Below are 57,671 nucleotides of genomic sequence, written 5' to 3' on the forward strand. Positions count from 1 at the left end.
ATCCATCTGTGGCAAAATATTCTCCGGCCACTGGTGTCGCGCTGGGGGCTTTACCGCCCCGCCGGGGGGGGGGGGCGGGCCCGCCCCCACGCCGTTCGTCTGGCGCGAGAGGGCGCCGACATCATCGCCGTCGACATCGCCGGAAAGCTGCCGTCCTGCGTCCCCTACGACCCGGCGACTCCCGACGATCTGAGCGAGACCGTTCGCCTGGTTGAGGAAACGAACCGCCGGATCATCGCCTCGGTGGTGGACACCCGCGACTTCGAGGGGATTCGCAAGGCGGTCGACGACGGTGTCGAGACTTTCGGGCGACTCGACATCATCGTCGCCAACGCCGGGGTCGCGGCCCCGCAGGCCTGGAACGACATCACGCCGGAAAACTTCCGCGACGTCATGGACATCAACGTGACCGGTACCTGGAACACCGTGATGGCCGGCGCCGACAGGATCATCGAGGGGGGCCGCGGCGGCTCCATCATTCTGATCAGTTCCGCGGCCGGCATGAAGATGCAGCCGTTCATGATTCACTACACCGCAAGCAAGCACGCCGTCACCGGAATGGCGCGGGCTTTCGCCGCCGAGCTGGGCAAGCATTCGATTCGCGTGAACAGCGTTCATCCCGGACCGGTGAACACTCCGATGGGAACGGGCGACATGGTCGCGGCGGTGGGCAAGGCCATGGAGACCAACCCCCAGCTGTCCAACGTCCTCACCCCATTCCTGCCCGACTGGGTTGCCGAGCCGGAGGAGATCGCCGATACGGTGTGCTGGCTGGCCAGCGATGAGTCCCGCAAGGTGACCGCTGCCCGCATCCCGGTCGATCAGGGCTCGACCCAGTACTGACCGGTCGCCCGATCCCGGGAATATATTCACCGGCATCGGCGCTTGCAGGGCACATGAAAGCCTTCACCGAGAGCGAACGTCAGGAGTTTCTGGCCGCCAAGCACGTGGCCGTGCTGTCCGTCGACGCCGCCGACGGCCGGCCGCCCGCCAGCGTCCCGATCTGGTACGACTACACCCCCGGTGGCGACGTCCGGATCATGACCGGAGCGTCCAGCCGCAAGGCGCGGCTCATCGAGCGGGCGGGCAAGGTGACGCTGGTGGTCCAGCGCGAGGAGCCCCCCTACCAATACGTGGTGGTCGAGGGCACGATCGTCGATACCACCAAGCCTGCCCCGGCCGACGTGCAGGAGGCAGTCGCCATCCGCTACCTCGGTGAGGAAGGCGGCCGCGCGTTCATCCGCAGCATGGAGGGCGTGGAAGAGGTGTTGTTCACCATTCGCCCCGACCGCTGGCTCAGCGCGGATTTCACCGGCGACCTGTAGAGTTCTCAGCCGATCAGTTCCAGCGTCCCGAGTTCGCGGATCGCTCGACAGCCTCGGCCGAGCATGGTCAGCACCATGTCGTCGCCGCGTTCGGTGGCGGCGGCGAACGCGAACCCCAGCGCCGAGATCAGCGGCGCCTGCAACACCCCGAGCCGGTAATCGCGCCAACATGTTTGGCCGTCATAGCCGGTGACGCCGCAGGCCACCAAGGCGCGGTGATAGTCGGCGACGAGCTCCTCTTCGATACTCGCGCGCAGCTGCGAATTGAGACTCGTCGCGGTGAAGTAGGCGAGATCCCTGGCCGGCAAACCGACGCCGAGCGTCTGCCAGTCGACCACGCTGACCCGGGTCTGGTCCGGGTCGAAGAGCAGGTTATCCAGGCGATAGTCGCCGTGCAGCAGGGCGAACCGGTCATACTCGGAGAGCAGCCACGGCGTGACCAAACCCATTGCCGTGCTGAAGGTCTCGCGGTCTTCGGCGCTCATCCGGTCGCCCAGCTTGTCCAGCGTGATATCGGCGCTCATCTTCGCCACTTCGCCCATGCCGCCGGCGCCCGCCTCGTCCGGCCTGGCGAACGCGATGCCCGGGAAGTCGAGCCAGACGGGATCACACCAGCTGGGCGCGTGCAGCCCGGCCAGAGCGGTAACCGCGAGGCGCGCTTCCGTCTCCCCGCAACCGGCCAGCTGATCGCCCTGCACCGCCGGCGCCTGGTCGGCGAGGAGCAACGCAAAATCCATCGCATCCTCGGTGATCTCGGAGTAGAAGCACTGCGGCGTCGGCACCTGCACCCGGTCCGCCACGGATGAGTAGAACGCGCATTCGCTGCGATATCCGATGACGACCCGGTCGCGCACGGTGTCGTCCAGGGCCGGCAGTTTGATGACGAAGGTCTGCGGCAAGTCACCGGGGTCGGTCGCGTAGCGGGCGCACACTCGGTAGGTGGCACCGGTCTGCCCGGTGCCGATCGCGACCACGTCGACGTCGGCGACCTCGACAGGGGCGCCACGCCCGCTGAGCGCGGCCGACAGCCATTGCGGGGTCACGTCGCCGGGATACCGCGGAATCGACACCACAGCACTCATGAACAGCACGCCTCCTGTACCCGGACCGCTCCGTCCGACTGACAAACTGTAAGGCATACCGCAAGTGCTGCGGTCAACTACGGTGACCTAGTCCGCGAGAATCCGCCAGTCGGCGGCCTCGTGCTGCTGGCGCCAGAACTCGTCGAAACGCCCACCCGCCGCAAGCAATTCGTCGACCGTGCCGTCCTCGATCACTCGGCCGTCGTCCAGAAACAGGACGCGGTCGGCGTGGCTGATGCTGGCCAACCGGTGCGCGACGATCACCTGGGTGCGTGAGCGCGGGTCTAGTGTGAGCGCGTCGACCACCGCGGCCTCGTTCTCGGTGTCCAGGGCGCTGGTCGCCTCGTCGACCAGCAGGATCGGCGCCGGCTTGAGCAGTGCCCGCGCGATGCTGACCCGTTGGCGTTCACCCCCGGAAAGCGCGGAACCGGCCTCGCCGACGATCGTGTCGGCACCGTCGGGCAGCCGATTGATGAGTTCATCTACACGGGCGAGGGCGACGGCTCGTTTGAACTGGCCGTCGCCGGCGCCGGGATCCCCGGCGAACACGTTGTCGCGGATCGACCCGTGGAAGAGATAGGGATGTTGGAACACCACGCTGCTCGCCGCCCGGCGGGCTTCGGCGTCCAGCGTCGCCGTGTCGACGCCGTCGATCAGGACCCGGCCGCGGGTGGGTTCGTGCAGTCCGGCGATCAGCGCCAGGATGGTGCTCTTGCCCGATCCTGACGGTCCGACGATCGCCGTGGTGCCCCCCGGCGCCAAGGTGAAGCTCACCCCATCGAGCACCGGCACGGTCGCACCGTCATAGCGAAAAGTGACGTCGTCGAACTCGATGCGCGGCGCCGCGGCGGCGTCGGGCAACGTGGCCGCCCCGGCGTTCATCAGCGGCGCGGTGAGGACCGAGCGAATGCGATCGAGCGTGGCGCGGGTGCTCTCCAACGCCGGTGCCAGCTCGCTGATCGTGGTGAACGGCTCCAGATAGCGCACGATCACGACGATCAGGGCGATGGCTTCCGGGATCGTGACCGTCTTGTTTACCGTCAGCGCGGCGGCCGCGCCTGCCAGCAGGATCAGGGAGAGCTGGCTGGCAAGGCTGAACAGCAGCTGGCCCGGGATCTGCATGGACAACAGCCGCATGGTCGCACCGTGCTGCGCGGCCAGCGCATCCCCGACCAGGCTGCGCGCGGGCTCGACGCGCCGCGCGGCCCGCAACGCCTGCTGGGTGCGGGCGAACTCGATGATCCGTTCGGTGAGGGCGCCATTGGCTTCGTCGGCCGCGGCGTCGGCTCGCCGCGTCAGCCGCGCCGACGCCCACAGCGCCCCCAGCAGCAGGGGCACGCCGCCCAGCGCGGCCGCGCCGAGCTGCCATGAAACCGGGAGTAAGGCCAGCCCGATGGCCGCGGGCAGCAGGATGGCCGAGATCAGCGGGGTCAACAGGTTGACGACGAGGCCGACCAGTTCGGGTCCCGTGGCGGCAATCGCCTGCCGTGCGGTCGCGGTGTGCTCGGCGGTGAACCAGTCCAGCCGGACGCCGGGCAACCGGTCCGCCACATCGTGCTGGCTGTGGTCGAGCACGGCAAAGCCGAGGCCGAAGCCGATGCGCGCGGTCGCGGTGTCGATCACCCATCCGATCACGGTGGCGGCGGAGAGCCAGCCCAGCCACACCAGCGCGCGGCGCGGATCATCGCCGAACAGGGCGCCCACCAAGGGAACCAGCAGGACGGTGGCCACCGCCCGCACCACCACCGAGAGCACCGCGAGCGCGGCGTAGGCGATCACCTTGGCGCGGCGATCCGCGGGCACCAAGCCCAACCACGTGCGGATCATCGCGCCCCCTCCTGAACCGTGGTGGCCGCGACCGGTTCTCGACGGCCACGCTCCCACAGCCGTCGATACCGACCGTCAGCGGCAAAAAGCTCGTCGTGCGTGCCGCGTTCGGCGATCCGGCCGTGGTCGAGCACGACGATCTGGTCGGCTCCGGTGATGGTGTGCAATCGATGGGCGATCACCAAAACGGTTCGATCCTGAGTCAACCGGCTAAGCGCTTGCTGCACAAGGTATTCCGATTCCGGATCGGCGAACGCGGTGGCCTCGTCCAGGATCAGCACCGGGGTATCCGCCAGGATCGCCCGGGCGATGGTCAGCCGCTGTCGTTCGCCGCCCGAAAGGGCGGTTTCCGCGCCCAGCACGGTGTCGTAGCCGTTGGGCAATCGCATGATCCGGTCGTGGATCTGCGCCTGACGCGCCGCCTCCTGGATCTGCCCCTCGGTGGCATCGGGGACGGCCAGCGCGACGTTCTCCGCGACGGTGCCGTGCACCAGCTGCGTCTCCTGCAGGACGAAGCCGACCTTTGCGTAGAGTTCGTCGGCGGTCATCGCCCGGATATCTTGTCCCCCAACGCGTATCACGCCCTGGTCGGCATCGTGAAAGCGGGCCAGGAGGGCGGCCAACGTCGACTTGCCGGACCCCGACGGCCCCACGAGGGCGGTGACCGTGCCGGGCCGCAGCGTCAGCGAGACGCCCTGGATCACCGGAACCCCCGGGCGATAGCCGAAACTGACGTCGTCGAACGCCACCGCCGCCGACGAATCTCCGGACCGCTCCTGCTCACGCACGTCGAGCTCGGGCTCGTCGAGCGTGTTCTGCAGGCGCCGGGCGGCAAGCATGCCGGCACTGATACCGCCGACCCCGTACGCGATCCCGAGCAGTCGCGCGCCGAAGGTGGTGCCCAACAACAGGAACGGCAAGAGGTTCACCGGATCCATTCGCCCCGTGACGGTGAGCAGGGTGCCCGTGAGCGCGATCAGCCACAGGAATGTCGACGGCCGGGTAACCAGGTCCATGAGCGTCTTCTTGCCGGCCAGCGGGCGCTGCCAGGAGACCAGGAATTCGACGTACTCGTCCAGGCGGCGGCGGAAGCTTGATGGGGCCGCCCCGCCGAAGACGCGGATCACCGGCTGGCCCTCCAGGTAGGCGCCGGCCTCACCGCTCATCTTCTCGGCCCAGCGCTGTGATTGGGGGATGCGCGGGCCCGACTGAATGGTGAGTGACGACGTCAACACCAGGTACACCAGGACGGGCAGGAATAGCACGAGCGCTACGCGCCAGTCGACGACGAAGAGGTAGACCAGCACCGCGACTGGCGCGACGATCGCCGCGACCGCGTCGGGGATGGCGTGGGTGACCAGATAGTGCAGTGAGAGCGTGTCGTCCTGCAGCAGCTGTTTGATCGAGCCCGATCCGCGCGCGGTGAACCAGCCCAGCGGTAGCCGAGATAGCTTGCGCAACAACCGCGAACGCAGGTCGGCGGCGAATCGCGCGTCGATGACGTGCAACCACAGCGTGAGGGCCGCACCCAGCACGGTTCCCGTTCCGAGCAGCGCGACAGCGGCGATCCCTACGTCCCAGAGTCGCGATGCGGGTGCCCCGGCGACCAGCAGCCGGGACAGCTCGACCAACAGCACGAACGGCGCCAGCTGCACCACCGTGATGACGGCCTGCAACACACCGGAGAGGATCAGCGCCGACCGCAGCGGCGCGAGCAACCGGCCGGCGCCCTGGGCGCGCCAACTTCCCCGGGCCGCGGGGGCGGGCGTCTTGTCAGGCGGCTTTGGTGGGCAAACATGCTCGGGGACAACGTCATTCACCGGCTCCGGCTCGTCGCCGCGGCGGGTGCCCATCGCACGCCCGGCACTCCAGTACGCCTGCGCATGTATTACCGACTTGGGGAAACCGAACTCGTCGCGCAGCCGTGTCCGCACGTGCTTGAGCACCGCCGCCTCGGGCGTGGCCCAGGCATACCAGTTGGACCAGTCGCGATTATCAATCGCCGCGGCAAGCGACCGCTCGTCGCGCCGCGTGACCCAGTGCACTTGCAGGCGAGGATGCTGGGCGAGCGGGATCAGGACGTCGTTGTCGTCGTGCTGCTCGAGATACATCTCGATCGGGACGTCGTCGGGGATGACCCCGATGATCCCGTTCATCCCCGGGATCGACGCCGAGTCGCCGATCAGCAGATAGCCGGCCGGCTGTTCGTCGGGCACGTCGAATCGGGACGAGCCCATCAGCGCCATGACGGCGATCGTCGCGCCGGGCTGCACGGTGCGCGCCCACTTCGACGCCGGGCCGGCGGGCTCGTGCAGCACGACGTCGACGGCGAAGCGGCCGCTGGGGACGTCGGCCTCCGAGATCGTGTAGGCACGCTGGAACTCGGTGTTGGATCCGTCCGGGTCCGGAAACCAGAACCGCAGCCACGCGGCGGGCTCGGCGTCCACGTCTTCGAACAACGTCGGGGATGTCATGCGCACCCGCACGAAATGCGGCGCAATCCGGACGGTTTCGATCACCGTTGCGGTGTGGTCACGTGCGCCGAAGCTTCGCAACATCACACCGGAGAACCCGCGCGCCATCAACGGTCCCTTCCTGCGGCGCTCAACTCCGCGACGACTTCACCGAACCGGGGCCCGGCGGACCCTCCGCTCGACAAGTTACCGCAAAACTAAGGGTTGCCTTACCAAAGGTCAACTCGTGGCCCGCGGGCTGTTGGGCCAGTAGCCTGGAAGCGTGAGCAGCGAAACGGTGCCGCCCGTGTTGCTTTACGACGGGGTCTGCGGCGTCTGCAACGCCGCGGTGCGCACGATACTTCGGTTCGATCACCACGGCACCCTGCGCTTTGCGGCCTTGGACAGCGACTTCGCCCAAGCGGTCTTTGCCCGGCACCCATCCATCAAGGACGTGGACTCCGTGGTGTTCGTCGACGAGCCCGAGCAGCCTGGAGAACGCGTCGCCGTGCGATCCGCCGCCGCGTTGCGGGTGGTGGATTACCTTGGCGGGCCGTGGAAGCTGCTCGAGGTCGCCCGCGTCATCCCCACTCCCCTACGGGACTGGCTATACGACAGGGTCGCCGACGTCCGCTACCGCATCTTCGGCAAGTACGACACCTGTCCGCTGCCGCCGCCGGAGGTTCGGGCACGCTTCCTCGACGCCTAGTCGATAACCAGGTCGGCCTCGGACTCTTTGCGCTTCAGCTCGGCGAGCTTGCGGTGGCCGATTCGCGGTTTTCACCCATCATCACCGCCGCCTCGTGATCTTCTCCCCGTCATGACGTGCCCGCCGAGAACGGGCCAACACCGCCCCAATCCCTCGCGTTGAGATAACGCCTCGGACGCCGAAAGCTCCTCGCCCTACCCCCGTCGCATGGAGTGAAACCTTATGTTGCTCAGCCGATTTCGCAGCCAAATCGGCTGACTCGCAACGACCTCAGGGAGACACCGCGATTGGCGACGCAGCGAAGCAGGCTGACCTATTTCGACCGACCGGTGCCGCCGTGCCAGGAGCCCGACCCCTGCTTGTGTTGGGAGTGGCTGTATGTGCCGTCGCCGTCCGGAAGGTTGCTCCGGGTGTGGTCCGGCGATGGCACGCAGTTTCCGTCGACGTCGGTGTAGCCGCCGCACAACGGAAGTGGCGCGTGCGGCGACAGCGGGGCGACCACTAAAGGCGGTTGAGCGCTCGCGATGGGCGCCGAACCGATGGCAGCCGAGATGAACATTGCGGCGCCGACGAGCACAGAACGAACCATGCGTATTTCCCCCTGAATTTGGCTTGTGAACCTGCCGTGGCAGTCCCGAGCGCCGCCTTGGGGGAGGTTAGCGTGACAGCCGCCTCCGAGAGGCGGTTTTCGTACAGAAGTACCAAAAGGGCCCAGAGAAAGCTCACTCCAATACCACGTGCTGATGATGTCGAAGCCAGTCAGACCGCTGCATGGACCGCCCTTGAAGATGAGTGCGGGCGGAGGGACTCGAACCCTCACGCTCTTTCGAGCACCGGCACCTAAAGCCGGCGCGTATGCCATTTCGCCACGCCCGCGCGCCTCAGCGATCGTACCGCCCAGTACAGGAAGCGACCGGACGGCGGCGCCTCGACGAATTCGTCGGACCCAGATCGTGAGCGGTACCGTCAAGGGGTGTCCACTACGCATCGTCGCAGGCCCGCGCTGATCGCCTTGGTGATCGTCGCGGCGTGCGGTTGCCTCGCGCTGGGCTGGTGGCAGTGGACCAGGTTCCAGTCGGTGTCAGGCACGTTCCAGAACCTCGGCTATGCGCTGCAGTGGCCGCTGTTCGCCTGGTTCTGCGTGTACGCGTACCGCAAGTACGTGCGCTACGAAGAGATGCCACCGGAGCCTCGGCAGGACGCCGCCGTCACCGAGATACCCGCCGGCTTGCTGCCCGAGCGCCCCAAGCCGACGCAACAGACTTCCGATGACCCCGCCATGACGGAGTACAACGCCTACCTGGCCGAGCTTGCCAAACAAGACACCGAAAAACAGAACAGGACCACCGCATGACCACACCGGAGAGATCAGCGTCGGCATTCCCCGTCGAGAAGATCCGCACCGCGTTGCTCGGCTACCGGGTCATGGCGTGGGCGACGGGTCTGTGGCTAATCGCGCTGTGCTACGAGATCGTCTCGCATCTCGTCTTGCACCACGAGATCCGCTGGATCGAGGTGGTTCACGGTTGGGTGTACTTCATCTATGTCCTGACCGCGTTCAATCTCGCGGTCAAGGTGCGGTGGCCGATTCCCAAGACGATCGGTGTGCTGCTTGCCGGCACCATCCCCCTCCTGGGCATCATCGTCGAGCAAGTCCAGACCAGGGATGTGAAGGCCCGATTCGGGCTGTAGGGCTCGAGTGTGCGGCTGGCTTCACACTCGAGGCCGAACGTGCGGCCAGCTTCACACTCGGCAGGCTCTAGGGCAGGTCGCGCAGCGCCGGCACTAGCGAAGCGAGAGCACGACCGCGATGGGAGACCGCGTCCTTCTCCTCGGGGCTGAGCTCGGCCGCGGTGCGGTCGGAACCCTCTGGAATGAAAACCGGGTCATACCCGAAGCCGCCGTCCCCCCGCGGTTCCCGGGCGATGCTGCCGGGCCACTCCCCGCGGACGACGACCTCGCCGGACGGCCCGGCCAGGGCGCACGCCGACACGAACGCCGCTCCGCGCCGTTCGTCGGGCACGTCGCGCAACTGCGCCAACAGCAGCGCGGTGTTGGCGGCGTCGTCGCCGTGATCACCCGACCAGCGCGCCGACAGGACACCGGGCATGCCGTTCAAAGCGGCCACCTCCAGGCCGGAGTCGTCGGCCACCGAAGCCAGGCCCGTCGCGGCGAATGCATCCCGCGCCTTGGCCAACGCGTTGTCCTCGAACGTCGCGCCCGTTTCGGGCGCCTCGTCGAAGGGCGGCACGTCATGCAATGAGACCAGTGTCAACCCCGTCAGGCCGGCCGCGTCGAGCACCCGGCGCAATTCGGCCAGCTTCTTGCGGTTGCGGCTGGCGACCAGAAGCCGGGTCATCATCTATTCCTAAATAGGCGTCTGGGCCGTTGCCGATGCACCCCGGCCACCTTACGGACCGCGAGATATGGGTCGGCGACGCGAAGGGCATCAGCAGTGCCGGCGTACAACGCGACACGCTCCGCAAGGAATAGCCAGGGCGCCGAAGTAGCTTCGTCCAGAGTGAGTCAAAAACCCGATAACGAGACGCTCAAGGCGCTCAATAACAACATCACCGATGAGTTTCGCGCCAATGCCGGCAAGGTCGGCGGACGATTCGAGGGCAACGAGCTGTTGCTACTCACTACGAAGGGCGCGAAGTCCGGCGAGCCGCGCGTCGCGCCGCTGGTGGTCTTCCGTATCGACGGCAAGCTGCTGATCGTCGCGGGTTACGGTGGCGCCGACGTCAACCCGGGGTGGGTCCACAACCTGCGGGCCAACCCGCGGGCGCGCGTTGAAGTCGCTTCCGACTCGTTCGACGTCGTCGCGCACGAGCTCGACTCGTCCGAACGCCAGGCGATCATCCCCAAGATCAACGCGACCGTACCCGCGTTCGCGTTCGCGAACTACCAGTCAAAAACCACACGCACCATCCCAATATTCGAGCTGCAGAAGGACGAGTCATGACCGACCGGAAGGGGTCTCGTCTTGGCCGCGGCGTCGGCGATGGTAAACGCGGGCAGTCAGGCCAAGGTCAAGCTGCCGACCAGAAGCCGGGTCAGCTGCCGAACGCCTTCGGCGGCGCCGAGCCCTCGGGCAGCTCACCCGGATAGGGCAGGGCCAGCGCCTCGCGCTGGGCGGCGAACAACTTGTCGCAAGCGGCTAGCGCCACGTCGAGCAATTTGTCCAGCGTCGAACGCGGGAACGTCGCGCCCTCGCCGGTGCCCTGCACCTCCACGAGTGTCCCGGTGTCGGTGGCGACGACGTTCATGTCGACCTCGGCCCGCGCGTCTTCCTCGTAGGGCAGGTCCACCCGGATCCTGCCGTCGACCACCCCGACGCTGACCGCAGCGATGGCACACGACAGCGGCCGCGGATCGGACAACTTGCCCGCCGCCGCCAGGTAGGTCACGGCGTCGGCCAGCGCCACGAAGGCGCCCGTGATGGCGGCGGTGCGGGTGCCGCCGTCGGCCTGCAGCACGTCGCAGTCGACGGCAATGGTGTTCTCCCCCAACGCCGCCAGATCGATGCAGGCCCGCAGCGACCGGCCGATTAGTCGGCTGATCTCCTGGGTGCGCCCGGACGGCCGCCCCTTCACGGATTCGCGATCGGAGCGCGTATGGGTTGCCGACGGCAGCATCGCGTACTCGGCGGTCAGCCATCCCAAACCCGACCCCTTGCGCCAGCGCGGCACCCCATCGGTGACGCTGGCGGTGCACATCACCTTGGTGTGGCCGAATTCGATGAGTACGGATCCCGCGGGGTGGTCTGTGAATCCGCGGGTGATGACTACGGGACGGAGCTCGTCGTCAAGACGACCGTCTTCTCTTCTGGTCACGACGCCAACCCTAACGCGGGCTTGCTCAGACCCTTTCAGAGCGGCGGATATCGAAAGATTCGCCGCACACCACCGCATGTACGGGGCCGTCGAACTCGGCCTTGGCCTCGCTGATCACGTCCTCGCGTGAGGTCCACGGCGGGATGTGGGTCAACAACAGCTCGCGAACGCCGGCCTGCGCCGCGATCCGGCCGGCCTCGGTGCCCGACAGATGCAGAGCGGGCGGGCGGTCCGGCGAGTGCGTCCAAGAGGCTTCGCAAAGGAAGACGTCGGCGTCCCGCGCCAGCTCGACCAGCTGATCACAGACGCCAGTATCGCCGCTGTAGACGAACGAGGCGCCGGTCGAATCGGTGAACCGCAGGCCGTACGACTCGGTGGGGTGGGCGACCACCCGCGGTGTCACGGTCAGCGAGCCGAGCGTGACCGGTTCGCCGTCGACCCAGTGCCGAACGTCGAAAATGTCTGAGCAGTCGTCGATTTCACCGCCATACGGTGACGACGCCGCACCCAGCCGAGACCAGGTGTCGCCGGGGCCGTACAACAACGCCTTGCCGTCCGGCCGCGACGGGTGGTAGCGCCGCCACACGAACAGACCGGGCAAATCGAGGCAGTGGTCGGCGTGCAGATGGGACAAGAGCACGTGCACGGAGGCGGGATCGGCATAGCGCTGGAGCGCGCCCAGCACGCCGCCGCCGAAGTCGATGACCATCGGCGGTGTGTCCGGTGCCCGGAGCAGATATCCCGACGCGGGCGAATCCGGCCCTACCACGCTGCCCGAGCAGCCGAGCACGGTTATTCGCACGGACACTACTGTGCCATGCCCGATAGGACCGTGACGAAAACATCGCCGCATTGGTGTGATGAGAATCTCGTCAGCACTAGTCGATCCGCACGTGGTGAACGGGCTGCACGCCGGTGACCGCGGGACCGAGGAATCGCGCGGCCAACTTGGTGAATGCCTCGGGGTCGCCGGTGGCTTCGAAGACCCGGGTCGCGGGCGGCGCGTCATGCGGGCGCAGCAGGTCACGCTCGGTGAGCACGCGGAGTACCTCCTTGGCCGTCTCCTCGGCGCTCGACACCAGCGTCACCTGCTCGCCCATGGCCAGCTGGATCAGCCCGGACAGCAGTGGGTAATGCGTGCACCCGAGCACCAGGGTGTCGACCTGGGCGCGTTGCAGCGGCTCGAGGTAGCCCTCGGCCAGCCCGAGCACCTGACGGCCACTGGTCACGCCGCGCTCCACGAAGTCGACGAATCGCGGGCAGGCCACGGCGCTGACCTCGGTGTCGCGCGCGGCCGCGAACGCGTCCTGGTAGGCGTGCGAGTTGATGGTCGCCTGGGTGCCGATGACACCGATGCGGCCGTTGCGCGTCGTGGCGACGGCACGACGGACCGCCGGCAGGATCACCTCGACGACCGGTACGTCATACCGCTCGCGGGCATCCCGCAGACAAGCCGCGGACGCGGTGTTGCAAGCAATCACCAACGCCTTCACCCCGCGCCCGACAAGGTCGTCCCCGATGGCCAACGCGTGCGCGCGGACCTCGGGAATCGTGAGCGGACCGTATGGCCCGTGACCCGTGTCGCCCACATAGACGATGTCCTCGTCGGGCAGTTGGTCGATGATGGCCCGCGCGACGGTCAGGCCCCCCACGCCGGAGTCGAAGATCCCGACGGGCGCCAACGGCGAGGTCATGTCTTGGGGCGCGGCGTGGCGGCGCCGGCTTTTCTCTTCGCGCGGGCTTTGCGTTCCGGCGCGGACAACCAGTACGCGGCGACGACGCCGGCGATCGCACCGCACAGGTGACCCTGCCACGACACGCCACCGCATCTGCCGAGCACCGGCATGGCACCCAGCAGCACTCCGCCGTAGGCGAACAACACCACCAGCCCGATCGCGATGTCCGCGAAGCGGCGCACGAAGATCCCGAACACGAGCAGGAAGGCCAGCCAGCCGAAGATCAGGCCGGAGGCCCCGATGTGATCCGTCGGCCCGCAGGAGCTGCCCATGTCCCCGATCAGCCAAGTGCCGAAGCCGCCGAGGATCCACACGATCGCGGTGGCCCAGACGAACCGGCTCAGGCCGGCGAGCGTCATGAGGAAGCCGAGCACCAACAGCGGGACCGTGTTGGCCATCAGATGCTGCCAACTGGCGTGCAGTACCGGGGAAAAGACGATCCCCCACAGCCCGTCGGCCTCCAGCGGTCTGATGCCGTTCTCGTCCAGGGAATGCCGGGTGAGCTGGTCGATGAGCTCAATCAGGTAAAGCAGCGCGACGAAGGTGAGGATCGTGGCTGCGCCGACCACCCACGGAGGACGCTTTGCCGACGTCGCCGGTGTCCCGGAGCGCCCCGTGGTCTTACCCATAGCTGCAGGTTACCGGCGCGGACGGCGGGAAACTTCTCATCGGTTAAACGCCCCGGGCAACACGTCGCGGTAGGCCGGTATGCCGGCCACCGAATCCGCGGCGAACACGCCCACCAGCACCGCGCGCGCCAGGCAGTCGGCCGCGGCGGCACCGACCTCCGCGGCCAGCCGCATCTCGGGCGAAAACGAGGCGGGCGCGTCGGGCGGGGGTGGCACCTCGACCGCCCCGGTGGCCAGTGCGAACACGGTGTCGCCGTCGTACGGGGTGTGCGCCGGCCGGACGGTACGGGCCAGGCCGTCCTGCGCGGCCACGGCGACGCGCCGGCACGCGGCCGGGCTCAGCGCCGCGTCGGTCGCCACCACGCCGATGACGGTGTTCAGCGGGCTGTCCAGCGAGCTCGACGCAGTCGGCAACTGCGCGAACGCGTCGATCTCCTCCCTCGGCGGTGGCCGCAGCGCGAACTCCTGGATGAGGTCCGCCATCCACGGCAGGCCGGTGGCCCGGTCGGCGACGTCGCCGGCGGAATTCACCACTACCACCGCGCCAACGGTCGCCCCGGACGGCAGCGTCGTGGAAGCGGTCCCGACTCCGCCCTTGAACACCCCGGCACGTGCCCCGACGCCGGCACCGACGTTCCCGACGGCCGGCGCCCCCTCGCCACTCGCCGCCGCGGCTTCGCAAGCCAGGTAGCCGAACTCCGCCGTCGGGCGGCGATCCCAGCCGCCGACCGGCAGATCGAAGATCACGGCGCCGGGCACGATGGGCACCACGCCACCATCCATCGCCACCCCACGTTCGCGTTCTTCCAACCAGCGCATCACGCCGTCGGCGGCGGCCAGACCGTACGCGCTGCCGCCGGCGAGCAACACGGCGTCGACGTAGCGGACGGTGTTGGCCGGATCCAGCAGGTCGGTCTCCCGGGTACCGGGGGCGCCGCCGCGACAGTCGACGGCCCCGACGGTGCCGGGCGGGGTCAGCACGACGGTGACGCCGCGGGCCCATCCGGCGCCCATGGACGCGTCGGGGTCGAGTCGATGATGGTGACCGACGCGGATACCCCCCACGTCGGTGATGGCGTCCATCCGGCGTCCATCGGGGCTCATCGGGACCCCATCAGCACCAGGACGAGGTATTCCTGCAAGACGGTCAACCACTGGTACACGTCGAAGTGCACCGCCAGCGGGTGGTCAGCGGGCAGCCGCTCCGGCCCTTCGGGCCCGACCTCGAGCATCACCCCCAGCGTGAGCCGGATGTCGTTCACCGCCGCCACCCAGGCGTTCGCGTCCTCCTCGGTCAGGTCGAACCGGCCACCGTCTGCCGGAACGGTGTCCAACATCCGCTGCGCCGCAAGGCGTTTGGCGTCGATGATCTCGGGCTCGTGCAGGCTGCGCAGCGCGGCGTTGAGGCTATTTACGGCGCCGGAAGCCGATGGGTCGTCGTCGTCGGGATGGAAGAAGTCGGGCAGCAGCCGGCGCAGGGTCGGGTCCTTCGGCGGATCACTGTTTCCGGTCTTTATGCCGGTGATCTGCTCGAGTTCGTCTGCGGGCGAGGATGATTCACGCTCATCGAGCAACCCGACCATGGCGGTTGCCAGGTTCTTCAGCAGGGCGGCCTCGTGGGACGCCAGGGCGGACCGAAAACGGGGACCGTCCGCGGTCTCGACGCGCTTCCACTTGCGCACAGGTATTCGCCGCAGCCCCGAGTATCAGCGGTCCTGCTGCAGCGTCGCCCACAACCCGGCCGCATGCAGCTTGGACACGTCGACTTCCATGGACTCCCGGCTGCCGGCCGACACCACCGCCCTGCCTTCGTTGTGCACCTGCAGCATCAGCTTGGTGGCGTGCGGCTCGCTGTAGCCGAACAACTTCTGGAACACATACGTCACGTAGGTCATCAGGTTGACCGGGTCATCCCACACGACCGTGACCCACGGACTCGCCGTGACGTCTACCGGAGCGGACTCGCGTTGTCCTGTAGTGCCCGGCTTAGTGGGCGCTGACATAACAACCATGGCCTCCACGATACCGAGCGACCGGCGAGGTTTCCGAGCCCCCGAGGGCAGCCGATACCGTTATGGAATGAACGACCCGGTCGTAACTGGGCTGCTTACCGACAAGTACGAGTTGACGATGCTGGCGGCGGCGCTGCGAGACGGTACCGCCGACCGACCGACGACCTTCGAATTGTTCGCGCGCCGACTCCCCGAGGGGCGCCGCTACGGCGTGGTCTGTGGGACCGGGCGCCTGCTCGAAGCGTTGCCGCAGTTCGGCTTCGACGACGAGGCGTGTCAGCTGCTGGCGCAATTCCTCGATCCAGATGCGTTGCGCTACTTGCGCGATTTCCGGTTCCGCGGTGATATCGACGGCTACGCCGAAGGCGAGCTGTACTTCCCCGGCTCTCCCGTCTTGTCGGTGACCGGCACGTTCGCCGAATGCGTCGTGCTCGAGACACTGGCGTTGTCGATCGTCAACCACGACACGGCGGTCGCGTCCGCAGCTGCGCGAATGGTGAGCGCGGCCAGGGACCGTCCGCTGATCGAGATGGGGTCACGGCGAACCCACGAGCATGCCGCGGTCGCCGCGGCACGCGCGGCCTATATCGCCGGCTTCGCCGCGTCCTCCAACCTCGAGGCCCAGCGCCGATACGGAATCCCCGCGCAGGGCACGTCGGCGCACGCGTTCACCATGCTGCACGCGAGCGGAGAGCCCGCCGATGTGACCGAACTGGCCGCTTTCCGCGCGCAGGTCGACGCGTTGGGCGTCGACACCACGCTGCTGGTGGACACCTACGACGTGACGACCGGCGTTGCCAACGCCGTGGCCGCCGCCGGGGAGTCGCTCGGCGCGGTCCGTATCGATTCCGGGGAGTTGGGCGTGCTGGCCCGCCAGGTCCGCGAGCAGCTCGACGGTCTGGGAGCCACCGCAACCCGCATCGTGGTCTCCGGCGACCTCGACGAGTTCTCGATCGCCGCCCTGGCTGCCGAACCGGTGGACAGTTACGGCGTCGGCACGTCGCTCGTGACGGGTTCGGGCGCGCCGACGGCGAATATGGTCTACAAGCTGGTCGAGGTCGACGGAATGCCGGTGCAAAAGCGCAGTAGCCACAAGGAATCCCGCGGCGGCCGCAAAGAGGCGCTGCGCCTGACGCGCACGTCCGGCACCGTCACCGAGGAGCTGGTGTATCCGGCCGGCCGCCGGCCCTCGGTCACCGAGCCGTCGCGGGTGTTGACCGTCCCGCTGGTCCGTGGTGGCGACGTGGTGTCCAAACCGAATGTGGCCGCGGCACGCGAGCTGGTAGCTTCCGGGCTGCGCAGTCTGCCGTGGGAAGGGCTGAACCTGTCCCACGGAGAACCTGCGATCCCGACCACGCAGATCCCCGCCGGCCGCCGGTAGCACCGCAGAGCAAAAGAGGCTGACCACGTCCGAAGTGTCCGTGCCCGAGTTGCTGGCCATCGCCGTGGCTGCGCTCGGCGGCAGCGAGCGCAGCGGCCAGCTCGAGATGGCCGACGCCGTCGCGCGGGCGTTTGCCACCGGCGAGCATCTCGTCGTGCAGGCCGGTACCGGCACCGGAAAGTCGCTGGCCTACCTGGTGCCCGCGATCGTCCGCGCCATCGATGACGACTCGCCAGTCGTCGTATCCACGGCCACCATCGCGCTGCAGCGGCAGCTCGTCGATCGGGACCTACCCAGGCTGATCGATTCGATCGCCGACGCCCTTCCGCGCCGCCCGCAGTTCGCGCTGCTCAAGGGCCGCCGAAACTATCTGTGCCTGAACAAGATTCACAATGGCGGCGCCGAGGCCGAGGAAGACGCCGGCGACCGGCCGCAGGAGGAGCTCTTCGATCCGATGGCGTCCACCGCCCTGGGCCGCGACGTCCAACGGCTCACCACGTGGGCGTCGACGACCGAGTCCGGTGACCGCGACGACCTGAAACCCGGTGTGCCGGATCGATCCTGGTCCCAGGTCAGCGTTTCGGCACGGGAATGCATAGGCGTGGCCCGCTGCCCGTTTGGCTCCGAATGCTTCTCCGAACGGGCGCGCGGCCGGGCCGGGGGTGCCGACATCGTGGTCACCAACCATGCGCTGCTCGCCATCGACGCCGTCGCCGAGTCTGCGGTGCTGCCCGAACATGCGCTGCTGGTCGTCGACGAGGCCCACGAACTGGTCGACCGGGTGACGTCGGTGGCCACCGCGGAGCTGACACCGGCCGCCCTGGGCGTCGCGGCGCGGCGGATCGCCCGATTGGTCAATCCGGAACTGACCCAGCGGCTGGAGGCGGCGACGGCCAACTTCGCCGCGGCGATCCATGACGGCACACCGGGCCGCATCGACCGCCTCGACGAGGAGCTCGCGACGTACGTGACCGCCCTGCGCGACGCGGCCGGCGCGGCGCGCTCGGCGATCGACACCACGAGCGACGCGAAAGCCGCCGCCGCACGCGCCGAAGCGATAGCGGCGTTGAGCGAGATATCCGACGCCGCCTCGCGGGTCCTGTCGTCGTTCACCCCGGCCATTCCCGATCGCACCGAAGTCGTGTGGCTGGATCACGAGGACAACAGGGGGGCGATGCGCCCGGTGCTGAGGGTGGCGCCGCTGTCGGTCGCGGGCCTGCTGCGCGACCGGGTGTTCGCCCGTTCCACCACCGTGTTGACGTCGGCGACCCTGACCATCGGCGGGTCCTTCGACGCGATGGCCGCGGCGTGGGGTTTGACCGCTGCCGATACCGAAATGCCATGGCGCGGCGTCGACGTCGGCTCGCCGTTTGAGCACGCCAAGGCCGGAATCCTCTATGTCGCCGCACACCTACCGCCACCTGGGCGGGACGGCACCGGGTCGGCCGAGCAGCTGACCGAGATCGCGGAGCTCATCACGGCGGCGGGCGGGCGGACGCTGGGATTGTTCTCGTCGATGCGCGCCGCGCGGGCCGCCGCGGAAGCCATGCGCCAACGGCTGTCGATGCCGGTGCTGTGTCAGGGCGACGACAGCACCTCCGCGCTGGTGGAGCAGTTCAGTGCCGAGGAGCAGACCTCGTTGTTCGGCACGCTGTCGCTCTGGCAGGGCGTCGATGTTCCGGGGCCGTCCCTGTCCCTGGTGCTCATCGATCGCATCCCGTTTCCGCGGCCCGACGACCCGCTGCTGGGCGCGCGCCAGCGAGCGGTGGCCGCGCGCGGCGGCAATGGCTTCATGGCGGTCGCCGCCAGCCACGCCGCGTTGCTGTTGGCGCAGGGCTCGGGTCGGCTGTTGCGCCGCATCACCGACCGCGGGGTGGTCGCGTTGCTGGATTCGCGGATGGTCACCGCCGGTTACGGCGGCTACCTGCGTGCCTCGCTGCCGCCGTTCTGGCAGACCACGAATCCGGCGCAGGTCCGCGCCGCCTTGGAGCGGCTGCGCACCGCGTCGGAGGGCCTTCCCGCGTGAGGTCAGCGGGCCAGAGTGACCAGACCCAGCTCGGTGCCGGCGCCAAGCATCGGGTGATGGGGCAGCACGCGAACGGTGTATCCGACCGCCCCGGCCAGCGGTAACGACAGCGTCGTCGAGAACACCTGGTTGCCGCCCTCGGCGGTCCCGGTATACGACATCTCGACGGTGACCGGGTCCAGCAGCGCGTCGCTGGCGTCGACCCTGCCCACCACCCCTTGGACCGTGACCTCGTCGGGCGCCAGCCCGGCGAGCGCCACGGTGGCGGTCAGGGTCAGCTTGGAGCCGAGCACGGGCGTGTCCGGCAGCCCGGTGCTGTCCACATCGGTGATGGTGATCTTGGGCCAGGCCTCCTCGGCGCGCCGACGGTAGGCGGCCACCTCGCGGGCCGCCCCGAACTCAGCGCCGTCCGCACCGTCCTCGGCGGGACCGATGGTCCTGCGCAGCGACTGCGCCGCGTGCGTGTAGTACCGCTCGACGTAGTCGCGCACCATGCGCGAGGCCAGCACCTTCGGGCCGAGCGTCTGCAGTGTGTGCCGCACCATCTCGATCCACCGTGGCGGCACCCCGTGTTCGTCACGTTCGTAGAACTTCGGCGCCACGGCCTGCTCCAGCAGATCGTAGAGCGCGCTGGCCTCCAGGTCGTCCCGGCGAGCCTCGTCGGCCACGCCGTCGGCAGACGGTATCTCCCAACCGTTTTCGCCGTCGTACCACTCGTCCCACCACCCATCTCGGATGGACAGGTTCAGCCCACCGTTGAGGGCGCTCTTCATCCCGGAGGTGCCGCAGGCCTCCAGCGGCCGCAGCGGATTGTTCAGCCAGACGTCGCAACCCCAGTACAGGTGCCGGGCCATGGACATGTCGTAGTCGGGCAAAAACGCGATGCGGTGGCGCACTTCCGGCCGGTCGGCGAAACGCACCACCTGCTGGATCAACGCCTTCCCCCCGTCGTCGGCCGGGTGCGACTTCCCGGCGACGATCAGTTGAATCGGCCTGTCCTCGTCGAGCAGCAGACGTTCGAGCCGCTCCGGGTCGCGCAGCATCAGCGTCAGCCGCTTGTACGTGGGCACCCGCCGGGCGAACCCGATGGTGAGCACATTCGGATCGAATGCCGTTGCTATCCAGCCTAATTCGGCGTCTGATGCGCCGCGTTCCAGCCAGGATTTACGCAGTCGCTGCCGGACGTCCTCGACAAGCAGCGACCGCAATTGCGAGCGGATCCACCAGAGATGCCCCGCGTCAACCTGGTTCAGTCGGAGCCAGACGCCCGGATCGCCGAACGAATCCGACCCGGCCAGTTCGCGCCCCAACTGCAACCATTGCGGCGCCGCCCAGGTGCGCGCGTGAACTCCGTTGGTGATCGACCCGATCGGCACCTCGTCCGCGTCGAACCCGGACCACAGCTCGTTGAACATGGCCCGGCTCACCTCACCGTGCAGCAAAGAGACTCCGTTGGCCCGCTGCGCCAGCCGCAGACCCATGTGCGCCATGTTGAACTTGGTCGGATCGTCCTCGGCGCCGAGCGCGAGAATCCGGGCCGTCGGTACGCCCGGCAACAACGAGGGCGCACTCTTGGCACCGGCTTTCTTCTTACCGGGATCGTCCTCGACGTGACCGTCGAAGTAGAGCCGCACCATGTCGATGGGGAACCGGTCGATACCCGCGGGCACCGGAGTGTGAGTGGTGAACACGGTGCTGGATCGCACGACGGCCAGCGCGGTGTCGAAGTCCAACCCGGCATCGACCATCAACTCGCGGATGCGTTCCGCTCCGAGGAACCCCGCGTGCCCCTCATTCATGTGGAACACCTCGGGCGCGGGCAGGCCTTCGATGGCGGTGAACGCGCGGATCGCCCGCACCCCGCCAATGCCGGCCAGCAGCTCCTGCCTCATCCGGTGTTCCTGGTCACCGCCGTACAGCCGGTCGGTGATGCCGCGCAGCTCATGCTCGTTCTCGGGGACATCGGAATCGAGCAGAAGCAGCGGTACCCGGCCCACCTGAGCAACCCAGATCCGCGCGTGCAGCTGGGCGGAGTCGGGAAGCGTGAGCTCAACCAGGACGGGATCGCCGGCGGCATCGGTGAGTAGCCGCAGCGGCAGCCCTTGCGGATCCAGCGACGGATAGGTCTCGTTCTGCCAGCCGTCTGCGGTCAGCGACTGGCGGAAATAGCCGGACCGGTAGTAGAGGCCCACCGCCACCAGGGGCACCCCCAGATCGGAGGCCGACTTCAGGTGATCCCCCGCGAGGATGCCCAAGCCGCCCGAGTAATTGGGCAGCACCTCCGCGACGCCGAACTCCATCGAGAAGTAGGCGATCGCCGTCGGCATCGCCACGCCTTCGGCTTGCTGCTGCTGGTACCACAGCGGACGGCTCAGGTACTCGTTCAGGTCGGCGGCCAACTGATCGAGCCGGCCGAGGAACGCTTCGTCGAGCGCCAGCTCATCGAGTCGTGCCGGGTTCACCGCGCCCAGCAACGCCACCGGATCAGAGCCGCACCGCTCCCACAGGCCGTCGTCGATGGTTGCGAACAAGTCCTGGGTCGGCTTGTCCCATGACCATCGCAAGTTGGTCGACAGCTGATCCAGCGCGGCCAGCCGTTCGGGTAGGTGAGCGCGGACGGTAAAGCGGCGGAGGGCTTTCACGCGTCCTTACCTTACTGAGGATTTCGCCCCACGCACGGCGGCGGTAGAGACCGCTTTTCCCGCCGAGGGTGTGACCGGACACTAGGCTGGGTATCGGTTAGTTATTGGGGCCGCAACGCTGCTTCCCCACAAAGGAAGTTCCCCACGACAGGAAGTTTCGCCAGACGAGAGGCCTTCCGCGGCGGAGCACACCGCGGTTGGGCCGCACACAATCGGAACCAGTCGACGACGATGCGGTCCGAGAATGCGGACCGAGGAGGAGTCGGCTAGTCGGAATACTGCCGGCGACGATGCGGTCCGCGAAGCGGGCCGAAGAAGAGCTGGCAAATCGGAACGGAGTGTTGTGCCTGGTCGTGTCGAGATCGATAACGTACAACCGGTCGTCTCCTGCGGCGCGTATCCCGCCAAGGCGGTGGTTGGTGAGACCATCCCGGTCAGCGCGGCGGTATGGCGGGAGGGCCACGAGGCCGTCGCGGCGACGCTGGTCGTGCGATACCTCGGGCCGCGTTATCCGCAGGTAAACGAAACCCGCCGGATCAAAGCGGTCCAGGCCCCGGTGAAGGCCGCGACGGAAGTCGACGGGGCCGGCGATCAGCAACGGATCAAGCCGCTGCTGCTGCCGATGACGTTGGGCCTCGAGCCCTATGTCTTCCACGGGCAATTCACGCCCGACCGGGTGGGCCTGTGGACCTTCAGAATCGACGGGTGGGGCGACCCCATCCACTCCTGGCGGCACGGCCTGGTTGCCAAGCTCGAGGCCGGCCAGGGCGAGACGGAACTGTCCAACGACCTCTTGGTCGGGGCCGCGCTGTTCGAGCGCGCCGCGATGGGGGTGCCGCGCGCGCGGCGCGAACCGCTGATGGCGGCCGCGACGGCGTTGCGAAGCCCCGGGGACCCGATCACCCGCACCGTGCTGGCCCTGGGGCCGGAAATCGACGAGATCCTGGCCGAGTATCCGTTGCGCGATCTGGTCACCCGCGGCGACCAGTACGGGGTCTGGGTGGACCGGCCGCTTGCCCGCTTCGGCTCCTGGTACGAGATGTTCCCCCGCTCGACCGGCGGGTGGGACGCCGAGGGCAAGCCCGTGCACGGCACGTTCGCCACCGCGGCCGCCGAGCTTCCGCGCATCGCGGCAATGGGATTCGACGTGGTGTACCTGCCGCCGATCCACCCGATCGGCAAGGTACACCGCAAGGGCCGCAACAACTCTCCCACCGCCGCTCCCGGAGATGTCGGTTCTCCGTGGGCAATCGGCAGCGACGAGGGCGGCCACGATGCCGTCCACCCGGACCTGGGCACGATCGAAGACTTCGACGCATTCGTCGCCGCGGCGCGTGAGCTGGGCATGGAGGTGTCGCTGGACCTGGCGTTACAGTGCGCCCCGGACCATCCGTGGGCGCGCGATCACCGTGAGTGGTTCACCGAGCTGCCCGACGGCACCATCGCCTACGCGGAGAACCCGCCCAAGAAATACCAAGACATCTATCCGCTCAACTTCGACAACGATCCGGCGGGCCTCTACGACGAGGTGCTGCGCATCGTCCGGCACTGGATGGACCACGGCGTCAAGTTCTTTCGGGTCGACAACCCGCACACCAAGCCGCCGAACTTCTGGGCATGGCTGATCGCCCAGGCGAAGAGCATCGACCCCGATGTGCTGTTCCTCTCGGAGGCCTTCACGCCCCCGGCCCGCCAGTACGGACTGGCCAAGCTCGGGTTCACGCAGTCCTACAGCTACTTCACCTGGCGCACGGCCAAGCAGGAGCTCACCGAGTTCGGCGACGCCATCGCCGCCGCCGCGGACTTTCGGCGCCCGAACCTGTTCGTGAACACCCCGGACATCCTGCACGCCATCCTGCAGCACAACGGCCCTGGCATGTTCGCGATCCGGGCGGTACTGGCGGCGACCATGGGCCCGGCCTGGGGCGTGTATTCGGGTTACGAGCTCTTCGAGCACCGCGCGGTGCGGGAAGGCAGTGAGGAGTACCTGAACTCGGAGAAGTACGAATTGCGGCCTCGTGATTTCGCGGGCGCCCTGGCCGAAGGGCGCTCGCTCGAACCGTTCATCACGCGGCTCAACTCCATACGCCGGCTACATCCGGCGCTGCAGCAGTTGCGTACCATCCATTTCCACGCCGTGGACAACGATGCGCTGCTTGCCTACAGCAAGTTCGACCCGGCGACCGGCGACTGCGTGTTGGTGGTCGTGACGCTCAACGCGTTCGGGGCCGAAGAGGCCACGCTGTTTTTGGATATGGCGGCTTTGGGTATGGAGCCCTATGAGCGTTTCTGGGTGCGCGACGAAATCACCGGCCAGGAATTCCAATGGGGGCAAACAAACTACATTCGCATCGACCCTGCGCGAGCGGTCGCGCATGTCATCAACATGCCACTCATCCCGCAGGAGTCCCGAATGACGCTGCTCCGCAGGCCACCAAAAGGACCGGAGGGATTGTGACATGAGCCAAGCCGACCAACTCGCCAGGACACACCTGGCGCCCGACCCCGCCGACCTGTCGCGCCTGCTGGCCGGAACCCATCACAACCCGCACGGCATCCTGGGCGCCCACGAGTACACCGACCACACCGTCATCCGGGCGTTCCGCCCGCACGCGGCCGAGGTCGTGGCGCTCGTCGGAGACGACCGGTTTCCGTTGGAGCACATCGAGTCCGGCCTGTTCGCCGTAGCGCTCCCCTTCGTCAACCTGATCGACTACCGCCTGCAGGTGAAATACGAGGGTTCCGACCCGTACACCGTCGCCGACGCCTACCGTTTCCTGCCCACTTTGGGCGAGATCGACCTCTTCCTGTTCGGGGAGGGCCGGCACGAGCGACTCTGGGAAGCCCTTGGCGCGCACCCCCGTTCGTTCACCACAGCCGACGGCGTCGTCAACGGCGTGTCGTTCGCGGTGTGGGCGCCCAACGCCAAGGGCGTCAGCCTGATCGGCGAGTTCAACGGCTGGACCGGCAGCGATGCCCCCATGCGGTCGCTGGGCTCCTCGGGTGTGTGGGAGTTGTTCTGGCCCGACTTCCCCGCCAACGGCCTGTATAAGTTTCGCGTGCACGGCGCCGACGGCGTCGTGACCGATCGGGCCGACCCCATGGCGTTCGCCACCGAAGTGCCGCCGCACACCGCGTCCCGCGTGACGCGCAGCGAATACACGTGGCAGGACGCCGAATGGATGGAACGGCGCGCCCAGCGCAATCCGGTGTTCGAGCCGATGAGCACCTACGAAGTCCACCTCGGCTCGTGGCGCCCAGGACTCGGGTACCGGCAACTGGCGGAAGAGCTGACCAATTACGTGGTCGAGCACGGGTTCACCCACGTCGAGTTGCTCCCGGTCGCCGAGCACCCGTTCGCCGGGTCGTGGGGCTACCAGGTGACGTCGTACTACGCGCCGACATCGCGATTCGGCACGCCCGACGAATTCCGGGCGCTGGTCGATGCGCTGCACCACGCCGGCATCGGCGTCATCGTCGACTGGGTGCCGGCGCACTTCCCGAAGGATGCGTGGGCGCTGGGACGGTTTGACGGCACCCCGCTTTACGAACACGCTGATCCCAAGCGCGGTGAGCAACTCGACTGGGGCACTTACGTTTTCGACTTCGGACGCGCCGAGGTGCGTAACTTCTTGGTGGCCAACGCGCTGTATTGGCTCGAGGAGTACCACGTCGACGGGCTACGGGTCGACGCCGTTGCCTCCATGCTGTACCTGGACTACTCGCGCCCCGAGGGCGGCTGGACGCCGAACATCTACGGCGGGCGGGAAAACCTGGAGGCCGTGCAATTTCTGCAGGAGATGAACGCCACGGTGCACAAGTCGGCCCCGGGCATCGTCACCATCGCCGAGGAGTCGACGTCGTGGCCCGGCGTCACCCGCCCGACAAACCTTGGCGGCCTGGGCTTTTCGATGAAGTGGAACATGGGCTGGATGCACGACACGCTCGACTACATCAGCCGCGACCCGATCTACCGCAACTACCACCACCACGAGATGACGTTCTCGATGCTCTACGCATTCAGCGAGAACTACGTGCTGCCGATCAGCCACGACGAAGTCGTGCACGGCAAAGGCACGCTGTGGGGGCGCATGCCGGGCAACAACCATGTCAAGGCGGCCGGACTGCGCAGCCTGCTCGCCTACCAGTGGGCGCACCCCGGCAAGCAATTGCTGTTCATGGGCCAGGAATTCGCCCAGCGCGCCGAGTGGTCCGAGGAGCGCGGCCTGGATTGGTGGCAGCTCGACGAGCAAGGCTTCTCGAACGGCGTCCTGCGTCTGGTGCGCGACATTAATGACATCTACCGCAACCACCCCGCGCTGTGGAGCCAGGACACCGTCCCCGACGGTTACTCTTGGATCGACGCGAACGACTCCGCCAACAACGTGTTGAGCTTCCTGCGGTACGGCAGTGACGGCTCGGTCATGGCCTGCGTCTTCAACTTCGCCGGCAACGAGCACAGCGGATACCGCCTCGGCCTGCCGTCCGCCGGCCGTTGGCGCGAGGTGCTCAACACCGACGCCACCGACTACAACGGCACCGGCATCGGCAACATGGGCGGTGTCGACGCCACCGAGGACCCGTGGCACGGGCGACCCGCGTCGGCGGTGTTGGTGCTGCCGCCCAACTCGGCCCTATGGCTGGAGCCCGAGTAGGCCGTCAGTAGAGCGCGTTGGCGAGGTTGCGCCGTCCGGCGACGACCTCGGGATCGGCAGGATCGAAAAGTTCGAAAAGCTCGATCAATCGGGTGCGCACCCGGGTGCGCTCGTCCCCGGACGTGCTGCGCACCAAGGCAATCAGGCGGTCGAAGGCCGCGCTCGCATCCTGGTTGAGGATTTGCACGTCGGCGGCGGCGAAGGCCGCGTCGATGTCGCTCGGTGCCGCGTCGGCAGCCGCGAGGGCATCCGGCGAGTGGGTGGTTGCGCGCGTCAGAAAATCGATCTGCCGGATCGCGCCCTTGGCTTCGACGCTGCCCGGGTTGGCGTCCAGGATCGCTTGATACGAGGCTCTGGCCGCCTCGAAATCACCGGTCTCGAGCTGTTCGCGGGCCGCTGCCAGCTCGGGGTCGACCTCATCGGAGTCCGCGGAACCGCTTGGGCCCTTGAGCTTTCCGGCCGTGGCCGAGAGAAGCGAATCCACCCAGCCTCGCAACTGGTCGGGCGGCTGCATCCCCTGGAAGCTGGACAGCGGCTGCCCGCCGGCCAGAGCCACGACGGTCGGCACCGCATCGACACCGAATATCTGGGCCACCCTTGGCGCCACGTCGACGTTGACCGTCGCCAGGGACCACTTGCCGTTGTCCTCGGCGGCCAGGCCGGACAGGATGTCGACGAGCTGGACACACGCATCGCTGCGCGGGGACCAGAGCAGCACCACGACCGGCACTTCCTCGGACCGGAGCAGGACTTCGGTTTCGAAATTGGCCTCGGTGATCGCGGTAACTCCGGGACCGGCCTCAGCGGCCGGCGTTGCGCCGGCGCCCGTCGCGCCGGCCGGCGGCTGTTGCTGGGCCCGCTGCTTCAGGCCGGACAAGTCGACCGCACCGGCCATCGCCGGGCCTATCGAGGGTCGCGGGCGCGTCACGTCGTCAAGTTTGTCATGGGCGTCGGTGACCTATCCACCCGGTGGCGAGGACGTCCGGGCCGGTCCGGAGGTCGCACCAACGGGCCCGACCGGCAGATATGACCAAGATCACAAAACTTCCCGTACGTCTGGAGCCAGCAACGTCCTCTGAGGGCGCTAGCGCCCCCCGGTCGAGCTACTTTGCCCGCAGAATCAGCGCGTCGCCCTGGCCACCCGCGCCGCACAGGGCGGCGACGGCGTAGCCGGAGCCGCGGCGGGCCAGTTCCAGGGCCGCATGCAGCGTGATCCGTGCGCCCGACATCCCGATGGGATGCCCGACGGCGATCGCACCGCCGTTGACGTTGACGATCTCGGGATCCAGGCCGAGTTCGCGGGTCGATGCCAGCGCGACCGCCGAGAACGCCTCGTTGATTTCCACGACGTCCAGCTGGTCGACGGAGATGCCCTCGCGGCTGAGCGCTTTCTTGATCGCGTTGGCGGGCTGGGATTGCAGAGTGGAGTCCGGCCCGGCCACCACGCCGTGGGCGCCGATTTCGACCAGCCAGGTCAGCCCGAGCTCTTCTGCCTTGGCCTTGTTCATCACCACCACGGCGGCCGCCCCGTCGGAGATCTGAGACGCCGAACCGGCGGTGATGGTGCCGTCGCGACGGAAGGCCGGTTTGAGGCCGGCCAGGGACTCGGCGGTGGTGTTGGCGCGGATCCCCTCGTCCTCGGTGAACTGCAGCGAATCACCCTTGCGCTGGGGGATGTTGACCGGCACGACTTCGTCGGCGAAGACGCCGTCCTTCCACGCCGCGGCCGCCTTCTGATGCGACCGCGCAGCGAACTCGTCCTGCTCCTGGCGGGTGAATTTGTCCACGTCGTTGCGCTGCTCGGTGAGCGCGCCCATCGGCTGGTCGGTGAACACGTCGTGCAGACCGTCGTAGGCCATGTGGTCAAGGACCGTGACGTCGCCGTACTTGTAGCCCGTCCGGCTGTCCATCAGCAAATGAGGCGCCTTGGTCATCGACTCCTGCCCCCCGGCCACCACCACGTCGAACTCTCCGGCGCGAATGAGCTGGTCAGCGAGCGCGATGGCGTCGATACCGGACAGGCACATCTTGTTGATGGTCAGCGCCGGGACGTCCCAGCCGATGCCGGCCGCAACGGCCGCCTGGCGTGCGGGCATCTGGCCGGCCCCGGCCGTCAGCACCTGCCCCATGATCACGTATTCGACCGCCGAGGCGGGCACGTTGGCCTTCTCCAGCGCGCCGGCGATCGCGATGGCACCCAGGTCGCTGGCCGAGAAACCCTTCAGCGAACCCATCAACTTGCCGATCGGCGTGCGCGCTCCAGCAACGATCACCGACGTCGTCATGAAAACCTCCTAGGGGTCCGTGGACGGCCGGTTCGGCCTCCTGGAGAAGCGCAATCTTTGCCGCCAGGTTACCTTTATGTGATGACGACCGATCAAGTTGACGCCCGTCAGATCCTGGCCACCGGCCTGGTGACGGCGATCGATCACGTCGGCATCGCAGTCGCCGACCTGGACGCGGCAATCGCCTGGTATCACGACCACCTCGGCATGAACCTGGTGCACGAGGAAGTCAACGAGGAGCAGGGAATCCGCGAGGCCATGCTGGCCGTGCGCGGTGCGCCGGCTGGTACCGCGCAGATCCAGCTGATGGCCCCGTTCGACGACTCCTCGACCATCGCGAAGTTCCTCGACAAGCGCGGGCCCGGCATCCAGCAGATGGCGGTTCGCGTGAGCGACCTCGACAGCGTGATCGAGCATCTGCGCGCCCAGGGCATCCGGCTCATCTACGACGCGCCGCGTCGCGGCACGGCAAACTCGCGGATCAACTTCATCCACCCCAAGGACGCCGGCGGCGTGCTCATCGAGCTGGTCGAACCGGCCGCCTGAGTCCCTCAGATCACGACCACTTCCGGGTCGGGCCGCGCGTGGCGCGGTGGCTCCAGCACGGGGCATGCCAATGCCGCCGATCGTCAGCTCCCCCGAGCGTCGAATCGATCGGCCACACCACCAGATGTGCGGTGCCGGCGCGTATTTCGTGGTCACAACCGGGGCAGCGGTACGTCTTGACCGCACGATCCGCGGCGACGGGACGGACTTCGTACTCGTGGCCGTCGGGCCCGGTCTCCACCCGGCGCGGCACCAGGGGCGGCGGTGACGCCCGCTGCCGGCGTGGCGGTGTGCGGCGCCTAGCCATGCCGCCAGCCTAGCGGGGTTCAGAACAGCCGGTACTCGTCGCTGTCCATCCCCCGCATCTTGTCGTAATCCAATGTGATGCAACGGATCCCGCGGTCAGTAGCCAGCGTGCGCGCCTGCGGCTTGATCTGCTGGGCGGCGAACACCCCCTTCACCGGCGCGAGCACGCTGTCGCGATTGAGCAACTCGAGGTAGCGGGTGAGCTGCTCGACGCCGTCGATCTCGCCGCGCCGCTTGATTTCCACCGCGACGGAACCGCCCTGCTCGTCACGGCAGAGCAGGTCGACGGGCCCGATGGCGGTCATGTATTCGCGACGCACCAGCGTGTAGCCCGCACCGAGCAGCTGCACGTGTTCGGCGAGCAACGCCTGCAAGTGGGCTTCGACGCCGTCCTTGACCAGCCCGGGGTCAACGCCCAGATCGTGGCTGGAGTCGTGCTCGACCTCCTCGACGGTGATGCGCAGCTGTTCCCCGGCCTTGTTCTGGACGACCCACACGGGCAGCTGATCACCGGGCTCCTCGGTGAGCCAGCAAGGTGGACTCATCCAGTTCAGCGGCTTGTAGGCGCGGTCGTCGGCGTGCACGCTGACCGATCCGTCGGCCTTGAACAGCAACAGCCTGCGGGCCGACGGAAGATGCGCGGTGAGCCGGCCGACGTAGTCCACAGTGCACTGGGCGATCACTAGACGCACCCGACTCACCTTAGAGCGTGGCCGACAAATTAGGCTGACGCCACCATGTCGGCCAACCAGAGCTTGGCAAAACGGATCGGCCGGGTGCTCGAGACGGTCACCCGGCAGAGCGGGCGGCTACCAGAGACCCCGGCGTACGGCTCGCTGCTGCTGGGACGGGTTTCCGAAAGCCAGCGACGTCGCCGCATCCGCATCCAGGTCATCCTGACGGTGTTGGTCTTGGGCGCCAACCTGATCGGCATCGCCGTTGCGCTGCTCCTGGTGACCATCGCCATTCCGCAGCCCAGTGTGTTCGACGCGCCCGGGTGGATCACCTTCGCGGCGTCACCGGCCTATATCGCGCTGGCACTGGCGGTGGGCACCTATTGGATCACCCGCAGGACCGTCGTATCGCTGCGCTGGGCGATCGAGGAACGCACGCCGAACCGGGAGGACGAGCGAAACACTTTTCTGGCCCCATGGCGCATCGCCCGCTTCGATCTCATCCTGTGGGGTGTCGGGGCGACGGTCCTGACGACGCTTTACGGACTGGTCAACACGCTGTTCATCCCGCGCTTCCTCATCGCGGTCGGCATCTGCGGCATCTTGGTGGCGACCGGCAGTTATCTGCTCGCCGAGTTCGCGTTGCGCCCGGCGGCGGCTCAGGCGCTCGAAGCGGGGCCACCACCGCGGCGATTCGCCTCGGGGATCATGGGCCGGACCATGGTGGTCTGGTTCCTCGGCTCGGGCCTGCCCGTTCTCGGCATCGGCTTCCTGGCCGGCTTCCAGGCCGTGATGCGCAATCTGACCGAGACGCAATTCGCCGTCGGCGTGCTGATCGTATCGATCGCCACGCTGATCTTCGGCTGCCTTTTGATGTGGATCCTGGCCTGGCTCACCGCAACTCCAGTCCGCGTGGTCCGCGCGGCGCTGAGGCGTGTCGAGCGCGGTGATCTGCGGGGCGACCTGGTGGTATTCGACGGAACCGAACTCGGTGAGCTACAACGCGGATTCAACGCGATGGTCGACGGGCTGCGCGAGCGCGAACGGGTTCGCGATCTGTTCGGCCGGCACGTCGGGCGCGAGGTCGCCCTGGCCGCCGAACGCGAGCGGCCGAAGCTGGGCGGAGAAGAACGGCATGTGGCGGTCGTATTCATCGACATCGTCGGGTCGACCAGGCTGGTGACGACCCGGCCCGCGGCGGAGATCGTCCAGTTGCTCAACCAGTTCTTCGCGATAGTCGTCGAGGAAGTGGACCGACACTGCGGGCTGGTCAACAAGTTTGAGGGCGATGCAACGCTGGCCGTGTTCGGGGCGCCCAATCATCTGGACTGCCCCGAAGAGCAAGCGCTGGCCGCCGCGCGCGCCATCTCCGAGCGACTGAACAACGAAATCTCGGTGTGCCGGGCCGGTATCGGGGTGGCGGCGGGGCAAGTCGTTGCCGGGAACGTCGGCGCCCGGGAACGCTTCGAGTACACCGTAATCGGCGGGCCGGTCAACGAGGCAGCCCGCCTGTGCGAGCTTGCCAAGTCGTACCCGGGCCTACTGCTTGCGGCGGCCGACGCGCTGGAAGGTGTGAGCGAGAAGGAGCGCGCCCGTTGGTCTTTGGGCGAGACCGTGACCCTCCGCGGACACGAGCAACCAACCCGCCTCGCCACGCCCGCCGACCCGCCGGCTCAACGCGATTGATTTCGGGCCCGAATGGGTAAGGGGACTAAGGACATCGCCCCTCGAGAGATTGGTGTTGACATGACCGGTAGTGGGACTGCCCGCCGTGTTTCCCTGGCCGCGGGCATCGCCGCGGCAATCGCCCTGAGTTCGTTCACCGCGGGATGCAGTTCGAACAACAACAACAAGAGCCCGACGACTTCGACCGTCACCACCACCGTCACGACGCCCGCGAGCGTCACCACGACGGCACCGGCCGCAACGACTCCCGCCGGACCGGGCGGCGGCGGCCCCGAGACCGGACCCGGGGGCGCCACGACCGCCGGACCGGGTGGTTCCGGCGCCGGCGCCGGTCCCGGCGGGGCGAGTGCCGGTGTGCCCGGCGCGGGGGCTTCCGCCGGACCCGGCGGAGCGGGCGCCTGCGCCGGCGGCGTTTGCGTCGGAACCCCTCCCGCCCCGTAACGCTCGAGCTACGGCTACCGGCCGGTAGCCGTAGTTGCACCGATGCGCCGTTTTGGTGCGGGGCCGCCGTCCGTCAGGGCTCCCGATCCGTCCGCACTACGATGTCGTTTTTCCGCCAGTTTTGTCGGCGGGCGGGTGTAAGTCTTGTAAGCGTGCACGAAGACTTCGAACGCTGCTACCGCGCCGTCCAGTCCAAGGACGCCCGGTTCGACGGCTGGTTCGTCACGGCGGTGCTGACAACCGGCATCTATTGCCGGCCCAGCTGCCCGGTGCGGCCGCCTTTCGCTCGCAACGTCCGGTTCTACCCGACCGCCGCCGCTGCTCAGCGCGCAGGATTCCGGGCATGTAAGCGGTGCCGTCCCGACGCGTCTCCGGGGTCGCCGGAATGGAATGTGCGCGGTGACGTCGTCGCACGGACGATGCGGCTCATCGCCGACGGCACGGTGGACCGTGAAGGTGTCGGCGGTTTGGCGGCCCATCTCGGTTACACCACCCGTCAGCTGGAGCGGCTGTTGCAGGCCGAGGTCGGCGCCGGCCCGCTCGCGCTGGCCCGCGCCCAACGAGCGCAGACCGCCCGCCTGCTCGTCGAGACCACCAACCTGCCGTTCGGCGACATCGCGTTCGCTTCGGGATTTTCCAGCATTCGCCAGTTCAACGACACCGTGCGCTCGGTCTTCGACAATGCGCCGACGGAGCTGCGCCGGCGCGCCGCGGATCCATCGAGCGCCGCAAAACTCGGAGCCGCTTCGGCGGGGACGGTCAGCCTGCGGTTGCCGGTGCGCACGCCGTTCGCCTACAAGGGCGTCTTCGGTCATCTCGCCGCCGGCACGGTGCCCGGCTGCGAGGAGGTCCGCGAAGGTGCCTACCGACGCAGTCTGCGCCTTCCGTTCGGCAGCGCCGTGGTCGCCCTGACACCGGTGATCGACCATGTCCGCTGTGTGCTCACCCTCGACGATTTTCGTGACCTGACGACGGCGATTGCCCGCTGTCGCCGGCTGCTGGATCTCGACGCCGACCCCGAGGCGGTGGACGACGCGCTGGCCGGGGACCCGTACCTGGCTCCCGTGGTGGCCAAGGCGCCCGGCCAACGCATTCCGCGCACCGTCGACGAGGCTGAGCTGGCCGTGCGGGCGGTCCTGGGGCAGCAGGTGTCCACCAAGGCGGCCCGAACCCACGCCGGCCGCCTGGTCGCGGCATACGGTGAGCCGGTCGCGGACCCCGACGGCGGATTGACCCGCACCTTCCCGTCAGCCGAGCAGCTCGCCGAGATCGACCCCGTCCACTTGGCGGTCCCCAAAGCGCGCCGGCGAACCCTCAACGCATTGGTCGCCGGCCTGGCCGACGGCAGTATCGTCCTGGACAGCGGGAGCGAGTGGGAATCCGCCCGCAGGCAATTGCTGGACGTGCCCGGAGTAGGCCCATGGACCGCAGAGGTGATCGCGATGCGCGGCCTCGGTGATCCGGACGCGTTCCCCGCCACCGACCTTGGCCTTCGCCTGGCCGCCAAGCAGCTGGGCTTACCGATTGGCGAACGGGCCCTGGTCGCCCATGGCGTCCAGTGGCGCCCTTGGCGCTCCTACGCCACCCAATACCTATGGACCACCCTCGAGCATCCGGTTAACCAATGGCCACCACAGGAGGTCGCATGATCGAGTACCGCACCATCGACAGCCCAATCGGGCCGCTGACCCTTGCCGGCCAGGACTCGGTTCTGACCATGCTTCGGATGGTCGACCAGACCTACGAGCCGAGCCGCACCGGCTGGGCCCCGAATCCGGCGGCATTCAACGAGGCCACTGAGCAACTCAACGCTTATTTCGAGGGCGAACTCACGGAGTTCGATTTCAAATTCGAGCTGCGCGGCTCCGCATTTCAGCGGCGAGTGTGGGAGGCCCTTCGGACTATCCCCTATGGCGAAACCAGATCGTACGGACAAATCGCGGCACAGATCGGCGCCACCGGCTCCGCTAGGGCCGTTGGGTTGGCCAATGGCCACAACCCGATCGCAATTGTCATCCCCTGCCATCGCGTCATCGGTGCCAACGGCAGCCTCACCGGCTACGGCGGCGGCCTCGACCGAAAGCGAACGCTGCTCGCATTGGAAAAGAAACGCGCATCGGTGAATTCGGCTCTGACTCTATTCGACTAATAACGCACCGGCGTCAGCGAATGCAAAAACACCCCCGTTGCCGGGGGTGTTTTTGTGTATGTTCGGCGGTGTCCTACTTTTCCACCCGGATGGGCAGTATCATCGGCGCTGACAGGCTTAGCTTCCGGGTTCGGAATGGGACCGGGCGTTTCCCTGTCGCTGTGGCCGCCGTAACTCTATTTAAATTTGGTTTCGGTGGGGGGTGTGGCGTCAGAGCGTCCCGCGACTAATAGTCGCTGGAACTGAAAAGTGGTTGCGATTGTGTGTTGGTAAGTTTTCGGCCGGTTAGTGCCAGTTCCCTACACCCATTACTGGGCTTCCAGGTCTGGCCTATCGATCCCGTGGTCTGCGGGGGGCCTTATCCCTCTAAAAGGGTGAGAAACCTGATCTTGGAGAAGGTTTCCCGCTTAGATGCTTTCAGCGGTTATCCTGTCCGAACGTGGCTATCCAGCCGTGCCCCTGGTGGGACAACTGGTATACCAGAGGTTCGTCCGTCCCGGTCCTCTCGTACTAGGGACAGGTTTCCTCAAGTTTCTGACGCGCGCGGCGGATAGAGACCGAACTGTCTCACGACGTTCTAAACCCAGCTCGCGTGCCGCTTTAATGGGCGAACAGCCCAACCCTTGGGACCTGCTCCAGCCCCAGGATGCGACGAGCCGACATCGAGGTGCCAAACCATCCCGTCGATATGGACTCTTGGGGAAGATCAGCCTGTTATCCCCGGGGTACCTTTTATCCGTTGAGCGACACCCCTTCCACTCGGGGGTGCCGGATCACTAGTCCCGACTTTCGTCCCTGCTTGACTTGTAAGTCTCGCAGTCAAGCTCCCTTGTGCACTTACACTCAACACCTGATTGCCGTCCAGGTTGAGGGAACCTTTGGGCGCCTCCGTTACATTTTAGGAGGCAACCGCCCCAGTTAAACTACCCGCCAGGCACTGTCCGTGAACCCGATAAGGGTTCGACGTTAGGTGTCCAATACGATCAGAGTGGTATTTCAACAACGACTCCGCCCCAACTGGCGTTGAGGTTTCACAGTCTCCCACCTATCCTACACAAACCGTACCGAACACCAATACCAAGTTGTAGTGAAGGTCCCGGGGTCTTTTCGTCCTGCCGCGCGTAACGAGCATCTTTACTCGTAGTGCAATTTCGCCGAGTCTATGGTTGAGACAGTTGGGAAGTCGTTACGCCATTCGTGCAGGTCGGAACTTACCCGACAAGGAATTTCGCTACCTTAGGATGGTTATAGTTACCACCGCCGTTTACTGGGGCTTAAATTCTCCGCTTCACCTTACGGTTAACGGGTCCTCTTAACCTTCCAGCACCGGGCAGGCGTCAGTCCGTATACATCGTCTTGCGACTTCGCACGGACCTGTGTTTTTAGTAAACAGTCGCTACCCACTGGTTTCTGCGGCCGAATCCCGCTCCCACCGCAAGGGTGTTCACGGTATTCCGGCCCCCCTTCTCCCGAAGTTACGGGGGCATTTTGCCGAGTTCCTTAACCATAGTTATCTCGTACGCCTTGGTATGCTCTACCTGACCACCTGTGTCGGTTTGGGGTACGGGCCGTGTGTGTGCTCGCTAGAGGCTTTTCTTGGCAGCAGAGGATCACCGAATTCACCTCAATCGGCTATGCATCACCTCTCAGGATTAATGAGCGACGGATTTGCCTATCGCTCTCCCTACAGGCTTGCCCCAGTATTACCACTGACTGGTACGGCTACCTTCCTGCGTCACCCCATTGCTTGACTACTACCAACGAAGGTCCCACGCAGCCGGCGATCCTCGCACCCCGAAGGGATTGATAGACCACCATTTGGGTGGTTAGTACCGCTGATTCGTCAGGGACGCCCACACACGGGTACGGGAATATCAACCCGTTGTCCATCGACTACGCCTGTCGGCCTCGCCTTAGGTCCCGACTCACCCTGGGCGGACTGGCCTGGCCCAGGAACCCTTGGTCTTACGGCGGGCAAGGTTCTCACTTGCCTTATCGCTACTCATGCCTGCATTCTCACTCCCCCAAACTCCACCACCGGTTACCCGGTAGCTTCGCTGCATGGGGGACGCTCCCCTACCCAACCTTGCGGTTGCCGCGGCTTCGGCGGTGTGCTTGAGCCCCGCTACATTATCGGCGCACAATCACTTGACCAGTGAGCTATTACGCACTCTTTCAAGGGTGGCTGCTTCTAAGCCAACCTCCTGGTTGTCTTTGCGACTGCACATCCTTTTCCACTTAGCACACGCTTAGGGGCCTTAGCCGGCGATCTGGGCTGTTTCCCTCTCGACGTACGGAGCTTATCCCCCGCCGTCTCACTGCCACGCTATACACCACGGCATTCGGAGTTTGGCTGACGTCAGTAACCTAGTAGGGCCCATCGGCCATCCAGTAGCTCTACCTCCGTGGTGAAACACGTAACGCTGCACCTAAATGCATTTCGGGGAGAACCAGCTATCACGGAGTTTGATTGGCCTTTCACCCCTACCCACAGCTCATCCCCTCAGTCTTCAACCTAAGTGGGTTCGGGCCTCCACGCGGTCTTACCCGCGCTTCACCCTGGCCATGGGTAGATCACTCCGCTTCGGGTCCAGAACACGCCACTACACCCCAAAGGGGATGCGCCCTATTCAGACTCGCTTTCGCTGCGGCTACCCCGCACGGGTTAACCTCGCGACGTGTCCCTGACTCGCAGGCTCATTCTTCAAAAGGCACGCCATCACCCCACAAGGAGGCTCTGACGGATTGTAGGCACACGGTTTCAGGTACTCTTTCACTCCCCTCCCGGGGTACTTTTCACCATTCCCTCACGGTACTAATCCGCTATCGGTCATCGAGAAGTATTTAGGCTTACCGGGTGGTCCCGGCAGATTCACAGCAGATTCCACGGGCCCGCTGCTACTCGGGAATTGATACAAGGTAGGTGCCGGGTTTTCGCGTACCGGGCTTTCACCGTCTACGGCAGGCCGTCCCAGGCCACTTCCGCTAACCACGACACTTTATGACTACCCCTCAGCCAGGTAGAGCTGAGACATATCAATCCCACTACCCCGCACACACAACCCCTACCCGGTTACACATGCGTGCGGTTTAGCCTGTTCCGCGTTCGCTCGCCACTACTGACGGAATCACAATTGTTTTCTTCTCCTACGGGTACTGAGATGTTTCACTTCCCCGCGTTACCTCCCGCACCCTATATATTCAGATACGGGTAACACGACATCACTCGTGCTGGGTTTCCCCATTCGGAAATCCTCGGATCAAAGCTAGGTTGACAGCTCCCCGAGGCATATCGCAGCCTCCCACGTCCTTCATCGGCTCTCGATGCCAAGGCATCCACCATGCGCCCTTAGACACTTACATACACACAAAAATCAAAAAGAAATTACACATTTTAACGAACACGCGACCGTTGCCGGCAACGCATCCGTTTAGATGCTCGCAACCACTATCCAATACTCAAACACCACACCCCACCACCAAGATGGAGGGACACCACACGGACTGGCCGAGTGTTGTCTCAGGGCCCAATAGTGTGTCTGGCAATCATTTGCTGTTGTGCACCCGGCCCTCACCCACTACAGGTGAGAACCCCGCACGGCTTACATCCCACCAATTGGGATGTTTTTCGTGGTGCTCCTTAGAAAGGAGGTGATCCAGCCGCACCTTCCGGTACGGCTACCTTGTTACGACTTCGTCCCAATCGCCGATCCCACCTTCGACAGCTCCCTCCCAAAGGGTTAGGCCACTGGCTTCGGGTGTTACCGACTTTCATGACGTGACGGGCGGTGTGTACAAGGCCCGGGAACGTATTCACCGCAGCGTTGCTGATCTGCGATTACTAGCGACTCCGACTTCACGGGGTCGAGTTGCAGACCCCGATCCGAACTGAGACCGGCTTTAAAAGGATTCGCTTAACCTTACGGCATCGCAGCCCTTTGTACCGGCCATTGTAGCATGTGTGAAGCCCTGGACATAAGGGGCATGATGACTTGACGTCATCCCCACCTTCCTCCGAGTTGACCCCGGCAGTCTCTCACGAGTCCCCGGCATTACCCGCTGGCAACATGAGACAAGGGTTGCGCTCGTTGCGGGACTTAACCCAACATCTCACGACACGAGCTGACGACAGCCATGCACCACCTGCACACAGGCCACAAGGGAACGCCTATCTCTAGACGCGTCCTGTGCATGTCAAACCCAGGTAAGGTTCTTCGCGTTGCATCGAATTAATCCACATGCTCCGCCGCTTGTGCGGGCCCCCGTCAATTCCTTTGAGTTTTAGCCTTGCGGCCGTACTCCCCAGGCGGGGTACTTAATGCGTTAGCTACGGCACGGATCCCAAGGAAGGAAACCCACACCTAGTACCCACCGTTTACGGCGTGGACTACCAGGGTATCTAATCCTGTTCGCTCCCCACGCTTTCGCTCCTCAGCGTCAGTTACTGCCCAGAGACCCGCCTTCGCCACCGGTGTTCCTCCTGATATCTGCGCATTCCACCGCTACACCAGGAATTCCAGTCTCCCCTGCAGTACTCTAGTCTGCCCGTATCGCCCGCACGCTCACAGTTAAGCCGTGAGATTTCACGAACAACGCGACAAACCACCTACGAGCTCTTTACGCCCAGTAATTCCGGACAACGCTCGCACCCTACGTATTACCGCGGCTGCTGGCACGTAGTTGGCCGGTGCTTCTTCTCCACCTACCGTCAACTCACGAAGTGAGCCTTCGTCGATGGTGAAAGAGGTTTACAACCCGAAGGCCGTCATCCCCCACGCGGCGTCGCTGCATCAGGCTTGCGCCCATTGTGCAATATTCCCCACTGCTGCCTCCCGTAGGAGTCTGGGCCGTATCTCAGTCCCAGTGTGGCCGGACACCCTCTCAGGCCGGCTACCCGTCGTCGCCTTGGTAGGCCATCACCCCACCAACAAGCTGATAGGCCGCGGGCCCATCCCACACCGCAAAAGCTTTCCACCACAAGGCATGCGCCGAGTGGTCCTATTCGGTATTAGACCCAGTTTCCCAGGCTTATCCCGAAGTGCAGGGCAGATTGCCCACGTGTTACTCACCCGTTCGCCACTCGAGTACCCCCGAAGGGGCCTTTCCGTTCGACTTGCATGTGTTAAGCACGCCGCCAGCGTTCGTCCTGAGCCAGGATCAAACTCTCCAAACAAAATCTCCTCGCAGAACGAGGTGAATTTCAAATCAGAGAAAATCTGACCTAACAAAAAGACACCAAATAACTGGCATCAAAAATTGCCATACCCGCACACGGGGAGTGCTTAGGTATGGCCAAAAAAACAACAACAAATAAAAAGACCAAACACACTATTGAGTTCTCAAACAACACTTGTTTCGCCCGTTTTGGGGCAACCCTGCCAGCTTAATACAAGTCCGGCAGTGGAGTCAACTCCCAGTTTTGGTCTTCCAGAGACCGTTTCGGGAGCAGCCGTGCCAGGCTAGTACCAATCCAGCGAGGGAGTCAAGCGCCCGGGGTGTCGACCGCCTGGTGTGGCGACCGGCCCTGCGGGGCACTGACTTTGGTTACTCTACCCGCTCGATCTCCGCTCCCAAAATCGCCAGGTTTTCGACGAACAAGGGGTAGCCGCGATCGATGTGGAAGACGTCGTGGACCTCGGTGTCACCGTCGGCCACCAGCCCCGCCAACACCAGGCCGGCGCCGGCCCGAATATCCGAACACCACACCGGGGCGCTCGACAATTGCGGCAGACCTCGTACGACGGCATGGTGCCCGTCGGTGCGGGCGTCGGCGCCCAACCGGATCATTTCTTCGACGAAGCGGAAGCGCGCCTCGAAGACGTTCTCCGTGATCATCGACGTGCCGTCGGCGATCGACGCCAGAGCGATAGCCATCGGCTGCAGGTCGGTCGGGAACCCGGGGAACGGCAGCGTCGCGACGTTGACGGCCTTGGGGCGCTCGTACTGCGTGATCCGGAAGCTGTTGTCCGTTTGGGTGACCGTCGCGCCGGCGTCGTGCAGTTTATGCAGCACGACCTGGAGGTGGGCCGGGTCGACGCCCGTCACCGAAATGTCGCCTCGGGTCATCGCAGCCGCGATGCCCCACGTGGCCGCAACGATGCGATCGCCGATCACGCGGTGCTCCGTCGGGTGTAGCCGGGGAACGCCGGTGATGGTCATGGTCGGCGAACCCGCACCTTCGACCTGCGCGCCCATCTGATTCAACATGGTGCACAGGTCCACGACATCGGGTTCGCGCGCCGCGTTGTGGATCGTGGTTACGCCCTCGGCGAGGACGGCGGCCATCAGGATGTTTTCGGTGGCTCCCACCGACGGAAACTCCAGCTGAATCTCCGCGCCGCGCAACGTGTCGGCCTGGGCGACGACGCAGCCGTGCTCGATGTTGCATTGCGCGCCCAGTTGGCGCAGGCCCGACTGGTGCATGTCCAGCGGACGAGACCCGATCGCGTCGCCGCCCGGCAGGGCGACCCTGGCCCGCTTACACCGGCCAACCAGCGGCCCAAGCACGCAGACCGATGCGCGGAACTGTCGTACCGCAGCGAAATCGGCGTCGTATTTCGGCTCGTCGGGTGAGGTGATGCGGGCGACGTCGCCGTCGAGCTCGACGGTGGCGCCGAGCCCACGCAACACCTCGGCCATCAACGGCACGTCGAGGATGTCGGGGCAGTTGGTGATGGTGCTGGTGCCTTCGGCCAGCAGGGTCGCTGCCATCAGCTTGAGCACGCTGTTTTTGGCGCCTCCCACTGCGACTTCGCCGGACAACCGGTTTCCGCCGGTCACCACGAATCGCTCAGCCACCCGCGTCAGTCTAGTGAAGCGGTATCGCCTTGTCAGTCAGCCCGCTTGACGGCGATGCGCTCCGCCGAGCGAAGTGAGGTGGAATCAAGCGGTCAGCCGAGGCTCCATGCCCACCCGGGCCGCAGTACCGTCTTGCTCATGGCGATACACCTGACCCGGATCTATACGCGAACCGGTGACGACGGCACGACGGGGTTGAGTGACTTCTCGCGGGTCTCCAAGAACGACCCTCGCCTGGTCGCGTACGCCGACTGCGACGAGGCCAACTCGGCGATCGGCGTCGCGATCGCCTTGGGGCAGCCCGACGAGGAAACCGCTGGCGTACTGCGGCAGATCCAGAACGACCTGTTCGACGCGGGCGCGGACCTGTCGACCCCGGTGGTGGAAAACCCCGAATATCCCCCGCTGCGAATCACCCAGCCCTACATCGATCGACTGGAAGGCTGGTGTGACAAATATAACGAGCACCTGCCGGCGCTGAATTCCTTTGTGCTGCCGGGCGGTTCGCCGTTGTCGGCGCTTCTGCACGTCGCCCGCACGATCGTCCGTCGTGCGGAACGATCGGCCTGGGCGGCGATCGATGCCGCGCCGCAGCAGATCAACGTGCTTCCGGCGAAATACCTGAACCGCCTGTCGGATCTGCTTTTCATCCTGGCACGTGCGGCCAATCCCGACGGTGACGTGTTGTGGCAACCCGGCGGAGGCGCGCCGACCCCGGGTTAGCCTGCGGCACGCGGCCTAAACGCTGCGGCGACGAGCGCGTGGTGACGGACGGGACTCCAGCCAGGACAGGAAGGCCGTCAAAGCGCCCTTGTCCAGCGCGATCTCGTAACCGGTCCTGCGGTCCTGCGTCGTGTCGCGCAGCTCCAGCACGACGATCTCGTCGGTCATGATGTCGAATTCGTCGCCGCGCGGCGCACGCCGGGCGACGATTTCCACTCCCCTGCGGCTGAGTCGACGATCCGGCCACAAACGCAGGCTGGACAGCCGGTAGAACGCCGCCTCACCGCCGCGGTAACGAATCACGCCGTGACGCCAGCCGTGACCTCCGACCGCGGGGATGTCCCGCATGATTCCCGCCGTGCCGCCCTGACGCAGCTTCCACAACCGATAACTCAGCGCGACGACTGCGCCCGCGAGGACAACGACGAGCACGACCATGCCGACCATGGGCGCGCTCATCCTCTTGTCCGGAGTGGCTAGTCGATTGCGCCGACGGCGCGCAATCTGCCGCGCCCCCGCGCCGCGATGCGCGGGTCGTCGGACTCAGATTCCTCCCTGGCGGCGCTCTCGTCGATCTCGGATTCGAATGCGGCGGACTCGGCCAGGACTGTGACCGTCTCCTCGGTGACCGACAGGAACCCGCCTTCGATGGCGACCCGCAGATCGTCTTCGCCCTCTCTCTCGACGCGCACCATTGCGTCGTCGACCAATTGCGCTACCAGCGGGATATGCCGCGGCAGGATACCGATCTCGCCGACGGTGGTGCGGGTGAACAGGAAAGTCGCCTCACCCGACCAGATCTTCCGGTCTACGGCGACTATCTCAACATTCAAATCCGCCATGCCACAGTGCCCTTCACAGCCTCGACTCAGTCCTCAGGAATCCAGTTTGGCGCCGAAGCTTTCGGCTTTCTTGGCCAAGTCGTCGAGGCCACCGATCAAGAAGAACGCCTGCTCCGGTATGTGGTCGAAGTCGCCCTTGGTCAGGCGGTCGAACGCCTCGATGGTCTCCTTCAGCGGCACCGTCGAACCCGGCTGACCTGTGAACTGCTCGGCCGCCATCATGTTCTGCGAGAGGAACCGCTCGATGCGTCGTGCGCGCTGAACGAGCTGCTTGTCCTCTTCCGAGAGCTCGTCGATACCGAGGATCGCGATGATGTCTTGGAGATCCTTGTACCGCTGCAGGATTCGGATGACCTCCTGCGCCACGGCGTAGTGCTCGTCACCAACGACGCTCGGGTCCAGGATGGTCGAGCTCGATGCCAGCGGGTCCACCGCCGGGAAAATTCCCTTGGAGAACACCGAACGCGACAGTTCGGTGGTCGCGTCCAGGTGCGCGAACGTCGTCGCCGGCGCGGGGTCGGTGTAGTCGTCGGCGGGCACGTAGACCGCCTGCATCGACGTGATCGAGCGCCCGCGCGTCGACGTGATGCGCTCCTGCAGCTCGCCCATCTCGTCGGCCAGCGTGGGCTGGTAGCCCACGGCCGAGGGCATACGGCCGAGCAGGGTCGACACCTCGGAACCCGCCTGAGTGAAGCGGAAGATGTTGTCGATGAACAGCAGCACGTCCTGGCCGGCCTCGTCGCGGAACCACTCCGCCATCGTCAGCGCCGACAGCGCCACCCGCATACGGGTGCCGGGCGGCTCGTCCATCTGACCAAACACCAGCGCGGTGTCCTTGAGCACGTCAGCCTCTTTGAGCTCGACCCAGAGGTCGTTGCCCTCACGGGTGCGCTCACCGACGCCGGCGAAAACCGAAGTACCACCGAAGTTTCGGGCGATACGGTTGATCATCTCCTGGATGAGCACCGTCTTGCCCACGCCGGCGCCGCCGAACAGGGCGATCTTGCCACCACGCACGTAGGGGGTAAGCAGGTCGACGACCTTCAGGCCGGTTTCGAGCATCTCGGTGCGGGGCTCGAGCTCTTCGAACGGCGGCGGCTTGCGGTGGATCGACCAGTGCTCGAAGTCTTCGCCGTATCCGGGCTTGTCCAGGCAGTCTCCCAGCGCGTTGAAGACGTGACCCTTCACCTCTTGGCCGACCGGTACCGAGATCGGCTTGCCGCTGTCGGTCACCTCGACGCCGCGGACCAGGCCGTCGGTGGGCTGCAACGAAATGGTGCGAACCAGGTTGTCGCCGAGGTGCTGTGCGACCTCCAGCGTGAGGGTCTTCTTGAGTTCCTCGAACGTGATCTTGGCGTTGAGCGCGTTGAACAGTTCGGGAACGGATCCACGCGGAAACTCGACGTCGACCACGGGGCCGGTGATTCGTACCACGCGGCCGCTGGTCTCGGAGTTGGTGGACTTATCGTTCTTCTTCGTTGCTTCGGTAGTAGCAGCCATATTTTTCTTCTTCCTCGTGTGCTACTTGGCGTCGGCGAGTGCGTTTGCACCGCCGACGATTTCGCTGATCTCTTGGGTGATCTGAGCCTGCCGCTCGCGGTTCGCCATCAGCGTCAGTTCTTTGATCAGGTCGTCCGCATTGTCGGTCGCCGACTTCATCGCCCGTTGGCGCGACGCGAGCTCCGATGCCGCCGATTCAAGTAACGCGGCGTAGACGCGGGTCGTCACGTACCGCGGCAGCAACGACTCGAAAAGCGTTGTCGCGTCTGGCTCGAACGAGTACAGCGTATGAAGTTCCTCGGTGTCCTCGACATATTCCACGACCAGCGGAGCGATGCGGTGGGCCACCGCTGCCTGCGACATCATCGACTTGAACTCCGAGTAGACGATGTGCAGTTCGTCCACGCCTTGGTCGTCCGATGACTCGTCGTCGCCCGCACCCGTCATGAAAGTCTCGACCAGGGTCGAAGCGATCTCCGCGGCGTTCTCGTAGCTGGGTTGCTCGGAGAATCCCGTCCACGATTCGGTGATGTCCCAGTTGCGGAACTTGAAGTAGTTCAGCGCCTTCCGGCCAACCGTGTACACGACCGGCGTCTTGCCTTCCTCCCTCAGCAGCGAGAACAGCTCCTCGGCCCGACGGAAGATGCTGGAGTTGTACGCCCCGCACAATCCGCGGTCGGAGGACACCACCAGAACGCCGGCCCGCTTGGGTTCCTCTCGCTCGACCAGCAGAGGGTGATCCAGTGCGGCTTCGGAGGACAGCGTGGTCAGCATCGAGGTGATCTGAAACGCGTAGGGCCTAGCGGCTTGCAGCCGAGCCTGCGCCTTTCCGATGCGCGATGTCGCGATCATCTCCTGGGCCTTGGTGATCTTCTTGATCGACCCTGCCGAGCGAATTCGGCCGCGTAGTTCGCGAAGTGTGGCAGCCATTGTTAGTTACTTCTTGTCCTTGCCGCTCTTGGAGTCCTTCTTGTCCTTGGGCTTCTCCTTCTTGACCTGGACCGACTCCTTTTCGAGATCTTCCTCGTCCAGGGGCTCGACGTGCTCGTCCGGCACCACCGATCCACCGCCCGTGGCAGCGAACCCCTTCTTGAAGTTCTTGATGATCTCGGTCAGCTGGTTCTCGCCCTCTTCGGAGAGCTTTCCGCTGTCGCGGACACCGGCCAGGAACTTCTCTTCCGACGCCCGCATGTGGTCCAGCAACTCGGTTTCGAAGCGCCTGACGTCCTCGACCGGCACGGAGTCCAGGTGACCGCCGGTGCCCAGGAAGATCGAAACCACCTGCTCCTCAACCGGCATGGGCTGGTATTGCGGTTGCTTGAGCAGTTCGACCAGCCGTTCACCGCGCTCCAGCTGCGCCTTGGACGTCGCGTCCAGGTCCGAAGCGAAGGCCGCGAACGACTCGAGTTCGCGGTACTGCGACAGGTCCAGACGCAGCGAGCCGGCCACCTCTTTCATGGCCTTGATCTGCGCCGCACCGCCGACGCGGGACACCGACACACCGACGTTGATGGCCGGCCGCACACCCTGGTTGAACAAATCGGACTCCAGGAAGCACTGGCCATCGGTGATCGAGATGACGTTGGTCGGGATGTAGGCCGAGATGTCGTTGGCCTTGGTCTCGATGATCGGCAGACCCGTCAGCGAGCCGCCCCCGAGGTCGTCGGAGAGCTTCGCGCAGCGCTCCAACAGCCGCGAGTGCAGGTAAAACACGTCACCGGGGTACGCCTCGCGACCCGGCGGCCGGCGCAGCAGCAGCGAGATCGCGCGGTACGCCTCGGCCTGCTTGCTCAGGTCGTCGAAGACGATCAGCACGTGCTTGCCGTCGTACATCCAGTGCTGGGCGATTGCCGAACCCGTGTAGGGCGCAAGCCATTTGAAGCCGGCGGAGTCCGATGCCGGGGCGGCGACGATGGTGGTGTAGTCCATCGCGCCGCCCTCTTCGAGCGCTCGCCGCACCGACGCGATGGTGGTGCCCTTCTGCCCGATGGCCACGTAAACGCAGCGAACCTGCTTCTTTTCGTCGCCGCTCTCCCAGTTCTCCCGCTGGTTGAGGATGGTGTCGACGCAGACGGCGGTCTTGCCGGTCTTGCGGTCGCCGATGATCAGCTGCCGCTGACCGCGACCGATCGGGGTCATCGCGTCGATGGCCTTGATGCCGGTCTGCAGCGGCTCGCTCACGCTCTGCCGCTGCACCACGGACGGCGCCTGGATCTCCAGGGCGCGGCGCGTGTCGGTGTCGATGTCTCCCCGGCCGTCGATGGGGTGGCCGAGCGGATTGACGACGCGTCCGAGGAATGCGTCGCCGACGGGGACGGACAGCACCTCCCCGGTGCGCTTGACCTGTTGGCCCTCTTCGATTTTCTCGAAGTCGCCCAAGATCACCGCGCCGACGCTGTGCTCGTCGAGGTTCAGTGCGACGCCGAGGACCCCGCCCGGGAACTCGAGCAGTTCCTGGGTCATGACGGAGGGCAAGCCTTCGACGTGCGCGATGCCGTCTCCGGCATCGACGACGGTACCGACCTCTTCGCGGGAGGTGTCGGAGGTGAAAGAGCCTACATACTCCTCGATGGCGTTCTGGATGTCATCAGCGGAGATCGTCAACTCGGCCATGGCTTTTCGTCTTCCTACTTGATCTTGGTTCGCGTGTGGTTGTGGTAGGCGGTTGGTGTCAGTCGGGCAGTTGCGCCTTCGCAGCGGCGAGGCGAGAAGCGAGTGTCCCGTCAATCACTTCGTCTGCCACGGAGATGAGCAGACCGCCGAGCAGTTCGTCGGAGACCTGCAGCTGCACCGTCACCGGATGACCGTAGATACGGCCGAGCACGTCGGTGAGGCGAGATCGTTGGGCGTCGCTGAGGTCGGCCGCCGCGCTGACTCGCGCGACGATCTCGCCGTGGCGCGCCACCGCAACTTTCGCCAAGAACTGGAAGGCCTCCTCGGCCGACTCACCCCTGAGCAGTTGGACGGTTTGGGTCAGCAGCGCCACCACAATCGGATCGACCCGGGCGCTGGCGCTGTCAAGAACCTTGCGAAGCAGGTCGATTCGGCCTTCGACCGGCACGCCGTAGTCGCCCAACATGATCCCGAGCCGGGGCTGTGCGTCCAGGATGCGGGAGAAGCGGAACAACTGGTCTTCCACGTCGTCGACCTTGTCCTCGCGTTCGGCGACTTCGAGCAACGCCTGGCGCGAGATGTGCTCGATCGCATCGCCCAAATCGGAGTTGGCCGACCAGCGCTCCGAGACGGCCATCCGCAGAACGTCGAGCGTGGCGTCGGCGACTTTGCCCGAGACCAGCCGCTCGATAAGCCGTACCCGGGGCGCCGGATCCTCGGCGGGCACGGTCAGGTACCGGGTGACAACGATCTCGCGGTCCAGCATTTCGGCGACCGAAACGAGCTCGGCGGACAGGCTGGAAAGGGCCTTGTTGTCAAGGTCTTTGGCGATGTCGCTGAACCGCTCCGCCAGGCTGGCCACCGCCAGCCGACTGGCGGAGCGCATCTTGGCCAGCAGCGGATATTGGACCTCTGCGGGTGCCGGGGCCATCGCTTCGAGGTCGTCCAGGAAGCGATCGACGGTACCCGCTTGTTGCGCGGGGTCGGCGACGTAGTTACGCACCAGCTCGCCTGCCTGACGCACCGCCTCGTGACCGAGTTCCAGGCGAAGCTGGCGGCTCAGCTGGGTGCGCAGCAGGTCGGCCTGGCGGGCACCCTGCGCGGTGATGCGTTCGGACTCGACACCGGCCTGGGTCCGGAACTGTTCGGCGATGCGGCCGGAATCCGTCTCCGCTTCTTCGACGAGCCGCTCGGCCTCAGTCTTGGCGGATTCCACCGCGTTGCTGTGGGCGGTGGTCGACTCGCTCAACCGATCTGCCGCTGCCGCAGAGTCTTTCAACTGTTGGCGCACGGTCTCTTGGCGGGCGGCCATCAGACGACGTACCGGCGGCACGACGTACCGCACGACCAAGAGCACGATGGCCGCGAAACCGATCAACTGCCCGATGAATGTCGACATACCCGATTACCGTCCAGATTTCCCGGTTGCAGATGCTGCCGAAGTGGCCGGGACCACCTCGACGCCAAGGATCCGGCTCGCCAGCGTCGCCGCCATGCCCGCCACGTTGGCGCGCAGATCCAGCTCCACGGCGTCTCTCTCCCGCTTGAGTTGCTCGGAGGCCATTTGCAACGTCGACATCACCTGTTGCTCGGCACTGGCGCGCGCGTCTTCGACCACCTTACGGCCCTCGGCGCGGGCATTGTCGCGCAACGACGACGCCTGAACCCGGCCCTCCGTCAGGGCCTCCTCATAGTCGGCCTTGGCGGCGTCGAACTGCTCGGCCGCCTTCTTGTTGTCGGCGGCCGTCTTGGCAACCATGTTGTCGCGTTCCCGCAACACCCGCATGACCGGCGGCACCACGAACGTACCGATGACGGCCAGCACGATCAGGAAGATGGCCAGCACAAAGAAGAAGGTGCCGTTGGGGACGAGGAAGTTGTTGCCTCCCTCTGCCACCACCTGGCTGGATGCCAAAATGCTCAGACTCGCGTCACGCATTGCAGCGAATTACTTGACCGGGGTCGCGAAGACGAACAACGCCATGAACGCCAGGTTGATGAAGTAGGCCGCCTCGACCAGACCGACCGTGATGAAGAACGGCGTGAACAGCCGGCCCTGCGCCTCGGGTTGCCGGGCGATACCCGAAACCAGCGCGTTACCGGCGATACCGTCACCGATGCCGGCGCCGATCGCGCCGCCACCCATGATCAGGCCACCGCCGATGAGAGCGGCGGCAGCGATTTGTGGGTCCAGGGCTGCCATTCTTTTCCTCCTTGATAGCTGGTAGCGGTCTACCAGGCCTCTGTAATGGTGTGTGGGACAAAGCGATTGGTGACCTCAGTCATGGTGTTCCTCGATCTCCATGGCCTGGCTGAAGTAGAGAATCGTCAAGATCGAGAAGATGAACGCCTGGATCGCCCCGACGAACAGGTCGAAGGCCTTCCAGATCGCGTTGGGCGCCCACATGATGTACGGCGGGAAGAGCGCGATCAGCGCGACCAGGATGCCGCCGGCGAAGATGTTGCCGAAAAGTCGGAGCGACAACGAGATCGGCTTGGCGAGCTCTTCGACGAGGTTGATCGGGGCCAGGAACGCCACGTGGCCCTTGAGCACGGCGAGCGGGTGGCCGACGATGCCGCGGCGCCAGATGCCCGCCACGTGATAGCAGACGAACACGAAGAGGGCCAGCGCCAGAACGTAGTTGATGTCCGCGGCCGCCGACTTCAGCAGTTCGGTGGTGTGCCCCGACTTGTCGGTGTACTGCAGCGGGAGCACCGACAGCCAGTTGGAGATCAGGATGAACACGAAAATCGTGACGGCCAACGGCAACACGAACGGCGCGATCCGCATCCCGACCGCGCTCTCGATCTGATCGCGCATCTGGACGGTGATGGCCTCCCAGAACAACTGCACACCGCTGGGGACCCCGGTGGAGGTGATCTTCGCCCGCAGGAAGAAGGCCAGTGCCAGCACGATCACGGCGGCGATCGCGGTCGACAGAATCGTGTCGGTGTTGACGGTCAGCCCGAGCCATTTGGCCTGGCTGTGCTCCCCAACCTCGATTGCGGCGGCCAGGAACGTCGTCTCAGTCATCGGTGCTGCCTCTTCCTTCCGTTCCTTCCGATCCCGCGGTGACGCCGCCTCCGTCCGAGGGATGGGCGTCCGCCCAGTCACCGGCGCGCAGCTTCTTCCACACCGGAAGCGCCGTCGATGCCACCAACAAAACCTGGAAAAGCGCCAGCCCGAACACGACACCCAGGCCGGCGGGCCGGAAAATGTAGGCGATGATCAGCCCGATGATCGTGATAATCGCCAGCCGGGTAGCAGAATTGAGCGCCATCGTGCTTTTCAGCGGGTGCTCTTTCGCGGTGATCGACGCGACCGAACGGCGCACGAGAAGGGCGTTGAGCAAACCGAGCAGCAACCCGACGCCGAAGAAGACCCCGACCATCGGGTGACCGGTCAAGCTGGCGGCGACGACTGCCACCGCAGTAACCGCAATGCTGAGGACGAACAGCCGGACCGGGCGGAACGCCACAGAGGGAAACACCAACGGCGCGTCCTGCGCTGGTGTCGTCACTGCAGCACCTCAATCCCAAGTTAGTGGAGCGGGAGTCCCCCGACCGACTGATCGGTGGCCCGCCGAGCGTATCGCACGTCACAGTGGAATCACCCAAGGGGTATCTCCCGACGCGACTCCCCAGCCGACCCAACCGGATCTGCGTCCGATGGACCGGCGTTCTGTGCGGCTTTTTGGGGTTCTACCTGCACCGTACCATACGGCGAACGCCACTACTACTAGCTGTCGTAGTCCTCGTCTTCGTACTCGTCTCGCCGGCGCATTAGCGGGATCGCCGTCGCGACGCCGGCGACCACGATCGCGCCCAACATCACCGCGGCGGTATCGCGGGGATTGAAGAAAATGGTGCTGGCGGCGCCGAACGCGACGATGCCGACCCACAGGTAGATCAACAACACCACCCTGCGGTGGGAATGACCGATCTGCAGCAAGCGGTGGTGCAGGTGCATCTTGTCCGGGCTGAACGCGCTGCGACCCGCGCGGGTGCGGCGCACGATCGCCAGCAGCAAATCGAGCATCGGCACGAACATGACGGCGACCACCAGCAGGAACGGCGACAGGAGCGCGAACACGTCGCGCGCACCGTAGGCGTTTTGCGAAACGGGGCCGGCGGCGGTGGTAGAGGCCGCGGCGAGCATCAGGCCGATCAGCATCGAGCCCGAATCACCCATGAAGATCTTGGCGCGGTGGAAGTTGTGCGGCAGGAAGCCCAGACAGGCACCCGCGAGCACCACGGAGATCACGGCGGGCGGATAGAAGAGCACATCGCCGCCGTGGTCGCGCAACAGGCCGACCGAGAACATGCAGATCGCCAGAGCCGTGATCAGCCCGAGCCCGGCGGCCAGTCCGTCGAGCCCGTCGACGAAGTTCATCGCGTTGACGATGGACACCGTGAGCGCCAGCGTGAGCAGGATCGACGAGGCTTGGTCCAGCACGATGGTGCCGACACCGCCGATCGGGATATAGAGGACGCTCCAGGCCACGCCCATGGTGACCAGCACGCTGGCCGCGGTGATCTGGCCGGCGAATTTCGTCAGGGCGTCGAGCCCCCAACGATCGTCGATGAGGCCGATGCCCATGATCACCGCGCCGGCCACCAGTACGGCCGGCATACCCGTCGAATAGACGAACCCGCGAGTGAGCGCCGGAAGCTGGGACGCCAGGAAGACGGCCGAGAGGACGCCGAGGAACATCGCCAGCCCGCCCATGCGCGGGGTCGGGGTCACGTGTACGTCGCGTTCCCGCGGATAGGCAACCGCGCCCAGCCGGGTGGCGAGCACGCGCACGGGACCGGTGGCGAAGTACGTGATGATGGCGGCGGTCAGTCCAACGAGTGCAAGCTCGCGCAGCGGGACACCGGTGCCCCGGTCACCCAGGGCGAGCAAACCACTGGCTAGGTCGGTTATGTCGCTGGACACGTCGAGACCGTACTGCACCAACCTGGCAACCAGAGAACCGCTCGGGCTAGGCCTGGGCGGTCAGGCTTTCGAGGTCTAACCCGAGCACTTCCGCGATCCGTTCGGCGCTCACCGGGCCGGGCCGCAGGATCCGCGGGGCGGAACCGGTGAGGTCGACGATCGTGGAAGCGGCCTGCTGCTCAGCCGTCCCCGCGTCGAGATAAACGTCGACGAGATCGCCGAGTTGATCACGGGCCTCGTCGGCATCCACCGCGGGCGGACGGCCGGACACGTTCGCGCTGGACACCGCCATGGGCCCGACTTCGCGCAACAGCTCGATGGCGACCGGGTGCAGCGGCATCCGCAGCATCACGGTGCCGCGTGCGTCGCCGAGGTCCCACTGCAGCGACGGCGCCTGCGTCACCACCAGGCTCAGCGCCCCCGGCCAGAACGCGCGGATCAGGTCGCGGGCCCCGTCCGGCATGGTGTAGACGAGACCCTCGATGGTGTGCCACGAGCCGACCAGCACGCCGACCGGCATGTCGCGTCCCCGCCCCTTCGCCGACAGCAGGGCGGCCACCGCGGCGCTGTTGAAAGCGTCGGCGCCGATGCCGTAGACGGTGTCGGTCGGCATGACGACCAATCGGCCACCCTTCAGCGCCCCTGCCGCCGAGGCGATCCCGCGCGAACGTTGATCGGGATCGGCGCAGTCAAAGACTTCAGTCATCCGCCCGCTCCTTTCTGCGGGCGGTGACGAATCTCGGCCGGCCGGCCAGGTCATTGCGGGCGGTGGCGTCGTCGAAAAGCCCCGTCTCACAAATTAACTCGACGGTCGGCTGCGACGTCGTGTCGTCATGTTCGACGGCAAAGATGCCGCCCGGGCGAAGCCAGCGCCCGGCCAGGCGGACGATGGGGCCGATCACCGCCATCCCGTCCGGGCCGCCGAACACCGCATGGCGTGGGTCGTGTTGGGCGACTTCGGGTTCCACCTCCGCGGCGTCGGGAACGTAGGGCGGATTGGCCACCACCAAGTCGACTCCGTCGTCCAGTTCGGAAAGCAGTCCCCGGGCTGTGACGTCGGCCTGCAGGAGTTCGACCGGGGTGCCCGCCGCGTTGCGGCGCGCGTACTCGAGGGCCGTCCCGGAGTCATCGATCCCGATGATCCGCGCCGTGGGGTGGTGCTGGGCCAGCGCCACCGCCAATGCGCCCGAACCGGTGCACAGATCGACGATGACGGGCCGGGTGGGGAGGCGCTGTTCGGTCACCCACGCCAAAAGGGCTTCGGTTTCCGGGCGCGGGATGAAGACGCCGGGCCCGACGTGCAGCATGAGCGGGCCGAACGCGGCTGCGCCGGTGAGATGCTGCAAGGGCACCCGCCGGGAGCGTGCGGCCACGACGTCGCGGTAACGACCGAAGAAGTCGTCGCCGGGCGACTCGAGCAAGGCCAGCCGACCGCGCTCGGTGCCCGTCAGGTGCGCGGCCAGCTCCTCGGCATCCCAACGGGCGGAGTCGATTCCCGCTTCGGCGAGCGTCGCCGCCGCGGAGTCGATCGCACGCCGCAAGACACTCATGCCTGTTGCAACCGGGACTGTCTGTCGGCGGCTCCCAACGCGTCGAACATCGCGTCCAGGTCGCCGTCGAGTACTTGATCGAGATTGTGTGCCTTGTAACCGATTCGGTGGTCGGTGATCCGGTTCTCCGGGAAGTTGTAGGTGCGAATGCGTTCGCTGCGGTCGACGGTCCGGATCTGGCTGGCCCGGTCGGCCGATGCGTCTGCCAGTGCCTGCTCTTCGGCCAATGCCTGCAGGCGGGCGGCCAGCACCTGCAACGCACGCGTCTTGTTCTGCAGCTGCGAGCGTTCGTTCTGACACGTGACCACGATGCCGGTGGGCAGGTGCGTGATTCGCACCGCGGAGTCGGTGGTGTTCACCCCCTGGCCGCCCTTGCCGGACGAGCGGTACACGTCGACGCGCAGATCCGACTCGTCGATCTGCACCTCGCCCACTTCCTCGGGTTCGGGATAGACCAATACGCCCGCCGCCGAAGTGTGTACGCGGCCTTGCGATTCCGTCACGGGAACGCGCTGCACCCGGTGCACCCCACCCTCGAACTTCATGCGGGACCACACTCCGTCGGCCGAGTCGCCCTTGCTGGCGATGGACAGCGTCGCGTCCTTATAGCCACCGAGGTCCGACGTGGTTTCGTCCAGCACGGTCACGTTCCAGCCGTGCCGCTCGGCATAGCGGATGTACATCCTGGCCAGGTCCGCCGCGAACAAAGCCGATTCCTCGCCGCCCTCGCCGGATTTGACCTCTAGCACGATGTCGTCGGCGTCATGCGGGTCGCGCGGCGCCAGCATGTCGGTCAGTTGGGTGTCCAATTCAGCGACCCGTGATTCCAGTTCGGTCACCTCATCGGCGAACGACTCGTCGTCGGCGGCCAGCTCGCGCGCCGCCTCCAGGTCACCGCGCGCCGCCTCCAACTTGCGATGCGTCGCGACGATCGGGGCCAATCGGGCGAACCGGCGGCCGGCTTTGCGCGCCTCGGCGGGATTGCTGTGCAGGTCGGGATCCGCCAGCCGTTGCTCGAGCTCGGCGTGTTCGGCCAACAGCACATCAATGGTCTGCACCGGCTGCGTCACCTGTCACCTCCTGCCCGCTCAGCCCCGCGTTCTCATTTGCCGTAAACGCAAACCGACGCCCGGCCTGTGCTCTCTCGCACAGTTCGGGCGTCGGCAACGCAGCTACTTGTCGGTGTCGTCCGCCGCGGCACCTTTGCGCTTGCCGTAACGCTTCTCGAAGCGGGCCACCCGGCCGCCGCTGTCAAGAATCTTCTGCTTGCCGGTATAGAACGGGTGGCACTGCGAGCACACCTCCACGACGATGTTGCCGCCGGGCTTGGTGCTGCGGGTCTGGAACGTGTTTCCGCACCCGCAGTGCACGGTGGTCTCCGCGTAAGCGGGATGAATGTCAGATTTCATGCTGTCCTCTTCGATCTTGTCGAGCACCGATTATGCCGGGTCAACCGCTGTTCTCCCAAAACAACGGGGTACCCGTCGGCATTCCCGGCGCTTGGGTTGCCTCGAAACTTAAACCAGGGCGGCGCCAGCCGGCGTGTCGCGTACGTGCTTTAAATGTCGCGGTGACGACGCGCCGAGGAACGTGGTTCGGTTAGTCGTTGTCCATCGATCCCGGTGTGGTCTTGGAGACCTGCACCAGGAACTCGTAATTGGTCTTCGTCTTGCGCAACTGCGACATCAGCAGGTCGATGGCCTGGTGGGAGTCCAGACCCGACAGCACGCGGCGCAGCTTGTGCACGATGCCGAACTCGTCCGGCGAGAGCAACAGCTCGTCCTTACGGGTGCCGGACGGGTTCACGTCGACCGCCGGGAAGACCCGTCGTTCGGAGATCTTGCGGTCCAGTTTGAGCTCGGCGTTACCGGTGCCCTTGAACTCCTCGAAGATGACTGTGTCACCGGTGGATCCGGTCTCGACCATCGCGGTGGCGATGATCGTCAGCGACCCGCCTTCCTCGATGTTTCGCGCGGCACCCAGGAACCGCTTCGGCGGATACAGAGCGGTGGAGTCGACACCACCGGACAGGATCCGGCCCGACGCGGGTGACGCGTTGTTGTACGCGCGGCCCAGGCGGGTGATCGAGTCGAGGAGCACCACGACGTCCTTGCCCTGCTCAACGAGCCGCTTGGCGCGCTCGATGGCCAGCTCGGCGACTGCCGTGTGGTCCGTGGGCGGCCGGTCGAAGGTCGAGGCGATGACCTCGCCCTTGACGGAGCGCGTCATGTCGGTGACCTCCTCTGGGCGCTCGTCGACGAGCACGACCATGAGGTGGCATTCCGGGTTGTTCTTGGTGATCGCGTTGGCGATGTCCTGCAGGATCGTCGTCTTACCGGCCTTCGGCGGCGACACGATCAGGGCGCGCTGGCCCTTACCGATCGGCATGATCAGGTCGATGACCCGGGTGGTCAGCCGGTCGGGAGTGGTTTCCAGGCGAAGCCGCTGGTTCGGGTAGAGCGGCGTCAGCTTGCTGAAATCGGGTCGCTTCTTCGCGTCTTCGACCGGACCGCCATTGACGCTGTCCAAGCGGACCAGCGGGTTGAACTTCTGACGCTGGTTGGGCTGTTCGCCGTCCTTCGGCACGCGAACCGCGCCGGTTACCGCGTCGCCGCGGCGCAGGCCGTTCTTGCGCACCATGTTCATGGACACGTAGACGTCGTGCGGACCGGCCAGGTAACCGGAGGTGCGGACGAACGCGTAATTGTCGAGCACGTCAAGGATTCCGGCGACCGGCTGCACGACGTCGTCCTCACGGAGTTCGGTGTCGCCGCCCTCGCCGGACCGCTCGCCGCGCCGCCTGCGATCGCGGAAGCGGCGACCACGCCTGCCGCCACGACCGTCGCCGTCGTCGTCCTGCTGGTTCGAGCCGCCGCGAGACTGCTGGCCGCCCGAGCCCTGCTGATCACCGCTTTGCTCGCTGCCCGAGTCCTGGCCGCGCTCTTCGCGCTGGTTGTCGCGCTTGCCGCCCTGGCGGGCGTGGTCCTCGCCGGTCGCATTGCCCTCGCGGTTGCGTGAGCGCTCGCCATCCGCTTCGTCGCCGGTGCGGGCTGATCCCGGCTCGCGTGAGGCGCTGCGCCGTTCGCGGCGGGGCGCCTCGGTTGTCGAACCGTTCTGGTGGTCCTCGCCAGCCGGTGCTTCAGCACTGGCGGCCTCGGACTTGGCGCCGTCCTCGGAGGTGGTGGGGGCGGATGTCCCGTTGGACTGTCCCCTGATTTCCTTTATGGCGGCGATGAGTTCGTTCTTGCGCATGCCCGACGTCCCCTTGACGCCGACCTCGTTAGCCAGCGCGCGCAATTCGGGAAGCACCATGGTCGACAGAGAGCCAACCGTGGCTTTGGTTTTGACATCGGGTGTGTCTGGGGTCACAGCGCTCGGCACCTCGTTGCTGTCGGTGCTCGCGTCAGCCGTGAACAGGTCCGTATCGGTCACGGAGTTCCTTTCTTCCCCCGTTGATCACGTCATACGGGGGGTTCGTTGCATTCAGCCAAATCGCCGAGTGCGCCCAAATATCGACTCTGCAACGGTGATCGCCTTAATCGGCGGAGTAAGCGGCGAACCTCGTCCACGAGAAGAATTGGTGTTGTCCTAGCGGCAAGGCAGTATGTATGCAGATGCAGATGCTGCGATTGCTGGACGGGTCCGAGGATAGCCCGCATCCTGCCTGGAAGCAAGCAAACCCTCCGGCCACGCTGTGGATCAACCGGGGACTGTGACTCCCGGGCTCCAGCGAACTCCTTCGCCGGCGGTCATCTCAGTAAGGGCAAATCCGTTCGCGGCCCCGTACTCCACCACTTCCGTTGGCAACTCCGGCGCCGTGCTCAGCGCAATCAGTGCCGGACCAGCCCCCGAAAGTGTCGCTGCCACGTTATGACGCCGCAACAGTCGCAAATATTCCGCGGAGGCGGGCATTGCGGGAGCCCGCTGCGGCTGGTGGAGCACATCCTCGGTGGCCGGCATGAGCATGTCCGGGCGTTCGCTCAGCGCTACCACCAGCAATGCGGCCCGGCTGACGTTGAACCGGGCATCCTCGTGGCTCACCTGGGCGGGCAGTAGCACCCGGGTCTCCGCGGTCAACGAGCGCTCTTGGGGTATCGCGCAGTACAGACGGATGTCGGGGTGCAGGCGCACGGACACCGCCGAATACCGGGGACGGTCGCCCGAGCTGTCGATCCAGGAAACCACCGCACCACCCAGCACGGCGGCCGCAGCGTTGTCGGGATGACCCTCGAACTCCGAGGACAGCTGGATCAGCTGAGCATTGCTCAGCAGATCCGAATCCGTCTGCGCCACAAGGCCATTGGCC

At 66.0% G+C, this 57,671-nt stretch carries 51 protein-coding genes, 1 tRNA gene and 3 rRNA genes (1 of these 55 running past the window's edge); 16 read left to right on the forward strand and 39 right to left on the reverse strand.

What is annotated here, in order from left to right; all coding sequences use genetic code 11:
- Positions 1-30 precede the first annotated feature (30 nt).
- Both A5773_RS23115 and A5773_RS23120 read left to right on the forward strand, forming a co-directional pair.
- Complete coding sequence (locus A5773_RS23115) at positions 31-843, forward strand: mycofactocin-coupled SDR family oxidoreductase (RefSeq protein ID WP_067793060.1); 813 nt, start codon at positions 31-33, stop codon at positions 841-843.
- A gap of 53 nt (positions 844-896) precedes the next feature.
- The gene (locus A5773_RS23120; protein WP_066948308.1) at positions 897-1,325 is read left to right on the forward strand and encodes a pyridoxamine 5'-phosphate oxidase family protein; all 429 of its coding nucleotides are present in this window, start codon (positions 897-899) and stop codon (positions 1,323-1,325) included.
- Between the two features lie 5 nt (positions 1,326-1,330).
- Here the strand turns inward: A5773_RS23120 and A5773_RS23125 are convergent, their stop codons facing one another.
- The 3 genes from A5773_RS23125 to A5773_RS23135 form a co-directional block, all read right to left on the reverse strand.
- The gene (locus tag A5773_RS23125; protein ID WP_067261999.1) at positions 1,331-2,407 is read right to left on the reverse strand and encodes a phosphotransferase family protein; all 1,077 of its coding nucleotides are present in this window, start codon (positions 2,405-2,407) and stop codon (positions 1,331-1,333) included.
- An 87-nt stretch (positions 2,408-2,494) separates the two neighbouring features.
- On the reverse strand, positions 2,495-4,234 hold the full coding sequence (locus A5773_RS23130; RefSeq protein ID WP_067261884.1) for an ABC transporter ATP-binding protein: 1,740 nt from the start codon (positions 4,232-4,234) through the stop codon (positions 2,495-2,497).
- The gene (locus tag A5773_RS23135) at positions 4,231-6,816 is read right to left on the reverse strand and encodes an ABC transporter ATP-binding protein/permease (protein WP_067261886.1); all 2,586 of its coding nucleotides are present in this window, start codon (positions 6,814-6,816) and stop codon (positions 4,231-4,233) included. Before A5773_RS23135 ends, A5773_RS23130 begins: the two co-directional genes overlap by 4 nt.
- Before the next feature lie 154 nt (positions 6,817-6,970).
- On the opposite strand from A5773_RS23135, the gene A5773_RS23140 reads away from it, so the two are divergent.
- Positions 6,971-7,396, forward strand: a complete 426-nt coding sequence (locus A5773_RS23140; protein ID WP_066948318.1) for a thiol-disulfide oxidoreductase DCC family protein — start codon at positions 6,971-6,973, stop codon at positions 7,394-7,396.
- Positions 7,397-7,709: 313 nt separating this feature from the next.
- Here A5773_RS23140 and A5773_RS23145 read toward each other — a convergent pair whose 3' ends face one another.
- Both A5773_RS23145 and A5773_RS23150 read right to left on the reverse strand, forming a co-directional pair.
- The gene (locus A5773_RS23145) at positions 7,710-7,985 is read right to left on the reverse strand and encodes a DUF3761 domain-containing protein (protein WP_082948362.1); all 276 of its coding nucleotides are present in this window, start codon (positions 7,983-7,985) and stop codon (positions 7,710-7,712) included.
- Between the two features lie 204 nt (positions 7,986-8,189).
- A tRNA-Leu gene (locus tag A5773_RS23150) sits at positions 8,190-8,272 on the reverse strand.
- A gap of 97 nt (positions 8,273-8,369) precedes the next feature.
- Here A5773_RS23150 and A5773_RS23155 point away from each other — a divergent pair.
- Entirely contained in the window at positions 8,370-8,750 is a 381-nt protein-coding gene (locus A5773_RS23155) for a hypothetical protein (protein WP_067261890.1), read from the forward strand.
- Positions 8,747-9,088, forward strand: a complete 342-nt coding sequence (locus A5773_RS23160) for a DUF3817 domain-containing protein (RefSeq protein ID WP_066948327.1) — start codon at positions 8,747-8,749, stop codon at positions 9,086-9,088. The genes A5773_RS23155 and A5773_RS23160 overlap by 4 nt, the downstream gene beginning before the upstream one ends.
- A gap of 67 nt (positions 9,089-9,155) precedes the next feature.
- Here A5773_RS23160 and rdgB read toward each other — a convergent pair whose 3' ends face one another.
- Entirely contained in the window at positions 9,156-9,758 is a 603-nt protein-coding gene (rdgB, locus tag A5773_RS23165; RefSeq protein WP_197505383.1) for an RdgB/HAM1 family non-canonical purine NTP pyrophosphatase, read from the reverse strand.
- Between the two features lie 159 nt (positions 9,759-9,917).
- Between rdgB and A5773_RS23170 the strand changes: the two genes are divergently transcribed.
- Entirely contained in the window at positions 9,918-10,361 is a 444-nt protein-coding gene (locus A5773_RS23170) for a nitroreductase family deazaflavin-dependent oxidoreductase (RefSeq protein ID WP_067261892.1), read from the forward strand.
- A 91-nt stretch (positions 10,362-10,452) separates the two neighbouring features.
- Here the strand turns inward: A5773_RS23170 and rph are convergent, their stop codons facing one another.
- The 7 genes from rph to clpS all read right to left on the reverse strand — a co-directional run bounded on the left by rph (position 10,453) and on the right by clpS (position 15,609).
- Complete coding sequence (gene rph / locus A5773_RS23175) at positions 10,453-11,232, reverse strand: ribonuclease PH (RefSeq protein ID WP_067261895.1); 780 nt, start codon at positions 11,230-11,232, stop codon at positions 10,453-10,455.
- Between the two features lie 25 nt (positions 11,233-11,257).
- Positions 11,258-12,040, reverse strand: a complete 783-nt coding sequence (locus A5773_RS23180) for a cyclic nucleotide-degrading phosphodiesterase (protein ID WP_066948350.1) — start codon at positions 12,038-12,040, stop codon at positions 11,258-11,260.
- A gap of 70 nt (positions 12,041-12,110) precedes the next feature.
- Complete coding sequence (gene murI / locus A5773_RS23185) at positions 12,111-12,926, reverse strand: glutamate racemase (RefSeq protein WP_067261897.1); 816 nt, start codon at positions 12,924-12,926, stop codon at positions 12,111-12,113.
- Positions 12,923-13,597: a rhomboid family intramembrane serine protease gene (locus A5773_RS23190; RefSeq protein WP_066948358.1), complete on the reverse strand. Its 675-nt coding sequence runs from the start codon at positions 13,595-13,597 to the stop codon at positions 12,923-12,925. Before A5773_RS23190 ends, murI begins: the two co-directional genes overlap by 4 nt.
- 36 nt (positions 13,598-13,633) lie before the next feature.
- A complete protein-coding gene (locus A5773_RS23195; RefSeq protein ID WP_067261899.1) occupies positions 13,634-14,680 on the reverse strand; it encodes a P1 family peptidase in 1,047 nt (348 codons plus the stop codon).
- 17 nt (positions 14,681-14,697) lie between these two features.
- Positions 14,698-15,279, reverse strand: a complete 582-nt coding sequence (locus tag A5773_RS23200) for a DUF2017 domain-containing protein (protein ID WP_066948366.1) — start codon at positions 15,277-15,279, stop codon at positions 14,698-14,700.
- A gap of 24 nt (positions 15,280-15,303) precedes the next feature.
- Complete coding sequence (clpS, locus tag A5773_RS23205; protein WP_066948522.1) at positions 15,304-15,609, reverse strand: ATP-dependent Clp protease adapter ClpS; 306 nt, start codon at positions 15,607-15,609, stop codon at positions 15,304-15,306.
- Between the two features lie 67 nt (positions 15,610-15,676).
- Between clpS and A5773_RS23210 the strand changes: the two genes are divergently transcribed.
- On the forward strand, positions 15,677-16,990 hold the full coding sequence (locus A5773_RS23210) for a nicotinate phosphoribosyltransferase (RefSeq protein ID WP_067261902.1): 1,314 nt from the start codon (positions 15,677-15,679) through the stop codon (positions 16,988-16,990).
- Between the two features lie 19 nt (positions 16,991-17,009).
- Positions 17,010-19,016: an ATP-dependent DNA helicase gene (locus A5773_RS23215; RefSeq protein WP_066948373.1), complete on the forward strand. Its 2,007-nt coding sequence runs from the start codon at positions 17,010-17,012 to the stop codon at positions 19,014-19,016.
- Positions 19,017-19,018: 2 nt separating this feature from the next.
- Here A5773_RS23215 and glgP read toward each other — a convergent pair whose 3' ends face one another.
- Positions 19,019-21,658, reverse strand: coding sequence for an alpha-glucan family phosphorylase (glgP, locus tag A5773_RS23220; RefSeq protein WP_066948376.1), 2,640 nt, complete (start codon positions 21,656-21,658; stop codon positions 19,019-19,021).
- Positions 21,659-22,001: 343 nt separating this feature from the next.
- Between glgP and A5773_RS23225 the strand changes: the two genes are divergently transcribed.
- Positions 22,002-24,116, forward strand: coding sequence for an alpha-1,4-glucan--maltose-1-phosphate maltosyltransferase (locus A5773_RS23225; RefSeq protein ID WP_066948379.1), 2,115 nt, complete (start codon positions 22,002-22,004; stop codon positions 24,114-24,116).
- A 1-nt stretch (position 24,117) separates the two neighbouring features.
- Complete coding sequence (glgB, locus tag A5773_RS23230) at positions 24,118-26,313, forward strand: 1,4-alpha-glucan branching protein GlgB (protein WP_066948382.1); 2,196 nt, start codon at positions 24,118-24,120, stop codon at positions 26,311-26,313.
- Between the two features lie 4 nt (positions 26,314-26,317).
- Here the strand turns inward: glgB and A5773_RS23235 are convergent, their stop codons facing one another.
- Entirely contained in the window at positions 26,318-27,241 is a 924-nt protein-coding gene (locus A5773_RS23235) for a tetratricopeptide repeat protein (protein WP_066948384.1), read from the reverse strand.
- Between the two features lie 175 nt (positions 27,242-27,416).
- A complete protein-coding gene (locus A5773_RS23240) occupies positions 27,417-28,598 on the reverse strand; it encodes an acetyl-CoA C-acetyltransferase (RefSeq protein ID WP_067792816.1) in 1,182 nt (393 codons plus the stop codon).
- 78 nt (positions 28,599-28,676) lie between these two features.
- On the opposite strand from A5773_RS23240, the gene mce reads away from it, so the two are divergent.
- Positions 28,677-29,144, forward strand: a complete 468-nt coding sequence (gene mce / locus A5773_RS23245; RefSeq protein WP_082948363.1) for a methylmalonyl-CoA epimerase — start codon at positions 28,677-28,679, stop codon at positions 29,142-29,144.
- Positions 29,145-29,154: 10 nt separating this feature from the next.
- Here mce and A5773_RS25775 read toward each other — a convergent pair whose 3' ends face one another.
- Positions 29,155-29,451 carry a hypothetical protein gene (locus A5773_RS25775; protein ID WP_082948364.1) on the reverse strand — a complete coding sequence of 99 codons (297 nt, stop codon included), beginning with the start codon at positions 29,449-29,451 and terminating at the stop codon, positions 29,155-29,157.
- A 19-nt stretch (positions 29,452-29,470) separates the two neighbouring features.
- Complete coding sequence (gene nucS, locus A5773_RS23250) at positions 29,471-30,142, reverse strand: endonuclease NucS (RefSeq protein ID WP_066948396.1); 672 nt, start codon at positions 30,140-30,142, stop codon at positions 29,471-29,473.
- Between the two features lie 45 nt (positions 30,143-30,187).
- Here nucS and A5773_RS23255 point away from each other — a divergent pair, with 45 nt between their 5' ends.
- The 4 genes from A5773_RS23255 to A5773_RS23270 all read left to right on the forward strand — a co-directional run bounded on the left by A5773_RS23255 (position 30,188) and on the right by A5773_RS23270 (position 34,400).
- The gene (locus A5773_RS23255) at positions 30,188-31,810 is read left to right on the forward strand and encodes an adenylate/guanylate cyclase domain-containing protein (RefSeq protein WP_066948400.1); all 1,623 of its coding nucleotides are present in this window, start codon (positions 30,188-30,190) and stop codon (positions 31,808-31,810) included.
- A 60-nt stretch (positions 31,811-31,870) separates the two neighbouring features.
- The gene (locus A5773_RS23260) at positions 31,871-32,251 is read left to right on the forward strand and encodes a hypothetical protein (protein ID WP_066948405.1); all 381 of its coding nucleotides are present in this window, start codon (positions 31,871-31,873) and stop codon (positions 32,249-32,251) included.
- A gap of 152 nt (positions 32,252-32,403) precedes the next feature.
- Positions 32,404-33,900: a DNA-3-methyladenine glycosylase 2 family protein gene (locus A5773_RS23265; RefSeq protein ID WP_066948408.1), complete on the forward strand. Its 1,497-nt coding sequence runs from the start codon at positions 32,404-32,406 to the stop codon at positions 33,898-33,900.
- Positions 33,897-34,400, forward strand: coding sequence for a methylated-DNA--[protein]-cysteine S-methyltransferase (locus A5773_RS23270; RefSeq protein ID WP_066948412.1), 504 nt, complete (start codon positions 33,897-33,899; stop codon positions 34,398-34,400). Before A5773_RS23265 ends, A5773_RS23270 begins: the two co-directional genes overlap by 4 nt.
- A gap of 60 nt (positions 34,401-34,460) precedes the next feature.
- Here A5773_RS23270 and rrf read toward each other — a convergent pair.
- From rrf to murA, 4 genes are all read right to left on the reverse strand, one after another.
- A 5S ribosomal RNA gene (gene rrf / locus A5773_RS23275) occupies positions 34,461-34,573 on the reverse strand.
- Positions 34,574-34,665: 92 nt separating this feature from the next.
- Positions 34,666-37,763 (reverse strand): 23S ribosomal RNA (locus tag A5773_RS23280).
- Positions 37,764-38,044: 281 nt separating this feature from the next.
- Positions 38,045-39,573 (reverse strand): 16S ribosomal RNA (locus A5773_RS23285).
- Together the 16S, 23S and 5S rRNA genes form the textbook arrangement of a ribosomal RNA operon.
- Positions 39,574-39,944: 371 nt before the next feature.
- Positions 39,945-41,198, reverse strand: coding sequence for a UDP-N-acetylglucosamine 1-carboxyvinyltransferase (gene murA / locus A5773_RS23290; protein ID WP_066948415.1), 1,254 nt, complete (start codon positions 41,196-41,198; stop codon positions 39,945-39,947).
- A gap of 138 nt (positions 41,199-41,336) precedes the next feature.
- Between murA and A5773_RS23295 the strand changes: the two genes are divergently transcribed.
- Positions 41,337-41,921 (forward strand): cob(I)yrinic acid a,c-diamide adenosyltransferase, encoded by a 585-nt coding sequence (locus A5773_RS23295; RefSeq protein WP_066948419.1) that lies wholly within the window; start codon positions 41,337-41,339, stop codon positions 41,919-41,921.
- 15 nt (positions 41,922-41,936) lie between these two features.
- On the opposite strand, the gene A5773_RS23300 is transcribed toward A5773_RS23295, so the two are convergent.
- From A5773_RS23300 to thrB, 17 genes are all read right to left on the reverse strand, one after another.
- A complete protein-coding gene (locus A5773_RS23300; protein ID WP_066948424.1) occupies positions 41,937-42,380 on the reverse strand; it encodes a DUF2550 domain-containing protein in 444 nt (147 codons plus the stop codon).
- Positions 42,381-42,397: 17 nt separating this feature from the next.
- Entirely contained in the window at positions 42,398-42,763 is a 366-nt protein-coding gene (locus A5773_RS23305; RefSeq protein ID WP_066948427.1) for a F0F1 ATP synthase subunit epsilon, read from the reverse strand.
- 33 nt (positions 42,764-42,796) lie between these two features.
- Positions 42,797-44,263 (reverse strand): F0F1 ATP synthase subunit beta, encoded by a 1,467-nt coding sequence (gene atpD, locus A5773_RS23310; protein WP_066948432.1) that lies wholly within the window; start codon positions 44,261-44,263, stop codon positions 42,797-42,799.
- A 21-nt stretch (positions 44,264-44,284) separates the two neighbouring features.
- Complete coding sequence (locus A5773_RS23315) at positions 44,285-45,193, reverse strand: F0F1 ATP synthase subunit gamma (protein WP_066948435.1); 909 nt, start codon at positions 45,191-45,193, stop codon at positions 44,285-44,287.
- Positions 45,194-45,199: 6 nt separating this feature from the next.
- Positions 45,200-46,876, reverse strand: a complete 1,677-nt coding sequence (gene atpA / locus A5773_RS23320) for a F0F1 ATP synthase subunit alpha (protein ID WP_066948440.1) — start codon at positions 46,874-46,876, stop codon at positions 45,200-45,202.
- A gap of 58 nt (positions 46,877-46,934) precedes the next feature.
- On the reverse strand, positions 46,935-48,275 hold the full coding sequence (locus A5773_RS23325) for a F0F1 ATP synthase subunit B/delta (RefSeq protein WP_066948443.1): 1,341 nt from the start codon (positions 48,273-48,275) through the stop codon (positions 46,935-46,937).
- A gap of 6 nt (positions 48,276-48,281) precedes the next feature.
- A complete protein-coding gene (locus A5773_RS23330; protein WP_066948447.1) occupies positions 48,282-48,815 on the reverse strand; it encodes a F0F1 ATP synthase subunit B in 534 nt (177 codons plus the stop codon).
- Positions 48,816-48,824: 9 nt separating this feature from the next.
- Positions 48,825-49,070, reverse strand: a complete 246-nt coding sequence (locus A5773_RS23335) for a F0F1 ATP synthase subunit C (RefSeq protein WP_065052998.1) — start codon at positions 49,068-49,070, stop codon at positions 48,825-48,827.
- Between the two features lie 84 nt (positions 49,071-49,154).
- Positions 49,155-49,910 (reverse strand): F0F1 ATP synthase subunit A, encoded by a 756-nt coding sequence (atpB, locus tag A5773_RS23340; RefSeq protein WP_066948452.1) that lies wholly within the window; start codon positions 49,908-49,910, stop codon positions 49,155-49,157.
- The gene (locus A5773_RS23345; RefSeq protein ID WP_066948457.1) at positions 49,903-50,397 is read right to left on the reverse strand and encodes an ATP synthase subunit I; all 495 of its coding nucleotides are present in this window, start codon (positions 50,395-50,397) and stop codon (positions 49,903-49,905) included. Before A5773_RS23345 ends, atpB begins: the two co-directional genes overlap by 8 nt.
- Before the next feature lie 218 nt (positions 50,398-50,615).
- A complete protein-coding gene (locus A5773_RS23350; protein WP_156659255.1) occupies positions 50,616-51,833 on the reverse strand; it encodes a glycosyltransferase family 4 protein in 1,218 nt (405 codons plus the stop codon).
- Positions 51,834-51,861: 28 nt separating this feature from the next.
- A complete protein-coding gene (locus tag A5773_RS23355; protein ID WP_066948462.1) occupies positions 51,862-52,521 on the reverse strand; it encodes an L-threonylcarbamoyladenylate synthase in 660 nt (219 codons plus the stop codon).
- Complete coding sequence (gene prmC / locus A5773_RS23360; RefSeq protein ID WP_066948467.1) at positions 52,514-53,365, reverse strand: peptide chain release factor N(5)-glutamine methyltransferase; 852 nt, start codon at positions 53,363-53,365, stop codon at positions 52,514-52,516. Before prmC ends, A5773_RS23355 begins: the two co-directional genes overlap by 8 nt.
- A complete protein-coding gene (gene prfA, locus A5773_RS23365; protein ID WP_066948472.1) occupies positions 53,362-54,435 on the reverse strand; it encodes a peptide chain release factor 1 in 1,074 nt (357 codons plus the stop codon). Before prfA ends, prmC begins: the two co-directional genes overlap by 4 nt.
- A gap of 102 nt (positions 54,436-54,537) precedes the next feature.
- Positions 54,538-54,774 (reverse strand): 50S ribosomal protein L31, encoded by a 237-nt coding sequence (gene rpmE, locus A5773_RS23370; protein ID WP_066948533.1) that lies wholly within the window; start codon positions 54,772-54,774, stop codon positions 54,538-54,540.
- A gap of 190 nt (positions 54,775-54,964) precedes the next feature.
- Positions 54,965-56,797, reverse strand: a complete 1,833-nt coding sequence (rho, locus tag A5773_RS23375; RefSeq protein ID WP_067261922.1) for a transcription termination factor Rho — start codon at positions 56,795-56,797, stop codon at positions 54,965-54,967.
- A gap of 267 nt (positions 56,798-57,064) precedes the next feature.
- Positions 57,065-57,671 carry the 3' portion of a homoserine kinase gene (gene thrB / locus A5773_RS23380; protein WP_066948537.1) on the reverse strand. The gene runs 329 nt beyond the window's last position, so the window shows 607 of its 936 coding nt (coding positions 330-936); its start codon lies beyond the right edge, outside the window; the stop codon is at positions 57,065-57,067.

Origin of the sequence: Mycobacterium sp. 852014-52450_SCH5900713 (assembly GCF_001667075.1) — a bacterium.
Lineage (GTDB): Bacteria > Actinomycetota > Actinomycetes > Mycobacteriales > Mycobacteriaceae > Mycobacterium.

Excerpts from the sequence above, each read along its gene's own strand:
- A5773_RS23120 (WP_066948308.1), top strand. The coding sequence starts at position 897 with ATGAAAGCCTTCACCGAGAGCGAACGTCAGGAGTTTCTGGCCGCCAAG.
- A5773_RS23125 (WP_067261999.1), bottom strand. The coding sequence starts at position 2,407 with ATGAGTGCTGTGGTGTCGATTCCGCGGTATCCCGGCGACGTGACCCCG.
- A5773_RS23130 (WP_067261884.1), bottom strand. The coding sequence starts at position 4,234 with ATGATCCGCACGTGGTTGGGCTTGGTGCCCGCGGATCGCCGCGCCAAG.
- A5773_RS23135 (WP_067261886.1), bottom strand. The coding sequence starts at position 6,816 with ATGGCGCGCGGGTTCTCCGGTGTGATGTTGCGAAGCTTCGGCGCACGT.
- A5773_RS23145 (WP_082948362.1), bottom strand. The coding sequence starts at position 7,985 with ATGGTTCGTTCTGTGCTCGTCGGCGCCGCAATGTTCATCTCGGCTGCC.
- A5773_RS23160 (WP_066948327.1), top strand. The coding sequence starts at position 8,747 with ATGACCACACCGGAGAGATCAGCGTCGGCATTCCCCGTCGAGAAGATC.
- rdgB (WP_197505383.1), bottom strand. The coding sequence starts at position 9,758 with ATGATGACCCGGCTTCTGGTCGCCAGCCGCAACCGCAAGAAGCTGGCC.
- murI (WP_067261897.1), bottom strand. The coding sequence starts at position 12,926 with ATGACCTCGCCGTTGGCGCCCGTCGGGATCTTCGACTCCGGCGTGGGG.
- A5773_RS23190 (WP_066948358.1), bottom strand. The coding sequence starts at position 13,597 with ATGGGTAAGACCACGGGGCGCTCCGGGACACCGGCGACGTCGGCAAAG.
- A5773_RS23195 (WP_067261899.1), bottom strand. The coding sequence starts at position 14,680 with ATGGACGCCATCACCGACGTGGGGGGTATCCGCGTCGGTCACCATCAT.
- clpS (WP_066948522.1), bottom strand. The coding sequence starts at position 15,609 with ATGGTTGTTATGTCAGCGCCCACTAAGCCGGGCACTACAGGACAACGC.
- A5773_RS23210 (WP_067261902.1), top strand. The coding sequence starts at position 15,677 with ATGAACGACCCGGTCGTAACTGGGCTGCTTACCGACAAGTACGAGTTG.
- glgB (WP_066948382.1), top strand. The coding sequence starts at position 24,118 with ATGAGCCAAGCCGACCAACTCGCCAGGACACACCTGGCGCCCGACCCC.
- A5773_RS23240 (WP_067792816.1), bottom strand. The coding sequence starts at position 28,598 with ATGACGACGTCGGTGATCGTTGCTGGAGCGCGCACGCCGATCGGCAAG.
- A5773_RS25775 (WP_082948364.1), bottom strand. The coding sequence starts at position 29,451 with ATGGCTAGGCGCCGCACACCGCCACGCCGGCAGCGGGCGTCACCGCCG.
- A5773_RS23255 (WP_066948400.1), top strand. The coding sequence starts at position 30,188 with ATGTCGGCCAACCAGAGCTTGGCAAAACGGATCGGCCGGGTGCTCGAG.
- A5773_RS23260 (WP_066948405.1), top strand. The coding sequence starts at position 31,871 with ATGACCGGTAGTGGGACTGCCCGCCGTGTTTCCCTGGCCGCGGGCATC.
- A5773_RS23270 (WP_066948412.1), top strand. The coding sequence starts at position 33,897 with ATGATCGAGTACCGCACCATCGACAGCCCAATCGGGCCGCTGACCCTT.
- A5773_RS23295 (WP_066948419.1), top strand. The coding sequence starts at position 41,337 with ATGGCGATACACCTGACCCGGATCTATACGCGAACCGGTGACGACGGC.
- A5773_RS23300 (WP_066948424.1), bottom strand. The coding sequence starts at position 42,380 with ATGAGCGCGCCCATGGTCGGCATGGTCGTGCTCGTCGTTGTCCTCGCG.
- A5773_RS23305 (WP_066948427.1), bottom strand. The coding sequence starts at position 42,763 with ATGGCGGATTTGAATGTTGAGATAGTCGCCGTAGACCGGAAGATCTGG.
- atpD (WP_066948432.1), bottom strand. The coding sequence starts at position 44,263 with ATGGCTGCTACTACCGAAGCAACGAAGAAGAACGATAAGTCCACCAAC.
- A5773_RS23315 (WP_066948435.1), bottom strand. The coding sequence starts at position 45,193 with ATGGCTGCCACACTTCGCGAACTACGCGGCCGAATTCGCTCGGCAGGG.
- atpA (WP_066948440.1), bottom strand. The coding sequence starts at position 46,876 with ATGGCCGAGTTGACGATCTCCGCTGATGACATCCAGAACGCCATCGAG.
- A5773_RS23325 (WP_066948443.1), bottom strand. The coding sequence starts at position 48,275 with ATGTCGACATTCATCGGGCAGTTGATCGGTTTCGCGGCCATCGTGCTC.
- A5773_RS23330 (WP_066948447.1), bottom strand. The coding sequence starts at position 48,815 with ATGCGTGACGCGAGTCTGAGCATTTTGGCATCCAGCCAGGTGGTGGCA.
- atpB (WP_066948452.1), bottom strand. The coding sequence starts at position 49,910 with ATGACTGAGACGACGTTCCTGGCCGCCGCAATCGAGGTTGGGGAGCAC.
- A5773_RS23355 (WP_066948462.1), bottom strand. The coding sequence starts at position 52,521 with ATGACTGAAGTCTTTGACTGCGCCGATCCCGATCAACGTTCGCGCGGG.
- prmC (WP_066948467.1), bottom strand. The coding sequence starts at position 53,365 with ATGAGTGTCTTGCGGCGTGCGATCGACTCCGCGGCGGCGACGCTCGCC.
- rpmE (WP_066948533.1), bottom strand. The coding sequence starts at position 54,774 with ATGAAATCTGACATTCATCCCGCTTACGCGGAGACCACCGTGCACTGC.